General features: G+C 40.8%; 33 protein-coding genes and 1 pseudogene. 14 read left to right on the top strand and 20 right to left on the bottom strand.

Going from position 1 to position 57,671, the window contains the following annotated elements; all coding sequences use genetic code 11:
* Positions 1–74 precede the first annotated feature (74 nt).
* From HMPREF9447_RS24805 to HMPREF9447_RS24785, 5 genes are all read left to right on the top strand, one after another.
* Positions 75–3,218: a SusC/RagA family TonB-linked outer membrane protein gene (locus tag HMPREF9447_RS24805; protein ID WP_009132411.1), complete on the top strand. Its 3,144-nt coding sequence runs from the start codon at positions 75–77 to the stop codon at positions 3,216–3,218.
* A 25-nt stretch (positions 3,219–3,243) separates the two neighbouring features.
* Positions 3,244–4,761 (top strand): RagB/SusD family nutrient uptake outer membrane protein, encoded by a 1,518-nt coding sequence (locus tag HMPREF9447_RS24800; RefSeq protein ID WP_044138715.1) that lies wholly within the window; start codon positions 3,244–3,246, stop codon positions 4,759–4,761.
* Positions 4,762–5,264: 503 nt separating this feature from the next.
* The gene (locus HMPREF9447_RS24795; protein ID WP_009132409.1) at positions 5,265–8,333 is read left to right on the top strand and encodes a glycoside hydrolase family 2 protein; all 3,069 of its coding nucleotides are present in this window, start codon (positions 5,265–5,267) and stop codon (positions 8,331–8,333) included.
* 89 nt (positions 8,334–8,422) lie between these two features.
* Positions 8,423–11,230 (top strand): glycoside hydrolase family 2, encoded by a 2,808-nt coding sequence (locus tag HMPREF9447_RS24790; protein WP_009132408.1) that lies wholly within the window; start codon positions 8,423–8,425, stop codon positions 11,228–11,230.
* A gap of 56 nt (positions 11,231–11,286) precedes the next feature.
* Positions 11,287–13,629 (top strand): beta-galactosidase, encoded by a 2,343-nt coding sequence (locus HMPREF9447_RS24785; RefSeq protein ID WP_009132407.1) that lies wholly within the window; start codon positions 11,287–11,289, stop codon positions 13,627–13,629.
* A gap of 175 nt (positions 13,630–13,804) precedes the next feature.
* Here HMPREF9447_RS24785 and HMPREF9447_RS29205 read toward each other — a convergent pair whose 3' ends face one another.
* From HMPREF9447_RS29205 to HMPREF9447_RS24710, 15 genes are all read right to left on the bottom strand, one after another.
* On the bottom strand, positions 13,805–13,966 hold the full coding sequence (locus HMPREF9447_RS29205) for a hypothetical protein (protein WP_244267665.1): 162 nt from the start codon (positions 13,964–13,966) through the stop codon (positions 13,805–13,807).
* Positions 13,963–14,346 carry a hypothetical protein gene (locus HMPREF9447_RS24780; protein WP_009132406.1) on the bottom strand — a complete coding sequence of 128 codons (384 nt, stop codon included), beginning with the start codon at positions 14,344–14,346 and terminating at the stop codon, positions 13,963–13,965. Before HMPREF9447_RS24780 ends, HMPREF9447_RS29205 begins: the two co-directional genes overlap by 4 nt.
* 516 nt (positions 14,347–14,862) lie before the next feature.
* Positions 14,863–15,765 carry a DUF6268 family outer membrane beta-barrel protein gene (locus HMPREF9447_RS24770; RefSeq protein ID WP_009132405.1) on the bottom strand — a complete coding sequence of 301 codons (903 nt, stop codon included), beginning with the start codon at positions 15,763–15,765 and terminating at the stop codon, positions 14,863–14,865.
* Between the two features lie 129 nt (positions 15,766–15,894).
* A complete protein-coding gene (locus tag HMPREF9447_RS24765; RefSeq protein ID WP_009132404.1) occupies positions 15,895–16,899 on the bottom strand; it encodes a sensor histidine kinase in 1,005 nt (334 codons plus the stop codon).
* 12 nt (positions 16,900–16,911) lie between these two features.
* On the bottom strand, positions 16,912–17,685 hold the full coding sequence (locus tag HMPREF9447_RS24760; protein WP_009132403.1) for a LytR/AlgR family response regulator transcription factor: 774 nt from the start codon (positions 17,683–17,685) through the stop codon (positions 16,912–16,914).
* Positions 17,686–17,800: 115 nt separating this feature from the next.
* Positions 17,801–22,561: a family 78 glycoside hydrolase catalytic domain gene (locus HMPREF9447_RS28020; RefSeq protein WP_009132402.1), complete on the bottom strand. Its 4,761-nt coding sequence runs from the start codon at positions 22,559–22,561 to the stop codon at positions 17,801–17,803.
* 10 nt (positions 22,562–22,571) lie between these two features.
* Positions 22,572–24,035, bottom strand: a complete 1,464-nt coding sequence (locus tag HMPREF9447_RS24750; protein ID WP_009132401.1) for a glycoside hydrolase family 28 protein — start codon at positions 24,033–24,035, stop codon at positions 22,572–22,574.
* Between the two features lie 12 nt (positions 24,036–24,047).
* On the bottom strand, positions 24,048–25,238 hold the full coding sequence (locus HMPREF9447_RS24745) for a glycoside hydrolase family 88 protein (protein WP_007661799.1): 1,191 nt from the start codon (positions 25,236–25,238) through the stop codon (positions 24,048–24,050).
* Between the two features lie 22 nt (positions 25,239–25,260).
* On the bottom strand, positions 25,261–27,858 hold the full coding sequence (locus HMPREF9447_RS24740) for a beta-mannosidase (protein ID WP_009132400.1): 2,598 nt from the start codon (positions 27,856–27,858) through the stop codon (positions 25,261–25,263).
* Positions 27,855–30,554, bottom strand: coding sequence for a glycoside hydrolase family 2 protein (locus HMPREF9447_RS24735; protein ID WP_009132399.1), 2,700 nt, complete (start codon positions 30,552–30,554; stop codon positions 27,855–27,857). Before HMPREF9447_RS24735 ends, HMPREF9447_RS24740 begins: the two co-directional genes overlap by 4 nt.
* Before the next feature lie 136 nt (positions 30,555–30,690).
* The gene (locus HMPREF9447_RS24730; RefSeq protein WP_009132398.1) at positions 30,691–32,112 is read right to left on the bottom strand and encodes a glycoside hydrolase family 28 protein; all 1,422 of its coding nucleotides are present in this window, start codon (positions 32,110–32,112) and stop codon (positions 30,691–30,693) included.
* A 73-nt stretch (positions 32,113–32,185) separates the two neighbouring features.
* On the bottom strand, positions 32,186–32,563 hold the full coding sequence (locus tag HMPREF9447_RS24725) for a hypothetical protein (protein ID WP_007661792.1): 378 nt from the start codon (positions 32,561–32,563) through the stop codon (positions 32,186–32,188).
* A gap of 33 nt (positions 32,564–32,596) precedes the next feature.
* A complete protein-coding gene (locus HMPREF9447_RS24720) occupies positions 32,597–34,285 on the bottom strand; it encodes a RagB/SusD family nutrient uptake outer membrane protein (RefSeq protein ID WP_009132397.1) in 1,689 nt (562 codons plus the stop codon).
* A gap of 12 nt (positions 34,286–34,297) precedes the next feature.
* On the bottom strand, positions 34,298–37,459 hold the full coding sequence (locus HMPREF9447_RS24715) for a SusC/RagA family TonB-linked outer membrane protein (protein WP_007661788.1): 3,162 nt from the start codon (positions 37,457–37,459) through the stop codon (positions 34,298–34,300).
* 564 nt (positions 37,460–38,023) lie between these two features.
* A complete protein-coding gene (locus HMPREF9447_RS24710; protein ID WP_009132396.1) occupies positions 38,024–40,699 on the bottom strand; it encodes a glycoside hydrolase family 78 protein in 2,676 nt (891 codons plus the stop codon).
* A 241-nt stretch (positions 40,700–40,940) separates the two neighbouring features.
* On the opposite strand from HMPREF9447_RS24710, the gene HMPREF9447_RS24705 reads away from it, so the two are divergent.
* The gene (locus HMPREF9447_RS24705) at positions 40,941–44,996 is read left to right on the top strand and encodes a hybrid sensor histidine kinase/response regulator transcription factor (protein ID WP_009132395.1); all 4,056 of its coding nucleotides are present in this window, start codon (positions 40,941–40,943) and stop codon (positions 44,994–44,996) included.
* A 53-nt stretch (positions 44,997–45,049) separates the two neighbouring features.
* On the opposite strand, the gene HMPREF9447_RS24700 is transcribed toward HMPREF9447_RS24705, so the two are convergent.
* The 4 genes from HMPREF9447_RS24700 to HMPREF9447_RS29515 form a co-directional block, all read right to left on the bottom strand.
* Entirely contained in the window at positions 45,050–47,125 is a 2,076-nt protein-coding gene (locus tag HMPREF9447_RS24700) for a polysaccharide lyase family 8 super-sandwich domain-containing protein (RefSeq protein ID WP_009132394.1), read from the bottom strand.
* A gap of 309 nt (positions 47,126–47,434) precedes the next feature.
* A complete protein-coding gene (locus tag HMPREF9447_RS24695; RefSeq protein WP_009132393.1) occupies positions 47,435–49,159 on the bottom strand; it encodes a RagB/SusD family nutrient uptake outer membrane protein in 1,725 nt (574 codons plus the stop codon).
* A gap of 20 nt (positions 49,160–49,179) precedes the next feature.
* Positions 49,180–52,254 (bottom strand): SusC/RagA family TonB-linked outer membrane protein, encoded by a 3,075-nt coding sequence (locus tag HMPREF9447_RS24690; RefSeq protein ID WP_009132392.1) that lies wholly within the window; start codon positions 52,252–52,254, stop codon positions 49,180–49,182.
* A gap of 1,029 nt (positions 52,255–53,283) precedes the next feature.
* Positions 53,284–53,496, bottom strand: coding sequence for a hypothetical protein (locus HMPREF9447_RS29515; RefSeq protein WP_171031146.1), 213 nt, complete (start codon positions 53,494–53,496; stop codon positions 53,284–53,286).
* A 347-nt stretch (positions 53,497–53,843) separates the two neighbouring features.
* Here HMPREF9447_RS29515 and HMPREF9447_RS24680 point away from each other — a divergent pair, with 347 nt between their 5' ends.
* Genes HMPREF9447_RS24680 through HMPREF9447_RS24645 form a run of 8 tightly spaced genes read left to right on the top strand, consistent with a single transcriptional unit; the run spans position 53,844 to position 57,189 of the window.
* The gene (locus HMPREF9447_RS24680; RefSeq protein WP_004291535.1) at positions 53,844–54,059 is read left to right on the top strand and encodes a hypothetical protein; all 216 of its coding nucleotides are present in this window, start codon (positions 53,844–53,846) and stop codon (positions 54,057–54,059) included.
* Positions 54,060–54,070: 11 nt separating this feature from the next.
* Positions 54,071–54,292 carry a hypothetical protein gene (locus HMPREF9447_RS24675; protein WP_004291534.1) on the top strand — a complete coding sequence of 74 codons (222 nt, stop codon included), beginning with the start codon at positions 54,071–54,073 and terminating at the stop codon, positions 54,290–54,292.
* Positions 54,293–54,305: 13 nt separating this feature from the next.
* A complete protein-coding gene (locus HMPREF9447_RS24670; protein WP_004291533.1) occupies positions 54,306–54,722 on the top strand; it encodes a PcfK-like family protein in 417 nt (138 codons plus the stop codon).
* Positions 54,719–56,050 carry a PcfJ domain-containing protein gene (locus HMPREF9447_RS24665; protein WP_004291532.1) on the top strand — a complete coding sequence of 444 codons (1,332 nt, stop codon included), beginning with the start codon at positions 54,719–54,721 and terminating at the stop codon, positions 56,048–56,050. Before HMPREF9447_RS24670 ends, HMPREF9447_RS24665 begins: the two co-directional genes overlap by 4 nt.
* Positions 56,051–56,074: 24 nt before the next feature.
* A complete protein-coding gene (locus HMPREF9447_RS24660; protein WP_004291531.1) occupies positions 56,075–56,332 on the top strand; it encodes a hypothetical protein in 258 nt (85 codons plus the stop codon).
* Positions 56,333–56,351: 19 nt separating this feature from the next.
* Positions 56,352–56,585 (top strand): DUF3873 domain-containing protein, encoded by a 234-nt coding sequence (locus HMPREF9447_RS24655; protein ID WP_004304291.1) that lies wholly within the window; start codon positions 56,352–56,354, stop codon positions 56,583–56,585.
* Positions 56,582–56,827 (top strand): DUF6956 domain-containing protein, encoded by a 246-nt coding sequence (locus HMPREF9447_RS24650; RefSeq protein ID WP_004291529.1) that lies wholly within the window; start codon positions 56,582–56,584, stop codon positions 56,825–56,827. Before HMPREF9447_RS24655 ends, HMPREF9447_RS24650 begins: the two co-directional genes overlap by 4 nt.
* A gap of 53 nt (positions 56,828–56,880) precedes the next feature.
* Positions 56,881–57,189, top strand: a complete 309-nt coding sequence (locus HMPREF9447_RS24645) for a hypothetical protein (protein ID WP_004304290.1) — start codon at positions 56,881–56,883, stop codon at positions 57,187–57,189.
* Positions 57,190–57,442: 253 nt separating this feature from the next.
* Here the strand turns inward: HMPREF9447_RS24645 and HMPREF9447_RS28955 are convergent.
* Positions 57,443–57,671, bottom strand: a pseudogene (locus tag HMPREF9447_RS28955) (IS30 family transposase); the annotation flags it as partial.

Raw genomic sequence — 57,671 nt, 5'->3', positions numbered from 1 at the left:
ATTGCAGAAATGTGGAGAATTGGTATTGTTGTTCAATTATTATATAATACATCTTTTAACTTCAATTAAATTATATGAAAACACAAGAAAACCTAAAAAGCAAAGGCCGGCTCTTGAATACTTTGCTTTATTTCGAATCGGATTTTTTTTGTAGAGCCGTAGTGTTGTTTGTTGCTTTACTCTATGTACTGAATGGATTCGCTCAGAATTTTAAAGTTGTAGGGCAGGTGATGGATGAGATGGGGGAAACTATTATTGGCGCCAATGTGTCAGTTAAAGGTACTAGTATAGGAGTTATTACAGATTTAGAGGGACGTTTTGTACTTCCTAATATAAAAGTAGATGACATTATTGTTGTTTCATATATAGGATATGTAACTCAAGAAAAGAAGGCTGTTGAAAATATGAAAATAATTTTATCTACAGATACTAAGATGTTAGATGAAGTTGTTGTAGTAGGATATGGTACTTTAAAAAAAGCGAACATGTCAGGTGCAGTTTCTTCAATTAAAGCAGATGATTTACCTATTGCCGGTTCTGCCTCAGTAGGTGAGATGTTACGGGGACGTGCTTCTGGTGCTAACATTACCGCCTCTACCGCCTCTCCTGGTGGTTCCGTTAATATTTCTATTCGTGGTGGTTTGTCAGGTCAAGCCCCTCTCATTGTCATTGATGGTGTTCCCCAGGCAGGTAGTACTAACGTTTCTCACGGGAAACTATATAATGGTTCTTCTAAAGATACCGGTTTGATTAATCTTAACCCCAATGATATTGAATCAATAGATATTCTAAAGGATGCATCAGCAGCAGCTATTTACGGTTCTGATGCTTCGGGTGGTGTGGTTCTTATTACTACCAAACGCGGTACCACAGGTAAGCCACAGGTTACTTATTCAGGATCTGTCGCAATTCAAACGACGCGTGATCTTCCGAAACTGCTGAATGCAACAGATTTCATGATCATTCAGAATGAAGTATTGTCGGAATTAGATAAACCAGAACGCTTCTCCGAAGCTGCTATTGCAGCAGCAGGTGCTGGTACTGATTGGCTCGATGAGGTAACTCGCACAGGTATGGTAAATGAGCACAATGTGTCTGTGACAGCTGGCAATGATTGGTCAAAAACGTTGTTTTCTCTTTCTTACTACAATCACCAAGGTGTTGTGAAGGAAAATTCAATGAGTCGCATTACAGGACGTTTAAATACAGATATGAAATTCAATGAACATTTTAAAATGGGTATTCAGTCATCTTTTGCTAAATTTAAATATAATGACGTTCCGATGGGAGATCAGAAGGCCGATGGTGCAGCTGTTATCTTTGGAGCCATTCACATGAATCCCGCTGTTCCGGTATTTGATGAAGCTGGCAATTATGCATACAATCCTTATCGTGAAATCTATCCAAATCCTAGATCTCTGTTAACTATCACAGACGAAACCACTAAGCAAAATCTCAATGTGTCTGCTTATTTAGAATATAATCCTATTAAAGAGCTGAGTTTCAAAGTTACAGCAGGTACGGATATTCGTCAGACACAAGGTGACCAGTATGTACCTACAACAACTTATAAAGGTAAAATTGCTCCTAATGGTCAGGCGTCCAAACAAAATGCACAAAGTGCGACAGAGTTAGTGAACTTTGTAGCAAGCTATAATAATATATTTAAAGAAAAACACGATTTGAATGTAATGCTCGGTTGGGAGTATAAGAAATCACGTTATTCGGGCATGGGGGTAATTGCAACAGACTTTCCTTTCGATGGTGCCTTAATGAACAATTTAGCTGCAGCCAATAATTATACAGACGTAGGTTCCTTTAAAGGATCAAATGAGATGGCGTCCTTCTTCGGCCGTCTGAATTATTCTTATAATAGTCGTTATATTCTAACTGCCAACTTCCGTATAGATGGTTCTTCTAACTTTGCAGAGAAACATCAGTGGGGAGTCTTTCCGGGAGTATCTTTAGGATGGAGGTTAGCAGAAGAAGAATTCATGGAAAAGCTTCGTGGTACCATTAGTTCATTAAAACTTCGTGTCGGTATTGGTCAAACTGGTAATGCCGGTAGTCTAACAGGGGTAGAGTCCTATTACACAGTACGTTCCAATACAACAGCATTTAATGGCAATACAGTGAATGGAATCTATCTATCAAATCTTGGGAATCCTAATTTAAAGTGGGAAACATTGACTGACTATACAATTGGTGTTGACTTTGGTTTATGGAATAACCGTCTTCAAGGTACAATAGATCTTTATGAACGCAAGCGTTCGGATATTATTACATCAAAAAGTCTAATGTCATATCATGAAGTGAATAGTATCAACTTTAACAGTAATGAGACGCGCCGTACACGCGGTATTGATATCAATCTCAGTTCCGTAAATATAGCTACACGCAATTTTGAGTGGACAACTGATTTAAACATTTCTTTCTATCGTAATCAAATAATCAATCGCGATGCTGATTTTGTAGAAACAAATTATGACCCGTATACAAAAGATATTAACTCCATTTATGGATTTAAGACCAATGGTTTAATTCAAACAGGCGAAAATGTTGCTTATCTTCCCAATTCATTACCGGGGGCTATTCGCTACCTTGACGTAAACGGTTTTGCATACGACGACAACGGAAATCAAATATTTGACGAAAAAGGGAAAGCAGTGTATTCTGGCAAAGCTGACGGTAAACTTGACAAAGCTGACTATGTAAAACTTTTTAGTAATACTCCAATCCCATTCTCCTTAAACAATAGTTTCCGTTGGAAGAATTGGGATGCCAATATATACATTTATGGTTCATTACACGGTTATCAGAAAAATGCACTATTATATAATGTGGTTGAAACTTACAACGACTTTGCTAACTATGCCTATAATACATTGGAGCAAATAAAACATCGTTGGACAGTAAATAACCCCAATGCTACTCTGCCAGGTGCAGCCGAAGTTAACTCAGGGTATTTTGCAAGTTATGATAGCGACTATTTTTATGAAAAAGCATGGTATCTGCGTTTGGACAACGTTTCACTTGGCTACACCATTCCGTCAAAGGTCTTAAAAAATAAAATCAATAGTTTACGTCTATATGTTGCGGGACGTAATTTAGCAGTACTGACTCCATTTAATGGCTATGACCCAGAAACAGGGGCAGGTGCTCTTGGTGCTTATCCAAACGCACGTTCATTTGCGTTTGGCGTTGAACTGAAATTTTAAAAGAATAAACAAAATGATTACAAATATGAAAAAAATAATATATACAGTATCTTTAACCCTATTTCTTGTGGTAACTTCATGTACACTTGAAAGAGAAAGCTATACAGAAATCAATACGGAAATGTTTCCTCAAACGGAGACCGATGTAGAACTTGCAGTTAATGCCCTTTATTATTACTATAACACGGGGACTTGGAACAAAGATGCATTGTTTGCAGCTGATCGTAAGGGATGGATATCAGTATCAGAATTCACAGCTGGAACATTGTGGACTGGTTGGGGTGGTCAATGGGATAAGTTGTATTTTCAGCAGTGGACAGCAGGTGATACACCAGCAGAATTAAGCACTTGGTACAGTCGCTATAATGTCATTTCTCGTTGTCGTAATACGATACGTACACTTGAAAAAGTAAATCTTTCAAGATCTGTGCTTGCTCCATATATTGCTGAAGTAAAAGCATTGCGTGGCATGATGGCACTATTTATGTATGACTTTTTCGGTCCTGTTCCTATCGCCTCTGATGAAGTACTCGATAATCCAGAAATATTTGTATATTTGCCTCAGGCTACTGATGAAGAATATGATGCTATGATGGAAAGCGATCTTCGCGACGCAATAGCAGATCTTCCTGAGAAAGCAGAAATAGGACGAATGACTAAAGGGACAGCTATGATGATTCTACTTAAATATTATATGATTCGTGGAAAGTATTCGGAAGCAGAAATACTTGCTCGCCAAATTTATTCGATGGAGAAAAGTGTATATTCTTTGCTAGACAATCCAAGCAACGTGTTCGATTTCGGCTATTTAGATAACAATGAAGTCATTTACCGTCTTAGTGGCAATCTCAATGCTACTTCTACTTATCAGAATTTTACCGCAGAGTGTCTGCCTGGTGACTTCCCATTTGGAACGATGACCGGTGGTTGGAGTGGATATCTAATGCCGATTGATGTGTATGAGACATTTGAGAATGGTGACCTCCGCATGAATTGTTTATACCCATCATATATCAATAATAAGGGTGAGGAAAAGAAAGGCTGGTATGATGAAAATGGTAAATGGACTGGCGATAATTCACAGTTACAATTAGGAGTTATAGCATTAAAATATGGCCCTGATCATAACTCTAACAATAGTACATCTGCTAATAATCTTATTATCTATCGCTTTTCTGATGTGATTCTGACACTTGCAGAATGTATTACACGTAACCAAAAAGCAGTGACCAATGAAGCTATAACTTTGGTGAATCGTATTCGCAATCGTGCAGGGCTAGCAAACCTTGACGCTGTTGCCATATCTAATTATGATATTTTTATGGAAGCATTATTTATGGAACGCATACATGAGTTGTTTCATGAAGGACATGCTCGTCAAGACGAAATTCGTTTTGGCAAGTTTACAACATTTGCTAAAAAACGTGCTGTCACACATAGCAAAACCACTCAAAGTGTAGAAGGAACGTACAACAGATTTCCGATACCGGAGACTTACATCACTGAATCAAAGGGGGCTATACGACAGAATAGCGGTTATTGAGATATATCAGAAGAAGCAGTTTAAAGTTAATCCGTTGAATATCACTGTCAGATACTATAATCTGACAGTGATATTTCGGGAGATTATGTATGAAGTGTAGTAAGCCATTTGTATTAATAAACCTTGAGGCATTATACATGAATGCATGAGCGAGCTATTCCGCAAACAGAAACGCAATATTTTCTGACCATTGTTTGATTATATAGAATAGCGAATTCCTGATATGCTGTAAGATACAATACTTTGTCATAACATATACATTTAAATTATGAGAATATGGTTATTACATATAATCAACAAAATAGAATATTGAAGATATTGATGTGCGAGAAGCTATTACTCATGAAATCAAGATATATATTGAGCGTATTATAGATGAAACTTTGTCAAAGTTAGATAATTCAAGTTAGCATAAGTTTATTTAGTCAACAAATATTTCACTATATAGCAGAACAAGGTAGATAAGAAAACTTTAGTTAATATAAACAGCAAACATTAACAGTATGAAAATAAATAAAGATATAATAAGATGCGTTCTATTCTGTAAACTAATTATTACAACATTAGTAGCAGGCGCACAGAGCGATGATAAGTGTATCTCAAAGTCTTTTGAATTGAGGTATGTTTCTTCAAGTAAGACAGCTAATGGTGAAACGGATTATAAGGGTCCTACATCAGTATTTACGACTAATCAGCGTATTGAATATCTTAATAAATATGCCAATTATGCTTGTAAGTTTTTTGGGGATGAAAAGCTGGATCAGCAAGTTATATCTGAAAAGGAAATAACTAAGGCCATGAAACAGCTTAAACCTCAACCTTTACCTCAAGTAAGAAAAGAAATACGTCTCTATGATGGATGGAAGTTCTATTGTTACCGTGAAGGTCAATGCGAAGAGTATGACAAGCGACTTAAGCTTTGGAAAAATCTGAATAATAAAATTTCTATAGATGACGGAAACTTAGTTTTCAAAGATGCTGCCTCATTGGTTCTTGATATAACTCCACAAAATTGGAGATTCAAATTGCAACTTGACATGAATAACAATCCTGTAGTTATAAAGTTCGTGGATAGTAAAAACAGAAAGACTGTTTGTGAGTTTGGAGTTGATAGTATGCATCGTTCTTATTATATAAGTAATGGTAAAAGGTATTATAGCCAGACTCTGAAAACCCTATCTCTGAAAACCTGGCTTGCAGAGATAGATCTTGCTCCCTCTGAGCATCGATTTAATTTAAAGATCGCAGATAAATTAGTCTCCGATTTTGAACTATTATCAGATATATCACTTAAAAGAGTTGATCAACTTATCATTGAAGGGATGAAAGGTACAGTTATAGACAATATATGGGGAGTTGGCTATAAAAAGACAACAGATCATTCAATGATAAATTGGCCTTATTATGTAGAAACATTCATTGATGATGATTTTGAAGTAAAACAAAATATAGACAATTGGATGAGAAAAGAATATGATGATTCATTGTGGAAAGACTGCATATTACCTAAAGCTCATGGGAGTGAAAGACATGAGGGTGAAGATATTTATCTAAGAAAAACAGTACATGTGGGCAATTTTGTTAGAGCATTTTATGAACTTGAAGCTATGTTTCCTAATGGAGAACTTTGGATTAATGGAAAAATTGTGGAGGTTATAAAAACTCCACATCCACAAATGATTGACATAACTCAATATTTAAGTCCTGATGCAGAGAACCTTATAGCCCTCAAAGTTAACAGTTTCAAGGCTGATCAGTCAAATGCTATGCACCATGCGCCAACAGATCTTAATATTGGATGGTTTGCAGGCCGCTCATCGTTACATCTCACTCAATCTACTATGATAACTGATATGTTTGTCTATACCAATGGACTTTCAGATAAGAAAGCCATGATTACCGCAGAAGTGACGATTGAGAATAAACACCACACATTTTATGAGGGAAAACTTAATGTTCTACTTAAAGAATGGTTTCCTGTTGAAGCTGGAATAGAAACGAATATTGATTCAATTGATATTTCTCTAACTCCTCAAGAAATAAAAACTTTTAAACTTCAATTTCTTGTTGATAATGTAAAATTATGGAGTGTAAGTTCTCCACAACTTTATCAAGTTAGAGTATTACTTAGCAATTATAACAGTGGATATAAGCGTGAAGAATATCGTGCGATAGACGGTGATAAAGCTAAAAGCCGTGAATTATATATAAGTAGGTATACCGATGATTATGTTTTAACAACAGGTTTCCGCACAGTAGGCCAAGAAGGAGGTATTTTTCGTATTAATGGAAAACCGGAACTGTTAAAAGCTCCGCTTTATTTTGGACAGCGTTTTCCTCTCGACAAACTTTCAACAGATCTTTTGGCTCCGTCATCTGAAGATTTAATGAAAGAACTCCTTGCTGTAAAAAAAATGAATGGTAATGGTATGAGAATGAGTGTACATTGGTCTGATAATTATGGACAAGATGGTACCAATGACCCACGAATGTTGGAAATGGCGGATCAACTGGGATTAATGTATATTTGGACTACAGCCTCATGGATACGTGTCCGTTCTCCATTTACTATGGATTTTGAAGGATTAGGCAAATATGTTCGACAGGCTCGTAATTCACCGAGTGTGATTATTTGGCAACCTTCTAACCACCCAGATTTATCGAAATGGAATGATGCTATGGTGTTTTATAATAAAGTGTATAATATAATACATCCACTTGACACAACCCGTCTGATAACACCATCCGCCGATCTTCGCCATATAGGTCCTCATAATGATGATGGCACGATAAATAACAATGGAGAAAAAGATGATAATTGTGATCCTGTTTGGACTGCACCACGCATAGCTAGAGGGAGTATGGATTATCCTACAGGATTTGGACAGGATTGGGAATATTTGCGTCTTTGGCCTTTCCCTAAAAAATGGAAAGGTAATGTGCCGATCAACGACTATTTGCAAAGTAAAAAAAGGGCATATTTTAATTTTGAGCAGGAAGAGTCGATAGGTCAGATGAATTGGAAACTTTACAAGGGGAGTCCTATATATAAGTACCATTCTTATGAATGGGATTATGATATAGGGAGTATTGGCAGATTATTGACTTTTGACGAATGGAAGGAAAGTCAGGCATGGCAGGCTTTTAGTGCTTATGAATGTATTCGTAAAATGCGTTGGCTTGATTATGATGGTTTATCTTGGTGCTGTATGTGGGGAGGTCCGAATATGGGAACATATCAGAAACCTCTTATTGATGCTTTGGGGAATAAAAAACTTTCTTTTTATACTAATCAGATGGGATTTCAATCTGTGCTGGCGGGTTCAAAGGATGTTGATATTGTTTACGGTCCTAGTGATGCTCCCGAATTGCTTGTACTGAATATAGGTAGTGAACGAACTGTTGATGTAATAGTAGAAATTATAAATGAAGAAGGGGAACTTATGGATAAGAGGATATATCAGAATGTTGCTTTGCCTAGTGGCAGAACCTCTACTGTTTTGGGTAAGCTAGAGTTGCCGAAATTATCGGATGGATATTATTTTTTTGGCTATCAAATTATGCAAAAATGAAAAATAGGTTGTTCTTATCTTTAATTTATAGATTAGTGGGAAAATTTGAGTTTATTATTGTGTGATCATGTTATTAATTTAATTTGTTTATGAAATATTACTTTACATTAGCAATATTGTTGCAGTTCTTTTTGTCGAGCTATGCGCAGCGAATTGATCTGTCCGGCATTTGGCGTTTTGCCATAGATAAAGAAGAAGTAGGGATTACCAGTCAGTGGTATCTGCAAACATTGAAAGACCAAGTGAAATTACCTGGTTCTATGCTGACAAATGGAAAAGGGGATCCTGTCAACATTCAAACTCCGTGGACTGGCACTCTATCTGATATGGCTTTTTTTGAACAGGATAAGTATGAACGTTATCGTAAGGAAGATAACATTAAAGTACCTTTCTGGCTGCAGCCCGACAAATATTATACAGGTGTGGCGTGGTATCAGCGTGATATAGACATACCTGAAACATGGAAAGATAAAGTAATCCGGTTATTCTTTGAAAGATGCCATTGGGAAAGCCGCGTATGGATAGATGGCGTTGAAGTGGGAATGCGTAATGCTTTAAGCGCACCTCAGGAATATGACCTGACGGATTATTTGAAACCCGGTAAGCACAGGATTTCGGTTCGTGTGGACAATAAAGTCAGAGACATCGATCCGGGTGAAAACTCGCATAGCATTTCAGACCATACACAGGGCAACTGGAATGGCATAGCCGGTGCTATGTATTTGGAAGCAAAGTCAAGAATCTTTTATGAGCATGTCGATGTCTATCCTTCTCTGGCCGACCGTAAGTTGACATTGAAGTTAAACGTGCATAATGGTGAAGCAAAGAAAAAGAAAGTTGATTTGATTTTCCACCTTGAAGGAACCGAAGTCATCGAACAACATACAATGCAACCGGGCGATAACAAACTTGAGCTGGTATTACCGCTTCCGGAGAGTGTGGCCTACTGGGATGAATTCCATCCTAACCTATATACTTTGAAATATGCGCTACGTGCTAATAAAAAAGAATTGGACAGCCGGCAACTTACGTTCGGTTGCCGCGACTGGTCTGTAAAGGAAGGAAAGTTACAATTAAACGGCCATCCTGCTTTTATGCGTGGAACCTTGCACTGTGCCGCTTTCCCATTGACCGGGTATCCCGCTACGGATAAGGCGGAATGGTTGCGTGAATTCCGTATATGTAAGGAGTACGGCATTAATCATATCCGTTTTCATTCCTGGTGTCCGCCTGAAGCCGCCTTTGAAGCTGCGGATGAATTGGGGCTGTACTGTCAGGTAGAGTGTTCTTCCTGGCCTAATCAGTCTTCATCCATTGGCGAAGGCAAGCCTGTCGATGCATTTTTGTTGGCTGAAGCCGGGCATATCGTGAAGGCCTATGGCAATCATCCCTCTTTTTGTATGCTGGCTCATGGCAATGAACCCCGTGGCAAGAACCATAAAGAATATCTGGCTGATTTTGTTTCATATTGGAAAGCGCATGATGTCCGCCGTTTATATACCTCTTCCGCCGGTTGGCCTAATCTACCGGAAAATGAGTTTCTGAGTGACTCGGAACCACGTATCCAGCATTGGGGAGAGGGTCTGGGCAGTATTATCAATAGCAAAGCACCTTCTACAGCCTACGATTGGAGTAGCTATACTTCTAAATTCAGTCAGCCGTTTATAAGCCATGAAATAGGACAATGGTGCGTGTATCCTAATTTCAGAGAAATGAAAAAATATACGGGAGTATACCATCCTAAGAACTTTGAGATATTTCAGGAAAGCTTGATTGAAAACGGGTTGAGAGCACTGGCCGACAGCTTCCTTATTGCTTCGGGGAAATTGCAGACCTTATGCTACAAAGCTGATATCGAGGCAGCCTTGCGCACTCCTGGATTCGGAGGCTTCCAGTTGTTGGGATTGAATGATTTCCCCGGTCAGGGAACGGCACTGGTAGGCACATTGGACGCCTTCTGGGAGGAGAAGGGATACGTGACAGCTGAAGAATACAGGCGCTTTTGCAATAGCATTGTTCCGCTGGCGCGCATGCCCCGATTGATTTTCGAGAATAATGAGAAGTTTGCGGCACAAGTAGAAGTGGCGAATTATAAGGAAGAACTTTTGCAGCCGGATATTCAGTGGACCGTGAAAGATAAACAGGGGAATGTTGTAAAGCAAGGTGCTTTCTCTGTTGCGCGGTTACCAATAGGCAATTGCCTGAAAATAGGGGATATCCAGTTCCACTTGAATCATGTGACACAAGCCTGCCAATTAAATCTGGAAGTTTCTGTAGGCGGTTATTGTAACGATTGGGATTTTTGGGTCTATCCCGCCCAAAAAGAGGCATTCGATGACAGTGATATTCTTCTGACGGATTGTCTGGATGAAGCAACTCTCAAACATCTGAATAAAGGAGGAAAGGCCCTGCTGTCTTTAAAGAAAGGCACTCTGGCCAAAGAATTCGGTGGTGATATAGCCATTGGTTTTTCAAGCATTTTCTGGAATACTTCATGGACTGAAGGGCAAGCTCCGCATACATTGGGCCTGCTTTGTAACCCGGAACATCCGGCTTTAGCCCTTTTCCCTACCGATTTTTACAGTAATTATCAATGGTGGGATGCCATGAGCCATTCCGGATCCATTCAAATCGGAAAGTTGTCGAAAGATATTCAACCGATAGTCCGGGTTATTGATGATTGGTTCACGAATCGTTCGCTTGCTCTGCTGTTTGAAGTGAAAGTAGGGTCCGGAAAACTGTTGGTTTCGGGAATCGATTTCCATCAGGATATGGACAAACGGCAGTCGGCCCGGCAGTTATTGTATAGTTTGAAGAGGTATATGCAAAGTGCTTCTTTCTGCCCGGAAATAAGTATGGATACGGAGATGATAAATAGTTTGATAAGTAAGAAATGAAATACTGTCATTTGACGCTTAATGCTTTTATGTTAAATGTTTAATTATATTGCTATATGAAACAATTATTTTTAATCTTATTCTCATGTGTCACAGTGTTTTTACAGGCTCAGCAGGTGTACGAACTTTCAGCCCCGGAGGTTGCTAAAGAAATCTATTTCGGTCACCTGAAGTTGGGAGGTAAAAGTCCTTCAGGAGGCAGCATTGATGTGAATAGTTATTATATGTCCATTGATGGTAAACCTGTCATTCCTGTTATGGGTGAATTTCATTACAGCCGTTATCCGGCTGAGCAATGGGAAGAACAAATACTGAAAATTAAGGCGGGTGGTGTGAATGTTATTCCGACTTATGTGTTTTGGAATGTACACGAGGAAGTAGAAGGCGTATTTGACTGGTCGGGTAACCGTGATTTACGGAATTTTATTCAGTTATGCCAGAAACATGACATGCCTGTCATTGTACGTATCGGCCCTTTCTGCCACGGTGAAATGCGCAACGGTGGTTTTCCTGACTGGCTTTTCGCTAAACCGCTGGAAGTGCGCTCCAATGATGTGAATTACTTGACCATTGTCAAACGACTGTATGAACAGATTGCCCTCCAACTGAAAGGACTTTATTATCAGGATGGAGGACCTATTATCGGTATCCAGATTGAGAATGAACATCAACATTCTGCTGCTCCTTGGGCTATCAACTATCCCGGTGCACCGGGCGATATGACTGTTGCCACTTATGATGCCGGCATCACGATGATTGGTGTAAGTGTGCAAGATAAAAAAATTACGACTGCTGAATTAGGAGACCTCCATATGAAAACCTTGAAGGACATGGCTGAAAAAGCGGGTATCATAGCTCCATTGTATACAGCCACAGGTTGGGGTAATGCAGCAATAGTTGAGAATGAAGTGATTCCTGTGACGGCGGCTTATACTTATCCGTTCTGGGCGGAACCGTCTATGTCACCCTTCTGTATGTTTAAGGATATACAGCGTAATCCGGATTATGCACCGGTGCGTTACAATACTGATAAATACCCCTCATTTACCGCTGAAATGGGAGTAGGTATTCAGATGATTTATTCCCGTCGTCCGATAGTGAAAGCTGAAGCTGCTGAAGCTTTGATGGTACGCTCGTTGGGTAGCGGTGCTAATGGCATCGGTTATTATATGTACCATGGCGGGTCTACACCCAAACAGAATAATGGCGTAGGTTTCTTGAGTGATGAACTGATGGGAGTACCAAAAATCTCTTATGATTTTCAGGCGCCTATCGGTGAGTTTGGACTGGTTCGTGATTCTTATCAGAACTTACGGATTCTTCATACTTTCCTGGAAGACTTCAGTTCATCCTTGGCTCCGATGGAAACTGTTTTGCCCGAAGGGAACGACCGGATTACTCCGGCCAACCGGGAAACACTGCGGTATGCGGTTCGTATGAAAGATGATTCCGGTTTTATTTTTATGACTAATTTCCAAGACCACGATACGGCACGTGTCGACCAGAAGGATTTGCAGTTCAAACTGAACCTTCGGAATGAAAGTTTAATGATTCCCGCAAAAGGGACATTCACTCTGAAAAAAGATGTAAGTGCCATTCTACCTTTTAACCTGCATATGGAAGATGCCGTTTTAAAGTATGCAACGGCTCAGTTGCTTACTAAGATAGAGGATAATGGCAAAGAACATTACTTCTTCTTCGCTCCTGAAGGATTTACGCCTGAATATAGTTTTGACAAAGCTACGCTAAAATCAGGCAAATCATTTTATGCGCCGATACCGGGAGTGAAAAGCACTTTCTCTATAACCACAAAGAACGGGAAAAAAGTGATGGTGACAACTTTGACCCGTGAACAGGCATTGAATACGATGAAAGTAAACAATCGTATTTTGATTACCCGCGCTACTGTTTTGCCGGAGAAGGACAAATGTACTTTACTGAGTCTGGGTGAGAACCGGATAGACTATATTCTTTATCCTTCGCGTGCCGGATGGAAGCAACAAACTATTGAAGTGGATTCGGTTTCTGTTGTTGCCGATTGGAAGAAAGTAGGAGCACGCAGAATGACTGTACATGTTGACCAGCCTTCTTTGCCGCAAGTCAATGAGTACTTCCTACGCGTTCAGTATGTGGGAGATGTAGCCATGGCATTTATTAATGGGTCAATAGTACTTGACCACTTCTATGATGGTGCCCCTTGGACTATCGGACTGAAACGCTTTCAGAATGAATTGAAAGAACATGATATGAATTTCTACTTTCGTCCTCTGCACAAAAATGCTCCTTACTTAATCGACCTTCCACATGATGCTATCCCCGATTTTACACAACGGGGAGCTAATTGTGAAGTGAAGAATGTGGAGATACTGCCGGAATATAAGGCTATAATCAATTTATAGTAATCATTATATGACATAACCCAACTTATTTTAATGAATAGATTACAGCAATACTACTGAATATATTTCAAGAATAGAAAATATGAATAGATAAAAAGAAAGCCGTTCCCTCTCCTCACGGGGGTGGAACGGCACAGTCAATAATACATGAAAAAACGCTATTTAGAGAGAGTCTCTACATATTTGTTTTTTGAGGATGATCCTGCGGTTGAGGCGGTTCTTGTGGCTGACGCATTTCCTGCCACTTTACATATTGCTCTGCCGTCAGGATTTTCTTTATCTTCTTTTCCTTTTTAGCAGTAGCCTTTTGCTTCTTTTCCGCATTGTCCTTGCTCATTGCAGGACGTTCACCGCGAGTTCCCACAGGTGGACGGCCACCACCCATTCCGGGACCCATTCCGCCATCCATCGGCGGGCGTCCGCCTCCCATGCCGGGGCGTTCACTCCGTTGTTCACCTCTTGGCGGGCGTTGTCCTTCTCCTCTTTCTGCCATTGCAGCAAAACGTTCCTGTGTTCTTTCAGGTTCAGTTTGTACAATTTATCATATTGTTTGTCGGTCAGTTGCAGGCCGTCTTTCATCCGGTCCGTCATCTTCCTGGCGGACTTTTCGGGTGAGGGCACTTCACGGGGCAATTGTTTCTTTTCTTGCTCCTGCGAAAAAGCCATTCCGCACATTAGGCAAACAGCTAACAAACACAATAGTCTATTTCTTTTCATTCTGTACCAGCTTTTTATTCCGATACAAATGTAAGGGAGGGAAAGGAGAACTGAAAATAAAATCTACGAAAGGGGAGGTTTTGTCGACGAGGTAGTCCCCAAACAGAACCCGGTTTCCAAGAGCAGAAACGACAGTTCCCACAGTAGGAAACAAGCGTTCCCATAAGGAGAAACGAGCGTTTCCATTAAAGGAAACTTGCGTTCCCATCAGAGGAAACTGGAGTTTCTGAGGCTTGGGAACGAGCGTTTCCTACCACTAGGAAACTACAACATATTATATTTCAATCAGATACATCACTTCAAAGCCCATTCTATCTCAAGTGCCTTTATGTTTAAACACGTCCGAAAACAGATCCAAAAGTAGTGCTGACAAAACGCTTGTCGTCACTTACAAACACCTTATCAGCACAACCCTTAAATCCCGATTAACAAAAGGTTTGAAGGCTATCAGTGCTGGAGTGTTGACAAAATCGAAAAAAACTTTATTTGAAACTGAACACTGAGTTTCGAATTAAGCTAAAAGCCCCACTTCAATCCGGCTGACAAATAAACAGTAGGATAGAAGTTAGTCTCCTCTTTATCCTTAAACATACTATTGGCAAAGCCTTTCAACGTGCGTTTGGTCAGATCGGCAGACCTGAGCCAATTGCCACCTACGCCCAGAAACAGGCATGATTTCTCACCTATCTTGTATTCAGGACGCAGATAAGACCGTATCATGGCGGAAGCATACATCATGGATTTTCCGTCCACATCCATCACCGAAGACATCCCATCCATCTCCATAGCCACCAGCCTCAGCTTAAATCGATTGCCCAACCGCACCGCTCCGGATATCTCCATACCCGAGGAGAGGTTCACATTCACCTCATAATTACCTGAGAGCTGCCAGTTAAGGAAGAACATCGGCATGGCAATCGGTACGCCAAATGAGTTCGTTACTCCTGCTCCAATACCTAAATCCAGATTCTTCCTGCATTTATATACAAAGATGACCGCGCCATTCACCAACACACTCTCCCACGTAATTGCATCCGGTGCAGAATAAATACCTCCACCCACACTCGCAATCATATACCACTTTTTTGAGATAGGACGTACGTGCATCAAACTAAGATTAGCGTTCAGCACTTCATCAGGGTGCATATCCGTCAGCATATCCTTATTATTAAGCACCGCATAAGCACCGCTCACCGATGCCGACCACATAATGGGTTGTCCCGCAGCATTCTGTTTCAGGGAAAAAGGTAATGTATAGGCTCCGCTCACTTTAAATAAATCTCCGGAACCCAGTTTATTTCCCGCTTCATCTTTAAAGGAAGATGAAGGCATATACTCCGTTTTAATCACTCCCTGTGCAAAGCTGCTGACTGCCGCTACCGAGAGCAACAGAAATGTAAGATAAGAGAATCGTCTCATTGCTAATAAATTAGATTATATATTTATTGCAAAGAAACACGTTTAGAACATCCGGTATAAGTGCTTTCCGACCAACTGCACCAACAACCGGCTGAAATTCAGAAATCAAAAGATAAGCCGGAAAGAGGATTATTCGAGGAAAGGGATTCTTACCGTAAACTCTGCACTACTTTCGATAATGGCAATCTCCTTATTATAAAGAGCATATTGCTTCTGCAGGTTTCCCAACCCCACACCACCCCTGTCCACCGAAGTTCGCAGTTGCAGATTATTGGAAACCATTATGCCATCATCAGCCATGTCAATCCGGATAACAAGAGGACTTTTCAAAGTCGCTATATTATGCTTTATTGCATTCTCCACCAGCAATTGCAGGCTGACGGGGATAATCTGCCGGTTTCCATATAAATCGCTTTCGCCGATTTCAATGAATAGTGCATCTTCAAAACGAATCTTCTCCAGAAAAATATAACGCTCCAGAAAGGCCAGTTCCTCCTTCAAAGTAACCATCGGACGATTATTCGTCAACAACAGATAGCGATAGACACCCGATAGTTTTTTGGCAAACTGGTTCGTCTTCTCTGCGTCACTATATGCCAGTGAAGAAAGTACATTCAGGCTGTTGAACAGGAAATGCGGATTTATCTGTGCTTTCAACGTCTCATATTGGTATTGAATCTTTTCTTTCTCAACAAGTGCCAATTTCTTCTCTGCCTCCATCTGGCTCTGCTGGTAAAAGAATATCTCAATCAGAAGGACGATCATACAATTCCAGAGTACCACAGGCAAAGACATTTTCAGTATGGCATAATCTTCCGGCCAGGGTTCATTCAGAATGATGGACAGAGCATAATTTGCCACTACACCAAATATACTCACCCACACAGATGCCAGTAGCAAATCGACAAACACCCTCATTGTGTTACTGACACAACTTAGACGCTTATGTACAACGAGGATAATGAGGAAATCAATGACACCTACAAGAATACAAGCAGGCAGATTAAGCAGGTATTGGGTTTCTAAGCTCAAACTCCGGGGAGCATCGGAAAGAAGTTCCGCAACATACTGAAATGCGAACAATGACACTGCAATCAGCAGCACAAAAAGAAGGATATACCATTTATTCTTCATAAGCAGAGAGATTTAGAGTACACCATCCACCCATTTCAGGAAATCAGGAACCCGCACGCGGCTAATCAAGATTTCGTGCGGGCACTCAGGTTGTAAGGTTAACTTCAACCGGCTGTTGAAGTATTTGGATATTTTCCGGATAGAATTGATATTAGTTATACAATTTCGGGAAACACGGAAGAAAGTCCTTTCATCCAACAGTTGCTCCACCTGCTCCAACGTATAGTCCACAATGTAGCGTTTATCGGCGAAAGTATGCAAAAATACCACCTTATCTTCACTATAGAAAAAAGCTATATCCGCCGTCTCCACATAATGGTATGCGTCGCCCTTCTGAATAAGGAAACGGTTCTTTTTGCAGTTACTCATCAAAGCACTTTCCAACTGCTTATAATCCGGCAAGGAAGGCGCTTCCATCCGGAACTGCACCATCCGAAGTTGCTCAAACTTACTCAATGCCGCCTGCAAATCAGCTTCCTCCACAGGCTTCAGCAGATAGTCTACACTGTTCACCTTGAATGCCCGGATGGCATGTTCGTCATAGGCGGTGGTGAAGATGACCGGCGTGGTAACCTGAATCTGCTCAAAGATGTCAAAGCTGTTCCCATCCGTCAAACGAATATCAAGCAGCATCAAGTCCACCTGATGATGTTTCAGGAATTGTACGGTCTGCTCCACAGTGGTTGCCCACGCCTCCAACTGATATTCGGGGCGTAACTTCTCCATCATCCGCTTCATTTCTTCATAAGCGAAACGCTCATCTTCTACTAACAGGTACTTTATCATTTGGCTCTTACTTATAGGAATCTGCTGTAAATGTACAGATTATCCTTCATACCCAGTAATGAAAAGATGATTTTCCGACGAAGTGCAGAAATGGAAGGATGAAGTGCAGGTACAATTACCTGCCTTCATCCATCACCACCGAGAATCTATAAGTACCTGACTGCAATGCCAGTGATAGAGTATTTCCTTTTTGTGAATGCAGACTGACTCCTTCCGCCTCTTCCCATGCGGTTCCTCCTTCCTTTAAAGTGTCAGGATGAATGCCGGATAATTTCAGGACAGCAGTAGTATTAGCAGGTATGGTGATTTCCATTTTCAACACACCGGCTTCCAATGTCCAGTCAGAAATTATTTTCCCGTATAGGGAGTTGTAGTGCGAACGTACTTGTTTGGGACCATCTTTTGTAATCCAAGGTTCAATGGTAAATTCCTTATAGCCAGCCTCCGGACGGCGGATACCTCCTAAAGCCTCAATAAACCAACTACCGATATACAAATAGGAACTATGCAAACCCGAACCACGACATTGCCAATCTTCAAAGAACGTACCATTACCATGCTTCAACATATCTCCCCAGCCGGGAAAATCTTCTTTGGTAGCCATCTCAAAAATCAAATCATTACGATGATTATCCAATAAAGTATGCAACAGGAACGAACCGGCAGTAATGCCTCCCCAGAAATGCCCCTCACGCTTCACCAGTATTTCCTGTTCAAGACGTTTCCAGACTTTTGCCTTCAAATGCTTCGGGGGTAAATCGACCAGCAATGCAATAGCAAGATAAGAAGGATATCCATTCACGTAGCTATTATCTTTCGGATTGAAGAAAGTAGCATGCACAGCCTTGCGTACTTTTGATGCCCGGTTCCGGTAAGTGGAAGCTGCTGCTTCATTTCCCAACACATCGGCTATCTGTGCAGCAGTTTCAAGACTGTAAATCCAGTGGCAGTTATTGAAAAACAAAGTTTCCCGAGTATCTCCAAGCGCTTTTCCCTGTTTCTCCATAGCCGAACGTTCCGGCCATGCATCCGGCCAAAGCCAGTCACCCAGAAAACTCCACTTACCTCCCCAACGTACCAGCATGTCATCCTGCGACTTGGTTTCTACAAAAGAAAGCCAGCGCTGAATAGTGGGAAAACTTTCCGAAAGAATACGTACATCTCCATACTGACGATAAAATTCCCAAGGCAAAGTAATGCAGAAACCACTCCAGGATGGTCCACCCCCGCCAATGCGGGTAGGAGCAGTATAAGGAACATTCCCTTCCGAATCCTGCACATCACGCCAGTCCTCCATCCATTTGTTATAGAAAGCCCCCAACTGATAGTTTCCCAAAGCTGTGCGTGTAGTGGCCAATGCATCTCCCCCGTATCCGCAACGTTCACGATGAGGACAATCGACCACATAGTTACCCAGACTGAGATTCTCAAACGTCCACAAGGTAGTACGATAAATATCATTCAACAGGGGAATATCACATTCAAATCCACCACTCCGGCGATAATCAGGACGAATCATCCAACCACGTATCTGGTCTAATTCCGGTTTATACCGAAGACCGGTAATTTGTACCCAGCGTCCGGTCATATAATTAAAACGGTTACAAAAGGCTCCTTTCCGTTTAGGACCAACTTTATAAATGCTATGTATACCATAGCTGCAAATATCCTTCTCCCTTTCAGAGAATTGGAATACAATGGAATCACCGGGCTGGCCTTGAAGTTGCATCTCAAACCAACCTGCATAATTGATTCCCATATCAACTCTATAGACTCCGGGACTAACCTCCTGAACAGAGAGTGGCTTTATTTCATCAAGTAACCGGTTAGGCTCTGTACGGTCAGATGATACAATAACGTCAGTAGAATAAACCTTTGCCATAGCCCAACCGGAATCATCAAAATCCGGAGCATTCCATCCGTCTTTTTCCAAAGCAGCATCATAACATTCTCCTGCAAAGTGATGTGCCTCCCAGTAACCTAACAAAGTATTAGGACTGGCATGAGTCTTCCAAGTATCATCTGAGACAATTTGCAATCTCTTTCCTGAAGATAATGTGACCTCAGCCTGAGCCAATGCCATCGGAATAGCCGGCCTATTCTTCTGCTGATAAGCCGGGAAAACAGCCCAGGAAGTGCCCAACCACAAAGCAATAACATTAGTACCTTCTTTCAGATAGTCCTTGATATCATATGTCATGTAGCGGGCACGTGATTTATGGTCCGTGACCGAAGGTGAAAGGACAGCGTCCCCCACTTTCCGACCATTGACATACAGTTCATGATAACCGATGGAAGCTACATAAATAACAGCATCCTGTGGAATATCCGACATATTAAATGTTTTACGGAACCAGGGATCTGCCATTACATTATTAACTTTCTTACCTCCCACACTCTGAGATTCCATTTCTGCACTACCTATCCATTGTGCCACCCAATCAGCTGCACATAGCCCCATACGCCAATCCGCAGGAGTGCTCCAGGCTGACCAATGATTGTGTTCGTCGGAGAAACGGACTTTCCAGAAACATCTTTGTCCGGCAGACAAAGGCACTCCCCCATAAACAATATTCACTGACTCAGCAGAATTAATACGACCGCTATCCCAAAGATCCCCACGGTCTGCATCAAGCAAATCCCGGGAACTTGCTACAAGAATCTGATAAGCAGTCTGCTTACGTCCGCGTGCCGGGGTAGTGGCTCCCATTTTCCAACTCAAACGAGGTTGCTGTATATCAATACCTAAAGGATTACTAAGATATTCACATTGCAAATCAAAAGGTTGAAGAGTGACAATATTCGTAAAAGCCGTACTACCAGTCAGTTCACCCTCCGGAAAAGCAATCTGCACTTCTCTGCCATTAAGAGTCAGACAAACCTTCCTCTGACTATAAAGCGGATCAGCAACCCATATATCGTAACCTATTCCCTTCTGCTCAAGATAGACAATCACTTGTTTATCAGTAGCCAATGTAAGCCCCTCTCCTAAATCAATTGTCCCCGGATGATAAAAAACAACGGCGTATTGATGATTCAACTTAACAGCCTGTACCACAGAACTATTTTGAATAATCTTATAATTCTGTGCAGCCGCAAATGTCCGGAACTCCTCTAAAGTTCTGTCAGGAACGACCATATACGCATATTTCCCCTCCTTAGCCTTTGTTCCATGACTGATCCAGAGATTAAATATATCAGCAGAAATCTTTTTCCCACTCCCACTGATATTAATATCCTTCCAAGCCCCGGTTTGTTTCGGACTACTGACAGTTACATCTCCCCCTGAAGGAAATAAATAACCTACTTTATCATGATATACCCAAGCCGGATTTTTTGCAGATGCATTTTCTTTGTAAACAGATGTAGTTCCTCCCTCTTTGCCAACTACCATTTCGCGTTTAAAGAGACACTGATTAACAGTTGTAACCACTTCTTCGGGAGCATCTGACGCAATATCTGTCCCTAAACACAAAAGTACATCATCCATAAAAAAGTAAGCCTTTTTGGCCTTTACGCCCTTATAGCAATGCTCATAAGCAATGGCTCCATTCTTACCGTTACTTACCCCACCTCCAAACCGGTTTCTTCCGAACAGATATCCTTCAAGACAAGCAGAATCCGGATGTTGAACAGCCGTAGTGCCCGGTATTTTATTCCAATTCCATACAGGGAAGATACCTTCATATTCTTTCCCGGAAGTAAGGATATTCGTAGCACCAAGTGGCAGGTTATAACCTTTGAGGTTCTCATTATTAAGCATTTCGGTTCCATTGGTCCGGGTAGAAATCACCTTGGCAGAAAGATAATAGCCGGCACCATGCTGAACCATCATGTCCGATTTCCAGAAGTGCTTATTGCCGGGAGCAGGAAAGGGGGCACCGGAAAGATGTTCCTTCCAGGCCGAATAATCAGCAGCACGACCAGGATCATTCTGCTCCATGTATTCCAGCGTGACAGGAGAAATATTACTCAGTCCCTCGGGACGTGATATATTACGGCCGATTGCACCAAAATCGAACGTTTCCCGATAGCCCAACAACCGATGACCACCCATCAGGAGATTGATAAATATATCTTTTTTCTCTTGTGTAAAATAAGGCTCAAAAGCAGTTCCTTTCACCAACTGCAAGTAATATGCAATATCATCTACATACGATAAACCATACCCGCCGGAATATAATTGCGGACGATGCTGATGAAAACTGCCATCCACCTTAATACCTTCGTCACCTTGTTCCGGAACAATCTTAATAGTAGAGGCTATGGACTTGATTCCGGTTCGTATCAGCTCAATATTATCTTCAATACATCCCTTATGAATAGTAACGGCAGATACCCATGTACGATTTTTGCCTTTATGCCCTTTGTTCCCCGTCAAATCCCTCAGATAAGAAGAGTAATGCAACAGTTTCTTTTCACTAATTTTGCCTTTCAGCAGAATTAACGGAACCATGTAGTCCTGGGGAGCACCGATATCACCGAACCACCAGTTTCCGGATTTAGGACGTACTTTATACCAATAGTCGATACCAGCAACAATCTGTTTCAGCAGTTTTCCTGAATTATAATACTTATTTCCAGGTTTACGGTATGCAATAGCCATTGATTTCAATCGTTTCAAATGGGAGCCGGCCGGATAAAAAGAACCTTCGTGCACAGTTATATAATCCAGGTCCGGGAAACTTCCATCCGAACGTAATGCAGTCGCATAACCCGCTATGACGTCCTCATCTACTTTCGCTTCCAAATAGGAAGCGATCAGTCGTCCGGTCATTTCGTCCACTTCCTTCTGTGCATCTACTTGCACCTCTTTAGCCTCTGTCAGGGAGCAACACAGACAAAGCAAACAGAATATTAGTTTCAAGCGTTTCATAAACATACTCCTATTTATCCAGATACTTACCATCAGCTACTATCCCTGAGCTATGCACTGTACGAATAAATTTCGCATCAGCAGGAGCTGCTCCCTTGCACTGATTCAGTTCTGCCCCGACAACATCATCCAAAAAGAACAACGGACGTGCATCTGGTTTAGTCGCATCAAAACGTACATTATTGAACCTCACATTCCTGGCATGGCGCACATAAAAGCCTGCCGCCGGCAATGTATTACCAAACATTCTATTCTCAGGGTAGCTCTTTATCATCTCCGGAACGGACTTATTAATCATATCCAGAGTCCCTCCTCCCGGATAGCTGATTTGCACATTATTAATCGAAACATTCTCTACACAGCTCGTTTCCACACCGGTTATAGAACAAGCTATCAGGCTTTCGGCAGTTGCTACAATGTTGCTGATATTTATATTCTTCAGTACACCACCTTCTTTCCGGTAAGTGCGATTTCTGTCTCCCAAACGGATGAATATAGGAGTCTGGACATCGCGCATAGAAATATTGGAAACGGTGATGCCATCAATAATGCCTCCATCAACCATTTCTATGGCAACACCCGAAATAACGGTAACATCGGCAGAAATATGCTCAAGCTGTTTACTCCAATGACGAATATTATCTTCCGCTGCCCGACGAACGACACAATTGGAAACCGCGATGTTCCGATATCCTCCATGAGAAGCAGTACCGAATTTGATTGCATTGCAATTGCTCGCTGTTACACAATTCGTAACCGTTATGTTCTCGCAAAATTCCGGATGGTCACTCTTGAAACAAATAGCATCATCTTCCACATCAATGTAGCAATCGGATATAGTCGCATTCTTAGCATCTATATCAAGCCCGTCATTATTATAATTACAATGACTGAATACTTTCAAACCACGGATAGTTACATCTTCACATTTTTCATAATGTTGTACCCAATAGGCAGAATTACGGAGGGTGACATCGGTCACAACGATATCGCGGCACTCTACAAAATAGATTATCTTAGGGCGCTTCGGTCCGCCATCCGCATCATTGCCAAATTGAAAAGCTTTATCTCCGCCTTGTCCGTCAATTGTTCCGAATCCGGTAATCGAGATGTTCTTCTGTCCACGTGCAAACAAAAGCCCGGAAGACTGATTCATTGTACCGTCCTTGAATGGAAAAGCATGATCATAATCCGACAAACGTGTACTTCCCAACAATAAAGTGCCAAAATCCAGATGAAGGTTCACATTTGATTTCAGTTCAATAGGGCGTATCAAATAAGATCCGGATGGTATCAAGACGGTTCCTCCTCCTTTCTTCGAACATTCATCTACGGCCTTCTGTATAATAATTGTATTATCCGTTACACCATCTCCTTTAGCTCCACGTTTAGTCACATCAATTGTTCCAGCTATAAGAGAAGAAGAAAACAGCAAAGATACTACAAGCAAGACTATATTACATTTATTCATCATGGTATCATTGTTTTAGGGTTTATCATTTAAGGATTTGTATCGGCACAACGCCTCTACATAGTAATAATCAGCATAGGTTAAAGGCACATCTACTTCCGTACCGGAAGGAATATTGCCTACCGAATGTTTCAGGATGAATCCTCCGTTAGTTCCTTCCTCTGCCGTATACGCCGGTGAGGATAATGTCTGGAGCATTTTTTCGGCTGCCTTATAATACTTCTCAGCCTGTTCTCCGGATACATACTGAGACAATTCCAGCAGTCCGGAACAGTTAATAGCTGCAGCAGAGGCATCACGCAAGGCATTCGGTATATCAGGAGCATTATAGTCCCAGTAAGGAATCAGGTCTTTCGGCATATTAGGATGATTCAACGTAAATTCTGCTATCTTTATGGCTTGCTCAAGGTATTTCCGGTCTTTCGTAAAACGGTACATCATTGTATAGCCATATAATCCCCAAGCTTGTCCACGAGCCCAAGCTGACTTTTCGGAAAAGCCCTGTCCACCTTGGTAATGCTTTATTTCACCGGTTGCCGGGTTATAATTCAGTCCATGATAAAGACTATTGTCTGCCCGGAAATGATTCTTCAAAGTTGTATCGGCATGTTTCACAGCAATATCATAGAATGTACTGTCTCCTGTGGCTTGAGTAGCCCAGAAAAGCAATTCCAGATTCATCATATTATCAATGATAACGACATAGTCATCCGGCTTGCGATTATGGGATTTAATACAGCCTACCACCGGACTGAAACGGGAAATCAACGAACGGGCGCTGTTCACCATAATATCTTTATACTCAGGTTTCGGAGCAACGCGGTTTGCATTGCCATAACTGCAATACATCATAAAACCGACGTCATGTGTATTCACGTTGTATTGTTCCGGTTCCAGCAACTTCAACATACGTACTCCTTCAGCATATAACTCCTTGTTTCCTGTATCCTCGTATAGATAGAACAGAGTTCCGGGATAAAAGCCACTGCACCACCATTCCGAATTACTGGTTTTCAAGCGTTGCATGTGTTTGTCATACGTTTTAGGAAACTGGTTGCTTCCTTGCAGTTCGCTCCTCATATAGAGATACTGACGAGCAGCCTGCTCTAACGCTTTATCAACTTTTACCTTACCCTTGGCGAATAAGTCGCCGGAGGGAAAAAAACTAATTAGAATCGTAACAAACAATAATGTACTCTTTTTCATGGTTATATCTTAAATTCATATTCTATTGTTCCACTGCATCCGAGAAAGAAGCAACCTGCAATTTTTCGGCAAACTGCAACGAAGGTAGTTCAGTAGTCACTTTAACCGTAACCGGTTTGCCAGGCAAAATATCCATATAATTGTCGGATATGAAATTGTCGATATCCTCTTGGAGCGACAGGAAAACGCCTCTTGCAAACACATCACAAGACAGAGTTACCTCATAACCTCCTTCAGTCGGTACAAAGTCTTTATTAATCCGGGCTGCTGCATAATGCATATCCTTTTGCTTCGCCAAAAAATAATTATTAGTATACTCTGTTCCTGTCTTATCCTTATAAAAAACGTGTACAACGACGTCTTCTTTTTTCTCTCCATTCAATAACTCGTCCACAGCTTCCTTCCACACAACTGTACTTGTATTAGCCGGAACAGTTATCTGTTTCTTGAATTCTTTCACTACTCCGCTACCATCCAATCTGAACACACAGACCGTTAATTTACCAGAAGTGCTCTTTAGCCTATCTGATACCATATAAATCTGCAAAATGTTTTCCTTTTCTATTGGCGATACCAGTAAGTCTGCGAAAGACTTTACCGTAAAGTAATGCTGCGCCTTCCAACGTCCGTAATAGTCGCGGCTTGACCAGGATGCCACCGGCCAGCAATCGTTATGCTGCCATACCAATGACCCCATGCAATAGGGCATATCCCTCCGATGCGCCTCCATAGCCATTTTCATAGCATCAGCCTGTAAAAGCTGGCTCATATAGGTAAACGAACGGAAATCTTTCGGTTGACGGTATTCCGACAAAAGGAAATCATTGATACGCTTATTAGCTGCTGTTCCCCCTCGCTGATGCGACATCATGACTTCCGAAGTCAGCTTCCAATCTTCAGGCAAAGGTGCATACCGTTTGATTGACTCAAATTCCGGGAATGACTGAAAACCATACTCGCTGAAGAAACGGCTCCGCTCATGATTGAACTCAGAAAGAGGTTTCAATCCTTGCCAGACTTCCCAATAGTGCATATCCCCCACCGTATGATTGCGCGTTCCCTTATCATCAGAATAAGGAGATGACTTACGATAACAAGCACCCGGATGAAACTCTTCTACCACAGCCGGCAACGTCACAAAATACTGATCTTTGAATTGTTTCCATATAATATCCGAATAAGCAGGATTCTGTTTGTCATAGGTATTTTTCCAGTTCCAGTTGAACCAGGCATCGAGACATTCATTATTCCCACACCAAAGAGCTATACAACTGTGATTGCGCAAGCGTCGTACATTATCAATGGCTTCCCTGCGGATATTTTCCAGCAATTCACCCTCGGCAGGAAATACGCTACACGCAAACATAAAGTCCTGCCAAATTAAAATGCCGTATTTATCACACAAGTCATAAAAGATATCTTTCTCATAAACTCCGCCACCCCACACGCGTAGCATATTCATGTTTGCACTGACTGCATCCCGGATTGTTTTTTCATAAATGGAATCAGTAACACGTGTCAGAAAGTTATCACAAGGAATGTAATTCGCTCCTTTGGCAAACAAAGGTTTTCCATTTAGTTCAAAATAAAAACTTTCACCATATTTGTCAGGAGCCGTTATCACTTTCAATGAACGGATACCCAGTTTTTCCTCTGTAATATCTATTTGCTTACCATCCAGTTCCAGCGTCGTTGCAAAATTGTACAAGAAAGGTTCGCCCAAACCGTTTGTCCACCATAACCGGGGATTCTTCATCGTAAAAGATACCGGAACCTTATTCAAGCCTTTATTCAAGCGAATCAATTTCTGGCACTCGGTACGATTATCCGTATGATTAATCACAGCCACTTTTGCTTCTATCTCCTCATCGGCCAGCACTTCCACCGTAACATCCACTACGGCCTGCTGGGCTGTCACCGACTGCTGGTTATAAAAGACATCATTAATACGAGCCTCATCCCATGCTTCCAGACTAACAGAACGCCAGATACCCGAAGTAACCAAACGAGGTCCCCAGTCCCAACCAAAATGATAACCCGCTTTACGAACAAACACTCCGACCTTGCGATTAAGCAATCCTCCATTCTCGGACTGGTCATTCGAACTGCGATACTGGAAAGGAACAGTTTCCCATTTGGGCATAGCTATCTTAATGGGAGAATGCAAATAAACCTGCAACTCATTGCCATGCTCTTTTAAGAGAGAGCGAACATCCGCCTGCCATTCGCAAAACATATTATCAGCAGAAAGAATCTTCTTTCCGTTCAATGTTACATCAGCATAAGTATCCAGTCCCTCAAAATGTAGCACAATATTCTTCTTTGCAAGTAATTCAGGGGTTACCTCAAACGTTGTCCGGTAAATCCAGTCTTCTTTATCCACCCACTGTACACCACGCTCATTGAGCCTGTAGAAAGGATCATCTATCAGTTTGTTATCCATCAGGTCTGTATGAACCGTTCCCGGAACAGTGGCTTCATACCAATTAGTACCCCTCGCCTGCCGGAAGTTCCATCCCTCGTGCAGATACTGACGGACAGGTTGTGCATTGACTGTTGTAAACAGAAATAACAGATTCAATAAGGCTATCCAGGTTCTTGTCTTTACTTTCGTATTCATTTGTTTATTTGTTTACGATCTACATTCCATCCTTTTACTACTATCACCGGCTCTTCAGTTATCTTTTCAGCATTCGTTTCGATAACTACAGATTTACTCTCACCCGGCATCAAAGAAAAGAAATTATCTGTATAGAAAGAGGGGCGAATAGGTTTCAAATCCTGATTAAGGAACTGCAACTGATTGAAAAAGGCGATAGAACCAGACACATTCTTCACTGTAACCTCTACGAAATACTTGCCTTCGCTCTTTCTTGTCTTATAAGAAGTATTCAATCTGGCCTTTTTCAACTGAGACAATGTTTCAAAGCCTGAAGAAGTAGGACCAGTCAGCGTTTCCTTACCTTCATACTTATCATTGGAACGCCAGTAGAAATTGGACGAGACTTCCTTGCCTTTCTCATCTTTCAATCTCAACTTAATGAAATGTACCTGTGAGATATCTCCAGGAAAGCGAATGGTCAATACATCATTTGCCACACCATCCGAAGGAAGGTCAACTTTTTCAGACTCTTCGAATACCTTTTTACTATTGATATCATAAACCTGAGCCACTACTGTATACCCTTTAAATTCCTGATAGAAATCATTCACCACCGACACCGTATTCTTTAGATAATCAAATTGTGCATGCAAAGGTTCCAACGCATTAGCTGTATGATAGAGTGAAGCCGTTGGTTCCAACGACCAATCCCACATGCGGGCACAGACCTGACGCACCGGACAATTATGATACCAGAATAGTAAACCGGAACAGAAACGGTCACCATAATCAAGTTTATTATAGTTCCATACTTCCCAAATGCTTTTTGAGTTCATGGCACCCACAAACTGGCCTTTTTGTGCAAACTCATCAATAGAAGAAGATTGCCCGTAATTATTAACCAAGTCAGTATACATGGTAGACATCAGATGGAATCCATTCCCATCCAGATAATCCCAAACCTCTTTATTAATAGGCCACAAATCTTTCTCGTCCATCATTTCCCGGAGAATTTCTACCGTAGGAAGTGTCGGAGCACCATATTCCGGATTAAACCCATCTACACGGCTACCTCTCACAGAAGCAGTGTTTTCATAATGCTGCATCGGATTCACCTGTTTATATGGACTTCCATCATGCACACCTGCACATTCCGATTGCATCTGATAGCCACGTGTACCATCAAGTTGTTTCAGTAGTTCAGGTGTACCACTAACTTCGGAACTCTCATTCGAAGCTACATAATAGGCCAGAGCCGGATGATTACGGATACGTTTCACGGTAGATGCCACATTATTCAGATATACACTCTTATCCTGCGGATGGCGTGTATCGCCCGTCATCCAGAACTCCTGCCAGATCAATAATCCCAGTTCATCACAAAGTTGATAAAAATAATCAGACTCGGCTATGCCACCACCCCAGAAACGAACTAAGTTGATACCTGCCTGACGAGTATACCTCAACTCAGCATAGGTGCGTTCATCCGAAGTACGCAACATTCCCTCAGGAATCCAGTTTGTGCCACGAATAAAAATACGTTTACCGTTCACGTAAAATACACGCGATTTATCGGGAGTATTTGTATCAGAGGTAATCTCACGGATGCCAAATCGTGTCTTGACAGAATCACAAACTGCACCTTTTACGTTTACGGTCAATTTCAGTTCATACAAGTTCTGAGGACCTTTGTTGACCGGCCACCACAAGCGTGGATTACGGATAGTAAGTTGAGGAAACTCTTCCGGAGTGAAAGTCACCATTTTCTCCTCACCCCGCAATATACGGAAAGGTTTTTCCACTACAATATTCTCTCCCGTGATCTCTCCTCTGATCACTCCGCTGATCGTATCCATCGAATTAAGCGGATTAACCACTTCAACGGATATAGTTTCATGAGCTACATCATACGCTGGTTTTTGTAGTTCCGACTTCACAAACGGATGACGCAATGCCAATGTCCCTGTAGTATACATAGATATACTTTTCCAGATACCAGTATTACGGTCACGGATACCATCCATAAAGGTAAAATCCCATCCAACGCTCATAAGCATGGTAGTATTTAAGCCAATGTTTCCATTGCCTCCATTATGGAATTCACCTACAGCACCCCAAGGCTTTGGCATAGTAGTTCCCGGCACATCTACCGGATAAACCCTGACGGCAAGAACATTCTTATTACCTACTTTCACAAAGTCGGTTATATTAATGTAATCATTGACAAACATTCCATTGATTGTACTCAGCAAATTACCATTTACCCATACTTCTGCCCGATAATTGATGCCGTCAGGCTGCAACCATATATTTTTCCCTGCGAAAGAAGCAGGGACTTCAAATTCTGTGCGGAACCAGTAAGTATAAAACTCACGACCTACTTTTGAGATATCCGGTATCTTATTGGATTCTATTTTATTATTTAGCCCGTAATAGGGTTCAGGATACTTCTTATTATACACAAGAGAATTAAGCACCGTTCCCGGAACAATGGCCGGCAACCAGTTGCTCGTATTATACCCAAGTGATGAAATTTCCTCAGCCGATGCTTTCACGTCTCCCACTTTCATCATCTTCCAGGTATATTCTCCCTGATGCACTTCTTTCGAATCCAACCAGATTCTATCGGTTGTCTTTGCATAGTTTTTATCACTGCCCTGTGCGGAATATGAGAGAGACAGGAACAAAAGCAAAAAAATCAATAGTTTATTCATCTTATTCTTTATTTATTTTTTTTCTGCAAGCAAATATAGTCAATGAGTTCTAAACGAGACGTGCGCATTCTTGCCAGATATAGATAGAAAAAGGGAAAATACACACAGCATACATTTTTGACAAGGATACATACAATTATTCGGGCACCTTCACATTCTTACAATCTTTCAAGCGAATCACAGAGAGTTCACTACCCGGAGATTGCAATGCAGAATCGGTAATTTCAAGTCCGTTTACATCTTCAGCAACAATCGCATGCCGTTCTTCCTTATCACCAACGGTTGAAAGCTTCATATTTATAAAACGAATATTGTCAGCATGTCGTATATAAACCCCATAAGCAGGCAACATCATGCCGAACATCCGATTCTCAGGATAGGCATCTTCGACCTCCGGTACTTCTACCATCGTATCCGAAACTTTTCCTCCACCTTTCAACTTAAAGTCTATATCACGAATCTCCACATTGTCAACACGAAGTCCGGGAACACCTGTAATGGAACTTGCAACATAACTGGCAGAACTCGCTGTGATATTCTTTATCAATACATCCTTCAGATAAGATTTCTCTGAAGTTTTACGTCTACCCAAGCGAATAAATAGGGGTGTCTGCACATCTTCCATCGTCAGATCGGAAATGACAACATCTTCCATAAAACCGCCGTCAACCACTTCAAGGGCCATACCCGCTATACCAGTAATCGGGTCTGAAACTCCCGGGACGCGTTTTTCCCAAAAGCGAAGCAAAGATTTGCTACATTTATGAAGGGTGCAGTCAGAAACCCGGATATTGCGAAATCCTCCGGCACTGGCAGTACCAAATTTAATAAAATTACAGTTAGAAGACAGGTCACAATTCTTCACTGTAACATTCTCGACAACATAATCCGGGTCTTCACTCTTGAAACAAATGGCATCATCATCTGTATCAACCACACAATCTGTGATAGTAACATTCCGGCTCTCAATATCAAAGCCATCATTATTCCAGTTTGCATGTCCTTCCACATACACTTTACTGATATCAACCCCATCACAACGCACAAAACGGAATGTCCAAAACCCAGAGTTTAATAATTTCACTCCATTTACATGAACCTTATTACAATCGAGCAGAAGTACCAGAGTGGGACGGTTCGGAGCATCATTTCCTTTATTAAAAGCCGATCCATTACCATCTATTTCTCCCTCGCCTGTAATTGAAATATTGTCTGCTCTTTCTGCAAAAACCAGAGCTTTGCGTCTTCCTTTATCAGGATAATCAGCAATATTCTTACTACCCAGAATCGTGGCACCTTTCTCCAGATTTAAAGTAACATTCCTCTTCAACACCAGTGTTCCGGTCAGATACTTTCCGGCAGGTAAAGATACAACGCCTCCTCCTTGTCTGGCACAGTCATCAATTGCTTTTTGAAGACCAGCAGTAGTTAAGGTCTTCCCATCTGTGTGAATTGCATACTTGTCTGTTATAGGTTCCGAACTATTCTGTTCTTTATTGGTACAAGCCATAAACAGTAAACAGAAGCAAAACAGTCCCCATGCTATAGTATTATTCATTATTCAAATTCTTTAAATGAATGAGGCTGCGGCAAAATAATATTGACACAGCCTCATCATAGTTATTAATTAATTAGTTAGCTGCAGGTATTACAGTCACTGTCCATTGCTTCACCACCGTTTTACCCGGTGAAGTCACCGTATATGTACGGGGAGTAGAATAATCTTGGAAACCAACAGCCATACCCGGAGTCAGGGTTGCTCCCGCAGAAATGGTTGCTATCATCTTCAGATCAGTAATATCAGCGTCTTTTTTCAGAGTAACCATGACAGTCCCAGCTTCAGAGTCAATCTGAGTCTTATCACTCATAACTCCCTCTGCCCTATTATATACTGTCACATTTGTAATCTCTGCTTTTTCATAAGCTTCGTCTACTGCATAGTCATCATCTCCACATGACACAAAAGTCAGCGCCAAAGCAACGAACATAAAAAATAGTATCTTTTTCATCTTATAGCTACTTTTAAATTATACAATCATCATTTACCACAAAGGATTCTGATCCAAATTAGGATTTTTGTCACGTGCAGACTGTGGAATCGGCAGCAAATAGTCACGAGGTGCCATGAATGTCTTCTTGCATACAAATACCGTTTCATAAGTAGGAACGATTTCTCCATCAGGGCGTTTTATGTAAGTCACAAGGCAACCTTGCGCATCCTTATTCAACACTTCCTCACCAATCTTCCACCGCTGAATATCAAACCATCTTTTACCCTCAAGAGCCAGTTCTATACGACGTTCATGACGAATACGTTTTCTCATTTCACTTTTGTCCAAGCCTGCAGGAAGTGCAGGTTGTCCGGCACGGGCACGTATTTCATTTATTGCACCGTATACTTCAGCAGTCGGTCCATTCACTTCGTTCTCTGCCTCGGCCAAAGTCAGCAATATTTCTGCATAACGCAAAACGATAAAGTTATGTCCGCCGCCTACACCACGCCCACGATTATCATAGCCGCAGAGCACATCCTGATTCATGTATTTCCCAATGTAATACCCGGTTTTTGTGCATGAAGGTTTACCAGCACTATACATTCCGTTGGGGTTCTCCTTCAGATTCAGATTGCCCGGAGTATTCTGGGCTGTATACAATATCTTGTTTTTCCAAGGTTTTCCATTGTAATGGAGAGTTGCATAGAAGCGCTTGTCACGATTCTCATAAGGAGCTGCGGCATGTTCCGGATTATTCCAATCAAAAGGTTCACCGGTAGCCATTTCAAATTCATCAGCCAGACTTGCAGTCGGGTGGTCCTTGCTCCATCCATATTCAGCCGGTGTGCCGGGCTCAGGCGGAGCCAAAACAGTCTGTGCACTCGACCACCTATAGGGATATGCAAACTGGATATCAAAAATAACTTCACTATTGTGTTCATTATCCTCATAAAACATCTCAGCAAAGCCATTCTGGTACAAAGAATAAGTACCTTTCAGATCACCACTAACTAAAACACGGGCAGTTTTAGCCGCATCTGCATAATATTTGGAATCTATGATTCCGGCTGCATATAAATAAGTGGCCGCCATCATGCCCAACGCAGCCCCTTTAGTCGCACGCCCTAATTCGTCATCAGGCACCGTCACCGGCAAACGATCGGCAGCATTCTGGAAATCAGAAATAATGAACTGCAATGTAGCCTCCGGTGTAGCACGAGCCAGGAAAATATCATCCGTATTGCGATCAAGCGGTTTGTCAATCAGTATAGCCGCTCCATAATAACGGAATAATTCCAGATAGAACATCGCACGCAGAAAGTATGAATCTCCCATCAAACGTTCTTTCACATTAGCAGGTAGCGGAGAGTCCGGCAAGTTCTTCAAAGCAATGTTAGCTCTACGAATAGAAGAATAACGATTACCCCATCTGTCAATCGGAGCAGAAGAAGCATTGAAGTCAAACAAATTCCATTGATTAGACGCCTTCTCACCAATCTGGATACAATCATCCGTAAACAGGATATCAACAGCATGGTCGTTCAAGCCATTTACGCTATAATAAGGTCCATCCAAGTCTCTGTAAACTTTACTCATAAACAGCATAGCACTTGACTCTGTCAACCAGATACCTTCATCGGTAACAGAATTCGTTGGTTTTATATTGTCCATAAAATCCGTGCACGAAGCATTCAACAAAAGTATGGAACAAAGGATACCATATATTATTTTTTTCATAATTATAATGCATTAAAAGGTTACACTTACACCAAAAGAGCTGATAATCTGTTGTGGATATGAGTTGAAAGCTTGGTTTTCAACGTCAAAGTCGTCAGGCATTTTGCTATAAATGGTCCACAAATTATAGAAATCAGCATATAAACGTAAACTCTGCATCTTGGCTTTCTTCAGTAATTGCGGTTTAAAAGTATAGCCAATCTGCAATGATTTTAGTTTCACATAAGCAGTATTTACCATCCAGTAAGAGGATGTTTCATAGTTCTGGTTACGGATAGAGGCAGACAAACGCGGATATTTTGCATTTGGATTCGGATTAGCTTCTGTCCATGAATCCAAGTGTTCACGGCGCGGATGAATGGCATCCTTGAATGGATAACGAACATTACGGTCTCCATTGCTACCCAAATAATAGTCAGAACCACCAGCTCCCTGAATGAACATACTGAAATCGAAGTTCTTATATTCCAAACGAAGGTTATACCCCCACATCACTTCAGGAGTTTCGTTGAAACCAATAATAACCTGGTCTTCACTATCAATCTTGCCATCACCATTGATATCCACATACTTGATATCACCAGGCAATACGCCCTTCTGATAAGCCCAGTTATCAATATCTGCCTGATCCTTAAATAATCCGGCAGCTTTATATCCCCATGTGCGTCCACTCGGTTGCCCGGTCTTACGCTTTCTTGGATTATTCTTGGTTCCGGGAGCTTCACGAATCTCAATCTGCTTATCACGAGTAAACCCGAAAGAAACCGAATTAGACATCTTTAATCCACAATTGAAAGTATAATGGCTACTCAATGCTGCATCAAAACCATACCTTTCATCTTCACCAGCATTTTCTTTAGCCAGGCCAATGCCATATTCAGAAGATACGATCGCATTCGGACTCAAAATTTTATCCGTGCGCTTATCCCGGTATACATCAAACTCAGCAATCAACAAATCATTCCAAAAATTTATGTCTAAACCTATATTAGCTTTCCAGACTGTTTCCCAAGTCAGGAAAATATTAGGTTCAGCCCCCTCCACCAAACTCTGCAATTGGGTAGGGTTTTTGCCGAACACTGCACCATTTTCAATTTTATATTGTGAAAGATAAGAAAATGCATCACCGACAGGATTACCAGATTTACCATAAGAAGCTCTCAACTTTAAGTTATTGATAAATGAGAAATTATCTTTTATAAATGATTCCTCAGAAAGTCTCCAACCCAAAGATACGGAAGGAAAGAATGCACTTCTACGGTCAGGAGCATATTGGTAAGTCTGGTCATAACGTCCTGCCAATTCAAGCATATACTTCTGGGCATAGTTATAGTTCAGACGCATAACATATCCCTGTTGACCAAAGCGGGTGGTGGTACCGGAGTTGCTGATAAATTCCGCAACCGGACTACCCATATTCAATTCCGGAATCATAAAATCATAGTTCTTTCTACCGGCTTTGGTTTCTACCGTATTACCCCATCTCCTTTCAAATACACCTAATACACCAACCTCATGCTTACCAAATCTTCTTTCATAATTCAAATGAGCCTGAATAGTATAATAAGTCCATTGCTTATTTGTGATGTTAAGAGACGGTTTCGCTTCACCACCTTGTTGTTCTTCAATTTCACCAGCATCATTATAGGCATAAGCTGTGAAAGGATATTGCCATTCTTTTGCATCATAAATCTGACGGTCGTAACTGAATAAAGCTTTTGCAGACAAACCTTTCAGAAATGGCAGTTGCTGATCTAAAGAAACTGTTATATTCTGGAAGTTATTATTGTATGTCTTATCAGCTCCATCATGTACTCCCATATACATACTGGAACCACCACCCTGCATGGCTGGTTTTCCGCCAACCATATTGGGAACTGTCGGAGCACACAAACGATACAGGTCTTCCATCATCTTTTTACCATCATAATAATGGCTCTTTTTAGTATCGTAAGCCAAATTGATATCAACACTCACTTTAGTAATGTCTATCGGATGGAAATCGACATTAGAACGGAGATTAAATCTGTCATATCCGGTATCTTTACCCATCATACTGCCCTGATACATATATCCGAAAGAGGCGAACGCATTGATAAACTTATTACCACCACTCAGAGAGACATTGTGACGAGTAGTAGTGGTAGTCTTCATGTACTCATCCATCCAGTCTGTATTTTTGTAACGGTCGTCAGTACCATCCTTATACTTCTGCAACAGATCATCACCATATACTTCTTTGTCACGTCCATCCATTCTCAACGCTTCATTGTATAAGGTCAATGCATCATAAGCATTCAGGAAATCAGGAGTATTCATCGGAGTCTGAAAACCAACCGAACCATCATAAGTCAAGGTTACTTTACCTTCTTTTCCTCGTTTCGTATTAATCAGAATTACGCCATTGGCCCCTTTCAAACCGTAAGGAGCAACCGCAGCAGCATCCTTCAGAACAGAAATAGATTCAATATCAGCCTGGTTTACTTTTTCCCACGGGCGTTCGATACCATCGACCAGAACCAGCGGTTTATTACCACGCAACAACACAGTCGCTGCATCTTTTCCCGGCTCACCGGAAGTCTGACGGGTAATAATACCCGGTATCTGCCCTCCCAACTGATTGGACACATTAGCAACAGGAGCCTTAATCTTATCCCCCTGTACGGTGGCAACAGCCGAGCTCATTGTCATACGCTTCTGGGTACCGTAACCAACCACCACCACCTCATCAAGTAATTGGGTGTCTTCCTCTAAAGTAATAACCAGAGGTGCTCCAGCCGTAGCCTTCATTGTTTTGGTTTGATAACCAACAAATGAGATTTCTATTGTGGGATTAGAAACATCAACAGGCAAATTAAAGTTACCGTCAATATCAGAGATAGCGCCCTGCGTGGTTCCTTTCACTTTAATTGTTGCACCAATGATAGACTCACCTTTTGCATCCACTACTTTTCCTGTTAGTTTTTTAGCAGTTTGCATAACACCTTGAGTACTTGCCACAACTTCACCGATGTGTGTCTGATTGTCTTTAGCAGCATAAACGTCAGCAGTTGTAACTAAGCCAAGCGACAAAAGTGTCGCCATTAAAATGGACTTCTTAGAAAGTGGCATGATATCTTTCAGCCAGTAATGCCTAAGAATCATTTTCTTTTGGACATTGAGTTTGTTTCGCATAATTGTGTATTATTAATATTAGAAATAGTTCATTAAGAAACTTACCAAAGCAGAGTATAATAAAGAATGAATTCTTCTTACTCTAAGAAAATCAAGGAGAGTGTTTTTCCATACTTATAAAAATATTAAAGGTTAAACAAATGTTTTTCTACTCTTTGAAAGGAGGGGTGAATCATGTACATGCAATCTTCACCTCCTCACTTTACTAAAAATCTTTTTTACCTTAATGCGTAATCAATGCATATTGAAAACATACTAATGATGTTGTTTATACCAGCAAAGTTAGACGGTTAATGGTACATAAACGCATCCAACATTGCCATTAATATGACAAAAACGGACATATTGAAAAAACATACATTTTGGGCGAAGCTGGGCATGTATTGCGGAATAAATCGGTACTTCAGACGTGTTTAAACTGCATCAAAATTGTATCTACTACCTACCTTCTCCTTATATAAGACAAGGAGAAGGTAAGGAGTAAGTAAGGAGAAGATAGGGAGAAGGTAGGGAGTAAGTGAGGAGAAGATAAAAAAAAGCACAGCTCCAAAGCTGTGCCCTCAATTATTTAGTTTTAATTTCAAAATGATAAATACCGGTTAGCAGTTCAATGCCACCTCCCTTCTTGCGCATGGCAGATAAAGTAGCGGCATTTATCTCTTTACATTCTATTTTATAAGCTTCATTTAGATATAAGGTAGCAGAGCTGTTTGAAGGAATAGTAATCGTATATTGCACCTTACCCCTGTTCTTTTTCCATGATGAAACTATTTCTCCATAAGGGGAAATATGACTTGCCTCAAAAGCATCCAAACCTGCTACAAAATTGGGTCTTAATATAATATGTTTGAAGCCGGGCATTGAAGAATCAGGGTAAAGTCCTCCCAATGCTTTATAATACCAAGCACTGATTTCTCCAAACATGATGTGGTTTAATGAAATATCTTTTTTCCCATCAATACGCCAATTCTCATAAAGAGTAGTTGCTCCATTCTTTATCCACCAGCCCCAGGACGGATAGGTCTCTTTAGAAGCAAGTTGATAAGCCAAATCTGCATATCCATTCACACTCAAAGCATTCAGAATAGTTTTACTACCCAGTAAGCCTACATCCATACTGCCGTCTTTACTCACTTTCTCTGCTAAATTATAAACCACCAATTCTTTCAGATGTTCAGGGACTATTCCCCAATAGAGTGGTGCGCTTAACTCTGTCTGACTTCCACCACAATAAATACCTGTTTCCTCATTCAAAAAGCGGGCATTGATGCTATTCTTTATTTTTTGCGCTAAAGCAGAATACTTTTCATAATCTTGTTGTTTGTTCAATATTCTGGCTGCTTTAGCCAGAATATCCGTATCGACATAATAATAGATGGATGAAGTCAGCTCTTTGGAGGAATGTGACTTTATAGGAATCCAATCTCCTAATCCCCAGTCTGTGATGCCCGAAGGGTATGTATAATTCAGATAATCCACATATCTTCTGATATTGTCATACATAGATTCAAGCAAATGTTTGTCTCCATAGAACAGGTAAATATTCCAGGGAATGATAGCCACCGTACTTGTCCAGTCAACACCATTCCCCCAATGATACCCCCATCCGGCAGTAGGAATAATGGCAGGGAGCACTCCGTTAGGAGCTTGTTCATCTTGGTGGTCGGCCATCCACTTTTCATAAACCGTGATGCCATCATAATTATAAAGTCCGGTCTCGATAGCAATATGGGCATCTCCCGTCCACCCATTCTTCTCCCGCTGGGGGCAGTCCGTAGGATAGCCAAACAAGTTTGACAGGTATGCAGCATTCGTCGCCTTCCATATTTTATTCAATAATTCATCAGATGATGAGATTCTGCCGGCAACAGGAACATCACTGTGCATAAAGTAGGCTTTCAAGCTATTATCAGTCAGTTCAACCGGCTCGCTACTTGTTACTTCAACATACTGAAAACCTTTATAATTAAAACGGGCACGAAATGTTTCTTCTCCCGTACCACTCAGAATAAAGATATCCGTTTGAAAAGGATCTGAATCATCTGTAGGGCGATAGTGATAATCAATATTAGACATATCTGCTCTATTATCTTCTCCGATTCTCTCAGAATGCTTCAAACGAACTTCCGTACCAGGTTTTCCTTTGATTGTCAATTGGCTGACACCTGCTATATTCCTGCCCAAGTCAAATAAATAAATAGAATCGGAAAGTTTAATCATCTTTGCCGGACGGAGCATCTCCACGTCCCGGATAGGATGCATCTGCTGCGATACAATCAGAGGTGACGGGGCGGAAGTGCAACTTGCATTTTTCCATTTCTTATCATCAAATCCCGGAGTGTTCCAATCAGGTTGTTCCAACCGTGCATCATAGTGTTCAGCCGTATAAATACTATTGAAAATAACCGGACTCAAAGAGGTTTTCCAGTCCTGACCAGTAGAAATAAATTCTACCTTTCCGTCGTCATATACCACACGGATATCCATACAGAATTTAGGCCTGCCACGCCAAGGCGCCTGATCGAAGTTCCACACAGCAGTAGACTGGTGATTGTACCAGCCATTTCCCAACAGTACACCAATGGCATTATTTCCTTGCTTCAATAGTTGCGTTACATCATGTGTCAAATATAAAGTACGTCTATCAAAGCGAGTATATGCAGGGTCCAGACGATGATCTCCAACCCGTGAGCCATTAATATAAAGTTCATATAATCCGGCAACAGCAATGTATGCACGGGCTTCCCGAATAGTACGTTTTGCATCCCATTCTTTTCTAAAATATGCAGCGGGCTTCAGATGTATATTATGGGTATCTGATATCCAGTTACCCTTCCAGTTGTGTTCATCCATTACTCCGGTTTCAAAGTAAGTTACGTCACTTGTATACATCTTATTACTATCCCAGACACACACCTTCCAGTAATATCGTGTATAAGGTTGAAGTTTTTGTCCGGCATAAACAGTCAGAACATTTGATATAGTCTGTTTACCGGAGTTCCAGCTATCACCCATCCCCTGAGCAACCCGAACGGAATCTGTTCCTACAATAACCTGATAGGCTTCCTGAACATCAACATCAACTGGCAATTGCCAGCTCAAACGCGGAGAAGGCACATCTATTCCTAACGGGGCAACTAAATATTCACAGCGAAGAACATTAAGCTTCCCTATTGATCCGGCTAATAATGATAGATGAAATAATGAAATAAAAAAGAATACTGATAAGATTCGTTTCATAATATAGATTACTTTTTTAGTGAATGATACAAAAATAGGCAATAATCAATATAGTAATATCTACAAAAGTGCCAATAGTATACGCTGACATGACAAAGAACGTGCCCATCTTCGCCATTTTTGTATGGTTATCGTCCTAAGACATAATTATACCATTTTAAAGCATATTTTTCAGATTGAAGCACAGAAAAAAAACATATCTTTGTTTGCATCTAATACTTAAATAAATATGAATAGCCCCATGAGAAAACATACATTGCTGCTTTTATTCTTTTTTTCTTGTTTAACAAGCAACATTTGTTCGTACAATCTGAGACAGATCAGTAATCGGGACGGTTTATCCAACAGTTCTGTCACTTGCCTGTTTCAAGACGACGAACGTTTTTTATGGATCGGAACATATGACGGGCTTAATATGTATGACAGCCGGAATATCTATATTTATAAGCCCGATATCAATAACCAAAACAGTTTATCAAGCAATGTTATCAGAAATATTATAGAAACAGACAGTATTTATCTGTGGATCAGCACCAAGTGGGGACTTAACAAGCTATCGCAACGAAGCAATACCATAGAGGCGTATTACAATGAATTCGGAGAAAACTCTTATATGGCTAAAGACAGCCACGATAATTTGTATGTTCTTAGCAAACCGGATGTCTTGTCTTTCTATTCTAAAGTTGAAAATAAATTTATCGACCTTCCTGTACATAAAGGAATAGAACATAATACAGTATTGGGTATGCTGATTGATGCACAAGATACTATTTGGATCAATCACCAAGGAATTCTGGAGAGATATACTGTATCTGACACAGGCTCTGATCAACCCAACATTAAAAGGCATAGTGATTTTAAACATGCTCAGCCCATAGAGTATGCATTCTACCATAACGAGAAAATCATCATAGTCGATTCTATCGGAGACATTTATTATATAACAGCCCAAGGCATTCATTTTGTTAAAAATCTGAATAAGCTTATTAATGAGAGCGGGGAAATCGGCTCTATTATTTTCGATAACGATGATCTCCTCATTGGCTTTAGAACGAACGGCCTTATTCGGCTCGATGCAGCTAAAGGATATGAATTAGAAAAAATAGAAATTAATTGTGGGGTATTTTCATTATGGAAAGATGAACAACAAGACATTATCTGGATTGGTACAGACGGGCAAGGCATATATGCATGGACCAAAGATGAGTACGCTTTCAACAACCTGTCATTAAATCAATTACCCATAAATAAAAGAAGACCCATCCGGGCCATTCATACAGATCAACAAAACACTCTGTGGTTGGGAACTAAAGATAATGGCATCATCAGAATTAAAGATTACGATGTTGCCCAGGAATATTCGACAGCTAATGTAACCCATTTCACTGTCAAAGACGGATTAACCAATAATGCAGTCTTTGCTTTTACTGAAAGTAAGAGCCATCCTATATTATGGATTGGGTCGGACGGTCCTGAACTAAACTATTATTCATATCGGGACAACAAAATACACTCGCTTATCAATAATACCAACTCTAGAATTGCACGTGTACATTCCATGAGTGAGACCTGCGACTCATTGCTATGGGTAGGTTCTGGAAGCAGATTGCTCCGAATCAGTATTGAAGCACATGGAAATACGATTAAAGCCAAAGATATACGTACCATTTATTTCAGAGTCCCCAACAGACAGCAGTACAATCAAATATATTCCATTTATCCGGAGAATGATTCTATTCTCTGGATTGGAATGCGGGGAAATGGAGTCATTCGCCTGAATACGCAGACCGAAGCCTATCAGCTTATCTCATTCGATAAAAACGGAATAGCTCCAATGAATGACATTCTCTGTATACATCAAGACAAAAATAAAATTATATGGGTAGGCAGCAGTTACGGCCTCACCAGATTGACCTTATTACCCAATGGTGAATACGATTATAAAAACTTCAATGAAAATGAAGGATTACCTAATAATACAATACATGGTATCGCAGAAGATCCTCAAGGTAACTTATGGTTAAGCAGTAATACTGGTATCATTCTATTTGATTCACATAAGAATACATTCCGAAACCTTAATCATAAAACAGGATTAAAGGTAATAGAGTTTAGTGATAACGCTTACTTTCAAGACAATACAAAAAAACGATATTTCTTTGGAGGCGTAGATGGTATTGTATGGATAGAAAATGGGGAAAAAAAGAGAAAAGATTTCATTCCGGATATTTTCTTTACCAAGCTCAGGATATTCAATAAAGATTATAACATATCCGAATTTGAAAAAAGCAAAGGTAATAAAAGAGAAATTGTATTGAAGCACGATCAAAATTTCTTTGCTGTTTCTTTTGTTGCCATGGATTTCATCAATGGAGAAAATAGCAAGTACTCCTATAAACTGGAAAATTTTAGCAATGTATGGATGGACACGCGCTCCAATGAAGCGCAATTTACCAATATTCCTCCCGGTAACTACATCTTGCGAGTGAAGTATGATGATGGGAGCAGTAGTAATGAAAACTTAACTCAAAGTATATACATCACCATCCTTCCTCCCTGGTACTGGAGCATTGCTGCTCAAACAATCTACGTTCTACTACTTATAGGAGCAGGGTTAGGCCTTTTCCGATATATTCGTTGGAAGTACGAACGGAGGAAAGCTTCTATCGACAGAAGGCTGAAAGAAAAATATAAAGAAGAAATGTATGAAGGGAAGTTACGTTTCTTCACCAATATTACACATGAATTCTGTACTCCGCTCACACTTATCTACGGACCATGCGAAAGGATACTCAATTATGAACATAGTGATGACTTTATAAAAAAATATGCCCAGATTATAAAATCAAATACCGAGCGGCTTAACAGCCTGATACAAGAAGTCATCGATTTCCGCCGTATGGAAACCGGTAACCAGATATGCCACATACAAGAATTGAATATCAGCGAATTGGGCAACGGAATCATTGAATCATTTGATGAATTGGCCGAACAGAATCGAATTCAGTTGGAAACAGACATCACTCCGGATATCATTTGGAGAAGTGACCACAACGGCTTTACTAAAATCCTCAATAATCTTATTTCCAATGCTTTCAAATACACACCGGAAAATGGGACTATCCGTATATCCATAAAAAAAGAAGAAGATAAACTGAGCATTAAAGTGTATAATACGGGGAAAGGTATCAGTAAAGAAAACCTTCCGTTAATATTTAACCGGTACAGTATACTCGACAACATCAAAGAAAATAGTATAAAAGGCTTATCATCCAGAAACGGATTAGGGCTTGCCATTTGCCAGAGTATGGTAGAATTGCTACATGGAACCATTAACGTAGAAAGTGAAGTAAATCAATATGCCCAATTTATTGTGACTTTGCCTGCGCTTGAAGCCACAGAAAAAGTGGGAAATATACAACCACATGAAACTGCCAAAGTTGAACTGCCCAATTATAAAACAGAGGTAACACTGCCCGAAACAGTCAATAACGAAGAAGAAACTAACCAACCGGAAAACACAATACTGATTATTGATGATAATAAAGAATTGTTGTGGATGTTGAAAGATATATTATCAGACGAATATGCAATCTTAACTGCCGAAAACGGAGAGGAAGGGTTGGAACTATTGAAACAAGAAACTCCGAATCTGATTATCACAGATATCATGATGCCTAAAATCGATGGAATCACCCTGACTAAACAACTGAAAAACAATAAGCATACTGCACACATTCCATTGGTAATTCTTTCGGCCAAGAATACAACCGATGAGAAAATAGAAGGTATAGAATCCGGAGCGGATGCTTACATTCCCAAACCTTTCAATACACAATATCTTAGAACCATTATCAAACAACTTATAAAAAAACAAGAAGAGTTAAAGCAATACTATAACTCTTCTGCAAGTGCATTTGACTATAGTGGAGGACAGTTATTACAAAATGAGGATAAAGAATACCTGCAAACCGCTATAGAGATAATCAATGAAAATATGGATAATGCAGAGTTCGGGCCCGACGAATTAGCCGAGGCGATGCAAACCAGTGGCAGAAATTTATACCGAAAGTTCAAAAAACTGAACCAATCATCTCCCAAAGACTTCATAAAAGAGCAAAAAATGAAATATGCTGCAAAATTGCTGTTAACAACAACATTAAATATACAAGAAATCATGTACCGGATAGCGGCTACCAACCGATCGCATTTTTATAAAGAATTCGCCAAACGCTATAATCAAACTCCCAGGGAGTACAGGGAAGCCAATAAGCAAAAAGATGATTCTCTTATTTGACGAGTTCTTTATTTCTTAGCAATCACTACGTAAGTAGTGCCTTTGCGTACTTATTAATGCTTTTGGGCTATATGCTTTATCACCGAACTACCGGAATAGTCACCGGAAGGGAATGTTATATCCATCTGTTCTCCATTCAGGCTTAATTGAACAGACTCCTCTTTATACAAAGGATCAGCTACAGCTATTTCATATTGCCCGTCTTTCTTCTCAATGTATAACAAAACTTTTTTATTGACTGCCACTACCAGATCATCTGAGAACCGTATTTCACCCGGTTCATAAAAGACGACAGCATACTGTCTCTTATTCTCATTGGCAATCGCTTGTATCTGCTCCGTATTGGCTATAATTTTGATTTCATTCTCAAACTTCTTATCTGTAAAATAAGAAAGAGGTTTATCAGGCATTATTATGTAGCAATAATCCTCATTCTGTGGAGTAGTGCCATGCGAAATCCATAAACTAAAAACCTCTTTTGTAACAGGTTGCTCACTTGCCGTTACTTCAAGTTCCCGCCAGGTACCCGTTTGCTTGGCTTTTCTCAATGTTACACTCCCATTTTGCGGGAAAATATACCCTACATTATCATGGTAAGCCCAGTCTATCTTTTTGTCGGACAAGTTATCCATTAGCCGGTATGTATGCCCTGACAAGCCATACGTAACCTCACCATTTGCCAGACATTGATTTACCGAAGTACGAACTTCCTGCGTACGGGCTGCCTTAATACCACTTCCCATACATACCATAGCATCTCCCATAAAAAAGTAAGCTTTCCGAGCTTCCACACCCTGATAGGCATGCTCATAAGCCATTACTCCATTATGGGCGTTGCTAACGCCTCCGCCAAATTGATTCGACCCGAACAGATACCAACGTAATTCGGCAGTCGACTGATTAGCAACCGCCGTTGTTCCCGGTACCCGCGTCCAATCCCAAGCTACAAAGACGTCATCATACTCATGACCGGTAGTCATTATATTAGTCGCTCCTAATGGTAGATAATAACCTTTTAAATTCTGCCCATTCAGCATTTCCGTACCATTTGTGCGCACGGATATGACTTTGGCAGACATGTAATAATCAGCTCCATGATGAGTCATAATGTTCGATTTCCAGAAGTGTGTATTTCCAGGTACCGGAAAAGCTGCACCATTAATATGCTTTTTCCATGCTTCATAATCTTCTGCATGAATAGGATCAACTTCTTTCATTAAATCTAATGTGTACGTGGACATATTACTCAAGCAATTCGGCCGACATATTCCCCGTCCAATCGTCCCAAAATCATATGCCTCCCTGTATCCGAACATCTGTGTTCCTTTCAGAAAAACATCTGATACCAACTTAATCTTATCCGAAGTAAAAAACTTCATGAAAGATGTTTTATTAGCTAAAGTAATATACTCTGCCAAGTCGGACATCAGTGACATTCCATATCCACCCGAATAAAGTTGAGGACGGTGCTGATGGATACTATTATCTCTTTTCATTCCTTCATCATCTTTTTCTTCTACATATATAGTAGAAGCAATAGAAGAAAATCCTTTGGCAATTAACTCATAATCATCTTCTATACAGCCCTTATGTATCAAGACCACAGATACCCATGTCCTATTCTTGCCTTTATGTGCCACATTATCTGTCTTATCAACCAGATAAGAAGAAAGCCTCATCACATCTTCTCTTTTCAGTTCTTTCTTCAACAAAAGAAGAGGAACCATATATTGAGAAGGAGCCCCGATATCCCGGTACCACCAATTCCCGGAATCGGGATTAGCTATCCGGAAATAATCTAACCCAAGAATTATCTTCTTTCGCAATTCCGGCTCATGGAATAGTTTATTTCCCGGTTTGCTATAAGCCAATGCTATATTTTTTAATCTCTTGAGATGACGGTCTGCATCGAAATAGAAAGTCACTGTCTTATAATCGATATCTTTCCAGCTACCATCAGTTTGCATAACAGCCAAATCTTTTTCTGCTTGAGAAACGTCTACCGAATCCGATAAATATTCTTCTAACAATCTATTATATAAAATCTCTATATCCTTCTGTTTCTCTACAGCATAACTGTATTCTCCCCAAAAGCATAACACCAGACATATCAGTAGTAACCTTTTCATAATCATTCTTATTTCACCGTAAAAAATCTATAACACTACTTTCCACGTAATCTTCCACAAGCAAAGTAAAGACAATGCCACCTTATCCTGTTACGGTCTCCCATTCTTCTCTATCATTTTTTATTTAGAGTTAACGTTACATTTGATTGTGCATATGTAGGAAGCCTAAACTGAACCAGTATACTATTTATTCTGGTTTAGACGGTCTCTCCTAAAATATTAGGTTTTTAATCTTCAAAAATAAAATTCTCTTTAATAAGGAGTTAGCCCAATAATAAGCTAACTCCTTACATAAATTCTTAGTTAGAATTAGAAATATCCAGGATTCTGTTCTTCCTCATCAGAACCACGAGGATTCAGCCGGTCAATATGCTTTTGAGGAATGGGACGCAATTTATGATACTCTTGAATATTCTTCATCGCATCAGGATTCCATTTTTTTACATATTCAACCAATTTCTCACAACGTACCAAATCTTCCCATCTTGTATATTCACCCAAAAGTTCACGCCCTCTTTCATCCAACATAAAATCTACAAAGTTTACCCTCAAGTCATCTGCTGTCACTTTTATATTTTCATAAGTAGACTCGGTATTTTCCATCTCGCCACCTTCTTCCAGCCAATATTGAGGTACCTTTTTCTCACCGGACTTCCAGGAAGCACGTTCACGAATAACATTAATCAAATCAGCAGCCAAGTTGTAATCTCCCTTACGCCCTGCTGCTTCCGCAGCAATCAGATAAGTCTCACCAAGACGCATACGCACCCATTCGCGTACTCCCTTTTGTTCATTTGCCGTTTCTCTTAACGGATCTTCATATTTCAACAAAATGGGATAATATCTGTTATTCTTACTTGGATCAGCCTTGTTCCACTGAAAATATTTATATTTATATGTTCTGTTTTTAGGAGCATTTAAACTATAATAAATTGCAGTATCCCCTATGGCTAAAGAAGAAGTTGCTTTATTACAGTAATAGGTCCATTTAAAACTCTTATAGAAGCGGGAGTCATTTTTACGATCAAATAGCTCAAACATCGTCTTATTGGTAGCACGATGAAAACGATAAGGACGACCATTAGCTATATCACGCATCATACCAGGTTGATCTTCATACCATGATCCCCAATATAAGTGAGATTTGTTTCCATCTCCATTATATATCGGATCAAGAGTAAACTGAATAGAAAAGATAACCTCACGATTTCCCATGTTGTTAATATCCCACAAATCTGAATAGTTATCCAATAAAGTATATTTAGGACTGTCTATCACCCTTTTAGCATAGTAATAAGCACTATCCATATCGGTTGACAACTGTCCACGTTGATCAGTTACTGCACTACCACGTGTAAGGTAAACCTTAGATAGCAAATGAGCAGCAGCATATTTAGTAGCCTTACTTTGGTCTGTACCGGTAGCAGATTCACGGAGATGTTCTGCCGCGTATCTTAAATCACTGACAATTAGTTTATAAACATCTGCAACAGAGGAACGTTTGAAGTCAGTCTGAGGCTCTTGTATTGCCTCAGTAGCCAAAGGTATTTTACCAAATTGTTGAACTAAATCAAAATAAAAGTATGCACGAAAAAAATTCATCTCAGCACCATAACTCTCTTTCTCTGTCTCTGATATACTCGCCTCCGGCAGAGCATCTAAGACAAGATTGGTCACTCCGATGGCTTTATAATGATTTTCCCATAAACTATACAATTTCGACTCTGTTGGTGACAAAGTTGCACTATATAAATTATACGGATAACTTAATGCCCCTTCCGCACCTGTTATTAAATCAGTGCCTAATTCTGTGAAAACGTTAGAAAACTCTCCACCAACTCCAAAACGCATATAAGCATATGTCGCATCAATAGCGGCTAGTATTCCTTGTTCTGTTTTATAAAAATCACTTGTTATGCGAGGAACTTCTTTCTCTGCGAGAAAATCATCACAACTAGTATTTATCAGGGAAGTAAATCCGCAAACCATCGTAAGAATTATGCCGATGCTTTTTCTATATTTCATAGTTTTCATTTTATTCTTATTTTATTAGTTTAAAAAGAAACATTAACACCAAATATCCAACTGCTTACGCTCGGTGAAGCATAGGTTGCCGCTCCCTCCGGATCGACTCCTGTATAATTCGTAAACACAAGAGGATTTTGTGCAGTAACGTATAAACGACAATTAGACAAGGTTGCTTTATTAACCAGACCCTTAGGTAATGTATACCCTAATGTTATCGTTTTAACACGTAGAAAATCAGATTTTTCATAATACAATGAAGACTCATACTCTATATTATCATACAACCTGTTAGGACGTGGATAAGCATTAGTCGGATTATCCGGAGTCCAATAATCAAACTTCACACTATTATTACGATAAGACTGGTGATTCACACGAACTGCATTTTTCAACATTCCGCCTAAAGTTCCATAAAGAACAACATTCAGATCAAAGCCTTTATAAGTAAATGTATTGCTAAGATTAAAAATATGTTTGGGCCGTTGTTGTCCAAGGATCATACGATCATTGTCTGCAGTAATTTTATGATCTCCATCGATATCCAGCAATTTAATCATTCCTGGAGCAAATTTATGACCATTCTTATTATATTTTTCAATTTCTGCAAGATCTTCCGGAGTATCCTGCCAAATTCCTATTTTCTTATAATCATAATATACCCCAAGTGCTTCGCCTATAAACCAGCTATTGCCTATATCATCTACTTTTCCATTATACAATTCCACAATTTCTTCCTTATTAGTTGAATACATAAAATCTGTAGACCATGTAAAATTTTTATTTTGTATATTTACTGTAGACAAACTAACCTCAATACCTTTATTTCTTGTTTTACCAACATTAGTAAGTACACTCGTATAGCCGGAGACAGCAGGTAACTGACGGTCAAGCAACAAATCATGTGTATTTTGCAGATAAGCATCAACTGTTCCACTCAAACGACCACGGAAAAAGCTGAAATCAACACCTATATTCCATTGCCCGGTGGTTTCCCAAGTCAATGTTTTATCCGGCAAACTAGAGGAGGTATAACCAATAACCATATTTTCTCCATAATTATAATACTTCTTTGATAACAATCCTTTTGTTTGATAAGGATTAATAGAAGTATTGGCAGTTACACCATATCCAAAACGCAATTTCAAATTATCAAGTTTATCAAAATTCTTAAGGAAGTTTTCCTCATTTACTCTCCATGCCAATGAAAATGCAGGGAAAGAAACCCATTTGTGTCCGTCAGCTAAACGTGAAGAGCCATCATAGCGCATTGAGAATGTAGCATAATATCTGCTTTTATAATTATAATTCAAGCGCCCCATGAAAGAAGCAAGGCTCCATACTTGGTTATTACTGTCATATCCTGTTATATCCAATGCTGATGCAATATCATTAAAAAGCAGATCATCCGAAGGTAAATCCTGAACAGTAGCACTTAAACTTTCAGTTCTATTGCGCTGAATAGATTGCAATAAGGTAACTCCGATAGAGTGTTTTCCAAACTGCTTATCATAGAATAACAGATTTTCAAACGTATAAGCATAGGTCTGCTGAGTAGCGTTCTTTGCCTGATTAGGATTACCCTGTCTTGCATTTGAAGATAAAAAAGAATAATCCTGACGAGAATGGAAATCAATTCCAATATTTGCACGATACTTAAGTCCATCTAACGGAAGCTTGATTTCTCCATAATAACTACCTAAGAAACGATTAATCTTCAACGGATTTACTACAGCATTAGGCTCCAAATATTGAAGAGGATTCCACCATTGAGAGTCACCACCCGAAGTCATCAACGTAGGAACTCCGTCATCATCATACAGTCGTCCAAGCGGATTAACACGCCAACAATCCTGGAAATTCGAACCTCTATTCTGCAATGAATGACTAAAATGTGACTGTCCACCTATCTTCAACCAATTAGTAACCTCTGCATCAACACTCAACTTGACTGTATAGCGTGAGTAATCTTGATTCTTATAAATACCTTCATTCCTGAAATATGTAGTATTAAAAGCAAACTGCATTTTATCACCTCCACCTCTAATGCCGAGCTGGTGGTCAGTCACTATACCTGTACGTTCTACTTCGTTCCACCACAAAGCCCCGGAACGTACTTTACTGGGATCATAATTACCATTTTCATCATAAGCCATTGCAACGGACTGCCAAGTATAATCATCACCAGTAAACGAGGGTAATGTTTTATCCAGTTCCATATTAGGTATTGCGGAATCATATTGGCCGGCAGCTCTATAAGCTTCACGCACATACTCCGCATATTCTGCTCCATCCATTAATTCCAGTTTGTTTTGAATGGTCTGAATTCCGTAATAGCCATTATAGTCAACCTGTACTTTTCCTTTCTTACCTTTCTTTGTTGAGATAATGATAACTCCATTAGCACCTCTGGAACCATAAATCGCTGTAGCTGAAGCATCCTTGAGGACCTCTATTGATTCTATATCACCAGGTGCAAACAAATTAGGAGCTGTTGAAATAGGAATACCATCGACCACATACAACGGGTCATTGCCCGCTTTGATAGAACGTGTACCACGAATAAGAATAGAAGGAGTAGATCCTGGAGTCCAACTTGTATTCTGTATCAATACCCCCGGAACTTTACCTTGCATAGCCTCTGCAGCAGATAATGCCGGACTCTGCAACAGTTTTTCAGAATCAACAGAGGTGACAGAACCAGTTAAATCACGTTTTTTTACAGTTCCATAACCTACTACTACAACCTCATCTAATTCTGAAGCAGCCTCAGTTAAAACAACATTCATCACTGTTTGTGTGCCAACCTTTTTCTCAAGGACATTGTAGCCGATATAGCTAAATTTCAAAATTGAATTTGATGAAACACTCAAATTAAACTTTCCATCTATATCCGTTACTGTACCATTAGAGGTACCAACTTCCACTACACTGACTCCTATTAACGGCTCATTTTTCTCATCAGTGACTAATCCCATAATATTTATCTTTCCCTGACCATAAACAGTAAACAGAGATAAACACAATAATAGCAGCATTGCAGAAAGTCGCCTTCCTCCCATCTTTCGTTCACTTTTGTTTGTAAGCATAAAAATGTTTTTCATATTAATATATTTTAAATTGGTTCTATTTCAAAAGGCATTTATTAAAAAGACAAATACCTTTAAAGTATCAGCATGAGCAATTCACCAAAAATTCAAATTATCAAAAAGTATTCTAATGACATCTTTTTAGTAGTACTAAAAGAAATTAAAGAGTGTTTTTCCATATTCATCGCTATTTTTAGATATTAATAATTATAGTATCTCTTCTCAATACCCACAAAAAAACTAATACACTATTGAAAACATTTAATGTTGTTTCTACATGCAAAATTAGCGTATAAACAATATTCATATATACAATATCTCGCCAATATCATGCTTATATCCGCAATACACAAATAGAATACATTTATGGCGAAATTGAATACAACTACCTGTTAGCAAGGGTTATCCCCAAACAAAAAAAACTAAGTTTTAATTAAAACTTAACCTGGCAAAACAAAAAATCAGCCAGATAGAATTTTGAAAAGCTCAATCAGAGCATTATCTTTGTTCACCAGTTAAAGTTATTAATGCCAAGAAGACTACTAATGAAATATTGTATTCAAGTTTCTTTGTTGTTACTATTTTGTTTTATACGAAGTTACGAAAAGAGTGTAATTTATTGGAAATGAGCGTAGGTTAATTGCTCTTGATAGTAATAGGTTACGATTTAGTTAGTTATCTACTGCATTATCCTTCTGCGCGTTGCGTAACCTTCAAAGAACTCTTCGTATGCAAAAGTAGCTATTTAATTCGAGATTTTGATATAAACTCCCGTTTTTTATCCCCTCATTCATAAGAATTTTCCGTAAAAGCGGTATTGTCCGTCGGCACACCATTGCCCAAAACGAGTTTGGAACAAACGTGTGCCGACTACCGCATAGCTGGAGAAAAGGGCATTGCCTCACGCCTAAACGATGTTTAGACAGATGAAGCAATGCCCCTTTCTTTTGCGCCTATGCCAAGAGGTGCTTTTACGGGTTTTCAAATGATTTTTCTTTTTTCGCTGTCTCTTTTGCCGGAAGCGGAAAGTGAATGCAGAGTGTGTCAGCCTGCCCCATGAATGAAACAGGCGCCCACACACAGCCGGACAAACCGGGAAGAATGATTGTTGCCACCCGGCTGAACAAGTTCCGTCGGATCGGAAACAATCATACTTCCTTTGTTGTGGTTTGCCCTTTTCACGCTTCCGGTGATGTCTTTTTCCTTTTGGTGATTCTTTTTTTTACGGATTTTCCCCTGAAGTTTTTTTCTACACAATCTGCCTCTGTTTTCGTTTACCTCCATTTTGCGCCTTTCAGTAAGCCGCATCAGTCAGTCATTTTCGTTCTGGGCGCAAAGGTAATTCCGGGATTGGACGGGAAAGCAAGGTCAAGCCTCCTGTTTTCGGTAAAAATCTCCAGCCCTGCGGGTAGTATTTTGACCGAAAAACCTTGCATTCCCTAATCCCTACCTTTTCAAGCACCCGAAACGAAAACGACCGATGCGACAGAAAGACGCATAAAAAAAATGTCGGATAAACGAGAGGCAGATAAGATAGTTTGAAACTCAACTCCCTCAGCTCTTGAATCCGCATTAAAAACAAAAAAATCAAAAACAGCGAAGATATGACGGCAACGGCAAATTTCAGACAAATGGCGCAACACATCGGGTTGGCGATATGCGGCTTGATGATGCGCACCGCCTTCGGGGTGTTCGGCATCCTTTGGGGCATCATCAGAGAGATTGTAAACGGAGTGTTCCGAGTGGCGATAGGTGTAATCGTGGCTATCCTTTCCACCATTGCCTTCTTTGGCTTCATCCTTTGGTTATTCACCCTTTAACCCTTACCGACATGGCAAAAAGAAACAGCAAGACGGCAGCGCAGCAGTGCAGATATTACGAGGTGGACAACATCTTCGTGTATATGGTGGAAACGTACATCAACGGCAATTTTGAAACTTTCCGAAGATTGTACCACGAACTGAACAAGGACGCACGGAGGGATTTCATGGACTTCCTTCTCAGCGAGGTAGAGCCGACCTATTGGAGAGAGATACTGAAACAGATAATCTAAAAATGACAGCGATATGAAAGGAACAGACCATTTCAAGAGAACGATATATATGTACTTGGAACAGCGTGCGGAGGAAGATGCGCTATTTGCAAAGAAGTACCGCAACCCTGCCAAGAACATGGACGAGTGCGTGACCCACATTCTGAACTATGTGCAGAAAAGCGGTTGCAACGGTTTCACGGACGGAGAAATATTCGGGCAAGCCATCCACTACTATGAGGAAAACGAGATAGAGGTGGGCAAACCGATGGACTGCCAAGTGGTTGTGAACCACGTTGTGAAACTCACGGCAGAGGAAAAGGCGGAGGCACGTCAGAACGCTGTCCGCAAATACCAAGAGGAGGAACTCCGCAAGTTGCAGAACCGCCACAGACCGTCAGCGAGAAAAGAAAACCAACCCCAACCCTCATTATTTGATTTAGGCTTATGAAACCGAAGACCAAGATACAGAAAGAGGTGGCAAGACTTTCCGCCAACCTTCGCCCCATATCAGCGACACAAATAGATTGGGCATACCGCCACTGCGTTGAGCATATCGGCTACCGCACCAAGAAAGGGAACATCACCTGTTCCGACTGCGGTCACGAGTGGCACAGCGACAGCGGACTATGCGACACCCTTGAAGGCTGCACCTGCCCCAAATGCCATGCCGAACTCAAAGTGCAGGACACACGCAGACGCATCTACAAGGAAACGCAGAATTTCAGCGTGATAACCACCTGCAAAGGGTATCAGGTAATCCGCGTGGCGCAGGTCAGATGCGAGAGCAGGAAAGGCGAACCGATGCGTTTCTACTGCCACGAGGTCGTGCAGCGTTGGATTTCACCCGACGGCAAGGTTACGGACATGGCGTTGCTCCGTGGCTTCCTTTTCTGCTATTGCGATGTGTGGGCATTAGGCAGCGATATGGAGGTAAGACCGCACAACAGCCTATACGATGATGTGGTGGCAAGAAGCTGTGCATATCCAAAGATGAGGATATTGCCCCAACTCAGACGTAACGGCTTCAAGGGCGATTTCCACGGCATCTCCCCCGTGCGTCTTTTCAAAGCCTTGCTTTCAGACCCAAGAATTGAAACCCTTATGAAAGGCGGTGAGATTGAGGTCATGAAACACTTTCTTTTCAATACCCGTACTGCCGATGAATGTTGGGCATCATATCTGATTGCCAAGCGTCACAAGTATCAGATAGACAACCTCTCAATGTGGTGCGACTATCTGCGTATGCTCAAAAAACTCGGTCAAGACCTCCGTAACCCGAAGAACATCTGTCCCGAAGATTTCATGGCGGCACACGACAACGCAACCCGAAAAATTGAAGCCATACACGAGAAGGAAAGAGCCGCAGAGCAACGCCGTTGGGAGATTGAAAGGCGTGAGCGTGAGCAACAGCGACAACTCCAACGAAAGAAAGATGCGGAGGATTTCATCGCCAACAAATCCAAATTCTTCGGCTTGGTAATCACGGACGAGGAAATAATCGTCAAGGTGCTTGAAAGCATAGACGAGTATTACAACGAGGGCAAGACGCAGGGCATCTGCGTGTTTGGCAGTGGATACTACAAGAAAGCCGACACCCTCATACTATCGGCAAGGATTGGCGATGAGATTATTGAAACCGTAGAGGTGGACTTGCGAACCCTCGAAGTGGTGCAGTGCCACGGCAAGCACAACCAGGACACCGAATATCACGAGCGCATCATAGACCTTGTGAACAAGAACGCCAACCTTATCCGTGAGCGGATGAAAGCGGCATAGCATAACCCCTAAAACAACATTGATATGGAAGTAAGAATTGAAAGTATGATTTGTGTGTGGGATGATGCAATCCCCACGATGTTCCTTGAATTTGTGAACCTCCTCACTCTCACAACGAGTGAGGGGGAATTGAGAAAGAGCGTAAAGGAGTTTGCCGAGAAGCACGAACTTGACAAGTTTTTCCTTTACGGCTTCGGCTCACACCATTTCTACCTGCACCAACGCTACACAAGCAACCCCGAAATGGTGATGAAGAACAGAGTTCTGTCAGTACATTTTTAACCATCTAAAAAGCAACATTATGACAACACGAATGACCATCAACGGAGTAAGCACCTGCGCGGAAGCAGGTACGGAGAAATACGAGCGTTTCCAATCGGGTATCGGAAGACGCAGGCGGACACTTGTGCAGTACGACTACCGCCACCCCATAGACAGAGAATTGTTCTCTTGTGTCAAACCCACGTTGGACGAGTGCCGAGCCGCACGGGACAAGTGGCTGAACGCAAAGAAGGGAAAGGAGGACAGACTATGAACACGACCTATCAAACGCTGATAGTCAAGTTCAGCGAACCTATCACGGCATTGGACGGTATCTTTGACGATACCGGAGCGTGGGGAACGGACACCCTCAAGGGGTGGATAGATGATTACGAAAGCACACGTTTCACCGCCACCGACAGCCATACGGCAGTCATCACGAGCGAGTACAATATGGAATGTGTGAAAGAGTGGCTACAACGGCAGACCCCCATTTCCGAAATGCGAGAATTTTGAACGGGATGGCGGTGTCCGCACCGCCAATACTTAAAACCCTAAAAACAAAAGATATGATAGCCAAGACGATATTACAGCAGATAGGCGGAAAACGCTTCACCGCCATGACAGGTAGCCGTGATTTCATAGATATGGGCAACGGCTTACGGATGAGCCTTGCAAGGAACAAAACAAGTGCCAACCGCCTTGACATCATCTATGACGAAGGGGCAGACCTCTACAATATGCGCTTCTACCGCAGGACGTTCAGCAAAAAGACCTTTGAGTGCAAGACAAAGGACATTGCCGTACACGAGGGTATCTATTTTGATATGCTGGAGGAAATGTTCACGATGGTGACGGGACTTTACACACGCTTTTGAGTGGCGGGGCGGCGAGAGCCGCCCTACTTTCTTTCAGTGAGCATGATGGCGGACAAAGAAAGTAGCAAAGAAACCTTTGTCCAATCTGCGATAACTAAAAAATCCGCAAGTAAAACTTGCGGAGGCTATATATTGGGTCGTTATTTTTTGGTGGAGGGGAATGATAATCTCGAACCGTTGAACTACACATTTCTGCTTCGTCTCCATTTCCCCCAACGATTTGATACGTTCAATCATTTTTGTTGTGGTGGATTCAAGTTATAAATGCAACACCTATGTTTTCGTTTAATTTTTGAGCGAAAACTTCATTGGGCGTTTTAAATCCAAATCTTTTTCGTGGTCTGTTATTTAAAATACTTATTACTCTGTCAATTTGCTTCTGAGTGATGTTTGTAAAATTAGACTTTTTTGGGAAATATTGTCTTATCAATCCATTCAAATTTTCATTTGCTCCTCTTTCCCAGCTGTGGTAGGGCTTAGCG

The organism is Bacteroides oleiciplenus YIT 12058 (genome assembly GCF_000315485.1).
In the GTDB taxonomy this organism is placed as follows: domain Bacteria; phylum Bacteroidota; class Bacteroidia; order Bacteroidales; family Bacteroidaceae; genus Bacteroides; species Bacteroides oleiciplenus.
The sequence above is the reverse complement of the archived record's forward strand: the minus strand, read 5'-3'. Positions and strand labels throughout refer to the sequence as shown.

Coding starts and splice junctions, on each gene's coding strand:
- HMPREF9447_RS24785 (WP_009132407.1), top strand. CDS start 11,287: ATGAAACAATTATTTTTAATCTTATTCTCATGTGTCACAGTGTTTTTA.
- HMPREF9447_RS24780 (WP_009132406.1), bottom strand. CDS start 14,346: ATGAAAAGAAATAGACTATTGTGTTTGTTAGCTGTTTGCCTAATGTGC.
- HMPREF9447_RS24690 (WP_009132392.1), bottom strand. CDS start 52,254: ATGAAAAACATTTTTATGCTTACAAACAAAAGTGAACGAAAGATGGGA.
- HMPREF9447_RS29205 (WP_244267665.1), bottom strand. CDS start 13,966: ATGAGCAAGGACAATGCGGAAAAGAAGCAAAAGGCTACTGCTAAAAAG.
- HMPREF9447_RS24695 (WP_009132393.1), bottom strand. CDS start 49,159: ATGAAAACTATGAAATATAGAAAAAGCATCGGCATAATTCTTACGATG.
- HMPREF9447_RS24795 (WP_009132409.1), top strand. CDS start 5,265: ATGAAAATAAATAAAGATATAATAAGATGCGTTCTATTCTGTAAACTA.
- HMPREF9447_RS24700 (WP_009132394.1), bottom strand. CDS start 47,125: ATGAAAAGGTTACTACTGATATGTCTGGTGTTATGCTTTTGGGGAGAA.
- HMPREF9447_RS24715 (WP_007661788.1), bottom strand. CDS start 37,459: ATGCGAAACAAACTCAATGTCCAAAAGAAAATGATTCTTAGGCATTAC.
- HMPREF9447_RS24660 (WP_004291531.1), top strand. CDS start 56,075: ATGGAAGTAAGAATTGAAAGTATGATTTGTGTGTGGGATGATGCAATC.
- HMPREF9447_RS24670 (WP_004291533.1), top strand. CDS start 54,306: ATGAAAGGAACAGACCATTTCAAGAGAACGATATATATGTACTTGGAA.
- HMPREF9447_RS24800 (WP_044138715.1), top strand. CDS start 3,244: ATGAAAAAAATAATATATACAGTATCTTTAACCCTATTTCTTGTGGTA.
- HMPREF9447_RS24750 (WP_009132401.1), bottom strand. CDS start 24,035: ATGATGAATAAATGTAATATAGTCTTGCTTGTAGTATCTTTGCTGTTT.
- HMPREF9447_RS24710 (WP_009132396.1), bottom strand. CDS start 40,699: ATGAAACGAATCTTATCAGTATTCTTTTTTATTTCATTATTTCATCTA.
- HMPREF9447_RS24770 (WP_009132405.1), bottom strand. CDS start 15,765: ATGAGACGATTCTCTTATCTTACATTTCTGTTGCTCTCGGTAGCGGCA.
- HMPREF9447_RS24725 (WP_007661792.1), bottom strand. CDS start 32,563: ATGAAAAAGATACTATTTTTTATGTTCGTTGCTTTGGCGCTGACTTTT.
- HMPREF9447_RS24740 (WP_009132400.1), bottom strand. CDS start 27,858: ATGAATACGAAAGTAAAGACAAGAACCTGGATAGCCTTATTGAATCTG.
- HMPREF9447_RS24645 (WP_004304290.1), top strand. CDS start 56,881: ATGATAGCCAAGACGATATTACAGCAGATAGGCGGAAAACGCTTCACC.
- HMPREF9447_RS24735 (WP_009132399.1), bottom strand. CDS start 30,554: ATGAATAAACTATTGATTTTTTTGCTTTTGTTCCTGTCTCTCTCATAT.
- HMPREF9447_RS28020 (WP_009132402.1), bottom strand. CDS start 22,561: ATGAAACGCTTGAAACTAATATTCTGTTTGCTTTGTCTGTGTTGCTCC.
- HMPREF9447_RS24790 (WP_009132408.1), top strand. CDS start 8,423: ATGAAATATTACTTTACATTAGCAATATTGTTGCAGTTCTTTTTGTCG.
- HMPREF9447_RS24805 (WP_009132411.1), top strand. CDS start 75: ATGAAAACACAAGAAAACCTAAAAAGCAAAGGCCGGCTCTTGAATACT.
- HMPREF9447_RS24650 (WP_004291529.1), top strand. CDS start 56,582: ATGAACACGACCTATCAAACGCTGATAGTCAAGTTCAGCGAACCTATC.
- HMPREF9447_RS24705 (WP_009132395.1), top strand. CDS start 40,941: ATGAGAAAACATACATTGCTGCTTTTATTCTTTTTTTCTTGTTTAACA.
- HMPREF9447_RS24765 (WP_009132404.1), bottom strand. CDS start 16,899: ATGAAGAATAAATGGTATATCCTTCTTTTTGTGCTGCTGATTGCAGTG.
- HMPREF9447_RS24675 (WP_004291534.1), top strand. CDS start 54,071: ATGGCAAAAAGAAACAGCAAGACGGCAGCGCAGCAGTGCAGATATTAC.
- HMPREF9447_RS24760 (WP_009132403.1), bottom strand. CDS start 17,685: ATGATAAAGTACCTGTTAGTAGAAGATGAGCGTTTCGCTTATGAAGAA.
- HMPREF9447_RS24680 (WP_004291535.1), top strand. CDS start 53,844: ATGACGGCAACGGCAAATTTCAGACAAATGGCGCAACACATCGGGTTG.
- HMPREF9447_RS24665 (WP_004291532.1), top strand. CDS start 54,719: ATGAAACCGAAGACCAAGATACAGAAAGAGGTGGCAAGACTTTCCGCC.
- HMPREF9447_RS24720 (WP_009132397.1), bottom strand. CDS start 34,285: ATGAAAAAAATAATATATGGTATCCTTTGTTCCATACTTTTGTTGAAT.
- HMPREF9447_RS24745 (WP_007661799.1), bottom strand. CDS start 25,238: ATGAAAAAGAGTACATTATTGTTTGTTACGATTCTAATTAGTTTTTTT.
- HMPREF9447_RS24730 (WP_009132398.1), bottom strand. CDS start 32,112: ATGAATAATACTATAGCATGGGGACTGTTTTGCTTCTGTTTACTGTTT.
- HMPREF9447_RS24655 (WP_004304291.1), top strand. CDS start 56,352: ATGACAACACGAATGACCATCAACGGAGTAAGCACCTGCGCGGAAGCA.